We start from the raw sequence: 57,671 nt of genomic DNA, 5'->3' as shown, positions 1-57,671 counted from the left end.
ATTGGTGTTACAAGCAATTCGCCGCCCATCGCATGAGTATTTCTCGCATGTTGGCGCCAAGCCAATGCACGCTCGATAAAAAAGGATGTCACCGTGACTAAGCAAGCTATCATTGTAATTGGTGCCAGCTCTGGTATTGCCAAAGCCTTTATCAAACAGCAATCACAGCGCTATCCGGATGCGCAAATCATTACCGTTTCACGCCAAGGCGATGCCCCAGCCCCTGAGGTGGATGTTCATTACCGCTGCGATTACTCCAGCGCCGGTATTGCAGACATCGCCGAGAAAATGCGTGCGGGAGACTACACCGTACCGAGCATTACAGTGTTCAATGGCATAGTCCACAACGATGAGATTGGCATGCCAGAAAAGCGCTTGGAAGATATAAATCTTGAATACAGCCGTAGCCTTTTCGACACCAATACTTTGTTGCCTATGCAGTGGCTGCAAGCATTGTTGCCGTTGATGAAAAGCAAACAGCCTTGTATTTTTACCGCGCTGTCAGCTCGAGTGGGCAGCATAAGTGACAATCGCCTTGGTGGCTGGTACAGCTATCGAGCCTCGAAAGCGGCTCTTAACATGATGTTTAAGTCGGCGGCGGTTGAATTAGCTCGGCGAGCCAAAAACGTCAAGTTATTGCTGTTTCATCCAGGCACCACAGACACTCAGCTATCTGAGCCGTTTCAAGCCAATGTACCCGAAGATAAACTCTTTAGCCCAGAGTTTGTAGCTCAACAGCTTAGCGACATTCAATCTCAATTAACGCCAGACGGCAGCGCCAGCTACCTAGACTGGCAAGGACAATCCATATCATGGTAGAAAGTATGAAACATTTCTCTAGTAAAGACATCGCGGCGTTAGAGCAACGCTATCGCGCCTTATTGATCAACTCACTGTCAGGGTTTAAAAGTGCCAATTTAATCGGCACCGTCGACCAAGATGGGCAAGAAAACCTTTCTATTGTCAGCTCGGTGTTTCATTTAGGCGCCCATCCGCCTTTAGTTGGGGTTATTTTCCGCCCCCACTCGGTGCCACGCCATACCTTAGAGAATATTTTGGCCACTAAAAAGTACACCATAAACCAAGTGAATCAACAGATGGTCACTGCGGCACATCAAACCTCTGCGCGGTATGACAAGCAACAATCCGAGTTTACAGAGACAGGCTTAACAGCTGAGTACCTGAGCGACTTTGCTTCTCCTTTTGTAAAGCAGAGCCACCTCAAATACGGCCTGGTATTACGGGATCATCAAACCTTATTGAATGACACCGAATTGGTGATTGGCGAAATTGAGACGTTGCATATTCAGCAAGACGCCGTTAAAGACGATGGTTATGTCGATATTGAAGCGCTCGAAAGCGTGGCTATTTCTAGCCTAGATGGCTATCACACCACCCAGCAAATTGGCCGTTTAGAGTACGCCAAACCAGACTTAGCACCGCGATTTAAATAACTTAAATTCGACAATGAATGGGCTTAGTGTTAAGCCCATTATCCTCAAAGCGATTGCAATAACGAAGCAATATCTTCTAGCTCATCACTAAAGTGACGCTGCTGTTTTTCCGTTAGGCTATCGCGCAACGTAATCGCAAAAGCACCATATTCTTGAATTCTTCGCGCTTGAATGTCGCGCATCCGTGGCGGTAATTGCTCTTCGCTACTGATCAGCGCTTGACGCAGTAACTCAGCGTCGACCTCGCCCTCAGAGGTAAGCATTAACGACTGTTTAAATTGGTTAAAGCGACGCTGCTGATGAGCACGCCATACTTGCCGTGAAAACTCTCCTTGTTGAAAGTACTCGTCAACCTGACTGCGCTGCGAGTCAGATAAGTCCCCCAACCAACGTTTATAACGGCGATATTGGTCGCCTTGCTGCCAATCGTCTTCATTCATTTTAGCTTCGATGTTGCTCAGCAACTCCGAACGTTGTGCTTGAGATAAGGTAGCTAGATGCTGTTCAATTTTGGGGGTGGCCTTAGCAACTAGGGTATACCACAGCTCTCTTGCTTTTTTTACATGGGCAACAATGTCTTGTTGCTCCATGGTTTGCCAGTTATTGAGCAAGGCATTGATGTGCTGTTTGTATTTCGGCAGCTCATTATTACGATGCCACTCTACTAGAGCTTCAACGTCTTGCTCAAGAGCCTCTTCTTGTTCATCACTTAATTCTACGTAATCGGCCACATAATACCCTGCCAACCAGCCTAAATTGTTATAGGCCAGACGTTGACTACAACCAATAAGGCTGAGCGACAAAAGCAACATCATCAATAACTTTTTCATCATTTGTCCTGATCTTGGTTTTTCCTGTGTAATATTAACGTAGCAACGGATAAAACTGATTTGTATTTTGTAAATCTCTGTTTCAGCTATTAGAATATAGGACAATAAGGCTCGTAGGTACCTTAAGGAGGTCGACGATGGTGAAAAGAATATCAAAAATAGCATTGCTACTGGCAGTATTAGGCCAAGCTCCAACAGCGTATGCTGGCTTAGAGGAAGGTATAGAAGCGGCCAATGCCGGGCGCTTTGCCGAAGCGCTAGAAGAGTTTAACTATCTTGCTGAGATGAACTATGCCCCAGGCATCTATCAGCTGGCGCTCCTTTATGAAGGCGGCCATGGCGTGTTAAAAAACCAACGCAAAGCAGCCGAGCTATTTAAAAGAGCGGCAAAACTTGGCGAAGCGGATGCCATGTTTGCATTGGCAGTCATGTACGATGAAGGCCGCGGTGTAAAGCAAGACCGCCAAAAATACGTTGAGCTAATGACTCGCGCCGCGAAAAAGAATTTACCCGCCGCGCAATTTAACGTTGGTCTCATGTATGCCAGTGGCAATGGCGTAAAACAAGATTACCGTCAAGCACTAAACTGGTATGAAAAAGCGGCGGCGAACAACTACACCTTAGCCATGTTTAATCTGGCTTTAATGTATTACCAAGGCCTGGGAGTGGCAAAAAACATCGAGCGTTCTTACATTTGGAATAGCTTAGCTGAATTTAATGGCTATCCAGAAGCCACTAAGAGCAGACAGTTAGACGAAAAACAATTGTCGCCTTCGCAAATTGAACGCGCCACCGACATTGCCAATAGCATTTATCAACGCATACAATCTGGCGATTACGTAGCGGAAACGCGCACCAAGTAGCTTACGGCAACAATAATTCCATAACCCAATGGAGGGTTATGGAATTATAATCAACCACTTAACCCCGCAAAAACAACCACTGCAGCGGCTTAGTCAACCACTTAGAATGCGTTAATAACAGCTTGTTACGCCATTGACTATTGCCTGATTGCAAAATCGACTTCTTGTGACTAAAGGTGTAAAAGCCCTCTTCGCCATGGTATTGACCCATACCAGAATAACCGAGGCCACCGAAAGGCAGACTTTCTACCGCCACCTGAACGATGGTTTCATTGATACCTAAAGTGCCTGTTGCCAAGTTTTTGCTGACATAGTCAATGCTGTCTTGGCTAGCCGTAAACAAGTAGCTGGCCAGTGGCGTCGAACGAGTCCTAATTTGAGTTATGGCATCGTCCAAACTGTCGACCCCGACAACCGGTAAAATAGGACCAAAGAGCTCTTCTTGCATTACCTGCATGTCATCACTGACTTCAGTGATAATATGCAATGGTAACTTCCGCCCTTGGCTGGTGCTTTCAGCGCGCCAAATTGTCGCGCCTTTTTGTTCGGCATCAGCAATGACCCCTTGCAGCCTATCGAACTGCGCTTGATTAATAATGCTGGTTTGTTTAGCAAACCCGTTGCTGGCTTGATATAAGGAAGCGTATTGCTGCTTCATTGCGCCCAGCAATTTGTCTTTTACTTTGTTATCAACCAAGAGGTAATCTGGAGCGACGCAGATCTGCCCCGAATTAGACAGTTTGCCCATCAAAATGCTGGTTGCCGCAGCGTCGATGTTGGCGTCTTCGAGTACGAGTACCGGCGACTTGCCACCGAGTTCAAGAGTCACTGGAGTCAGGTTTTTCGCTGCCGCCGCCATGACTTTTTTGCCAACGGCAGTGGAGCCGGTAAAAATCAAATGATCGAAGGGCAATTCAGTAAAAGTAGCTGCCACCTCAGGTCCCCCTTCAACTATCTGCACTTGCCCTTCTACTTCGGTGAACAAACGTCGCATTATCTGATTCACTTGCGGGGTAAATTCACTGAGCTTAATCATCACTTTATTGCCTGCAGCCAACGCCGTAATGGCAGGCACTAAAGCAAGCTGAATGGGATAGTTCCATGGCGCAATGACACCTACGACGCCCTTAGGGACGACTTCAACTGATGCCTTTGAAGGTAACCAAGTCATACCCGCAGCACGTTTTTGCTTGCGCATCCATTTACTAAGGTGGCGTTCAATATACTCAATGGCGGTTACGCTCGGCATAATATCAGCGATTAAGGTATCAAATTCGCTGCGCGAGCCAAAATCCTCGTTGGCCGCGGCAACAAACTCATCGCGCAATGTGAGTAACTGGCTTTTGACTACCGCTAAACACCGCTTACGTTCATCTAACGACGGATAAGGTGACTGATTGAATTCATTTTTAAGCCTAGTGTGTGTGGCAATAAGCGCACTTTTGCTGTCTTCGATCATGGTCTTCCCTTGCTGCTTGATAGCACGAATATAGCAAGGAATGTTGGACTGGTCTATCCACTGATGACATGCAGCAGTAGACCAGTAGAGACAGGCTGTGTAATACCGAGTTGCCGCTCTGGACACAGCCTGTGGAGAATGGCAACCTTAAAAACCTAGTATGCTACTAGCTAAAGTCAAGGTGACAATGGTAATTAGCGCAATGGCAACCAGGTTTAATGCAAACCCAGCTCTGACCATGTCCTTGATCTCAATTTCTCCAGAGCCGAACACAATGGCGTTCGGTGGCGTGGCGACTGGCATCATAAAGGCGCAGCTTGCTGCTAACGCTGCAGGAATAACCCAAGCCAGCGGTGATCCGGTGACCGACTCTGCTACGGGACCGAGTAACGGCAAAAAGCCTGCAGCCGTGGCGGTATTACTGGTAATTTCGGTTAAAAAGGTAATCAACGCCGCCACAATTAACACGCCCATCACTAATCCCATGGCATCGGCGCCGGCCAATAAATTAGCGATGTAATCGGCCAAACCTGATGACTTAATTTGTGACGCCAAAGATAAGCCACCGCCGAACAGCAGTAATATACCCCAGGGGACTTTAGCGGCACTTTCCCAATCTAAAATACGCTCATCGTTTTGCTTGCTAACAGGCAGTACAAATAGCAATAAGGCGGCCGCAATGGCGATGCCGGTGTCTGATAACGCCAAGCCGGTGATATCTGCAATCAATGGTCTGGTGATCCAGCTTAGCGCGGCGAAAACAAACACCGCCAATACTTTCTTTTCCGCCCCAGTCATGTCACCTAGCGACTGCAACTGCGAGCTAAATAACGCTTTGGTGTCTAAATTCAATTCCGTCTTGTCGACTTTGTAGCTGACTTTTGTCAGCCAAAACCAAGCAATGAACAATAAGGTCATCGACAGTGGCACGCCTACCAGCATCCAGGTGGCAAAACCAATTTGGATATCGTAGCTGTCGGCTAAATAAGCCGCCATTAAGGCGTTTGGAGGTGTGCCTATCAAGGTTGCGATGCCACCAATACTGGCGCCATAGGCAATGGCTAATAGCAGTGCCTTCGCAAAACGTTCGCTATCTCCCCCTTGCTCTTTGACTAAGTGAATGACTGACAGCGCGATAGGCAGCATCATCACGGCAGTGGCCGTATTTGACATCCACATGGATAAAAATGCCGTGACCGCCATCATGGCAAGTACCTGTAAGCTTGGTTTTTTGCCTGCCACTAGCATGGTATTAAGGGCTATACGCTTGTGTAAGCCCCAGCGTTCCATGGCAATTGAAATGAGAAACCCACCTAAAAAGAGATAAATGAGCGGGTGAGCAAATGGCGCAGCCACGGCTTTAATTGAAGCAATGCCCAGTAACGGAGAAACCACTAAGGGCAGCAATGATGCCGCCGGTATCGGCACGGCTTCGGTGATCCACCAAGATGCCAACCAAAATGCCAGTCCTGCGGTACGCCATGCCTCAACAGACATACCACTAGGAGGCTCTACAACACAGATTGATGCCATTACCATTGGGCCAAGCCAGAGAAACAGCCGCGCTGTGAAGGCATTATTTTTATCATTTGTCATCGCTTCACTCCCTAAAATTTATATTTTAAACCCAGCGCAAAACTGGTGTCGTTGTCGCTCTTTAGCTCTAACCGACTGGCCAGAAAGTAAAGATTAGTTTGCTTATCAAAAATATAATCTGTCCCCAAGGTCCACTGCGATACCGCTTCATTATGACGTAATTTACTGGTATCACGACTAAACTGCAGTTTAGGACGCCACTGTTGGTTGAGTCGGTAGTGGCCGCTTATCACCACTGCAGTGCCTGACTTATCACCGGCTAGATTTTCACTGTCTTGGATAATGGCACCAAGCTGAATTTTTTTCCACTGATATGCTGCCGCAATACGCGTGGCGGTTAAATCACCAATTTGGTCAGTATGACTCAAAGCCACATAAAAAGGGTTGGCTTTCAATGCTCGGTCACCATAAATCGCCGTAGCTGCAAAGCCCGCTTGTTGATTACTGGCATCGTCTTTTGGTGTGTAAGTGAGGGCCACAGAGAGATCATTCCAACGTGGTGATGAATAGGTAATTGAATCGCCTACTCGGCTTTGCCCGGCCAACACCTGAGCAATATCGGCTTGGGTTTCATTGAATTGATCCACCTTGCCTTCACTGAACTTGAAGCGAGTGTCATTACGCCCCACCAATACTGTGCCGTAGCCAGTGGCTAAACCAACGTAGGTATTACGGGATGAAAACGGCTCACTGGTGTTGTCATGCTCAAAGCCTTTCACTTGCACTTCGTATTTATACACCAGTTTTAGATCAGAACTTAAGCCGTGGCTGCCTTTAACCCCGATACGAGAAAAAGGCGCATCAATCTGGGTTCCGGCTTTGGTATAGCGCATCAGTCCTTTGTCGGTGTTAGCCACTTGTACTTCTGCTTTGCCATAAATGGTGTAGTCGGCTGCCATTACTGGCAACGCCAAAGTCGCACTAAGCAACGTTAAAAGGTGTTTACTTGCTGTCATGTTTGCTCTCATTTTTTGGTTATTGTCTTAGCAATAACGCAAAACCGAGACCAACTAGAGTAAGCTCATAAAAATCAGATAGATAACTAAGAAAAGCCGTATTTTCACTGCATCAATGTGCGGTTTTCCACACACGCTTTAAAGTGATTTGTCACCTTTTTCACTCATCCTCAGCCACAAACATGGTGCGACTTAGGCCGTATTTATTCATTTTATCGTACAAGGTTTTTCGTGGCAGTTTGAGCAACTGCATGGCTTGCTTAATACTGCCCTGACTCTGCGCCAGTGCTTCTTCGATTAATGATTGCTCGTAGTAGCTGACTTTCTCGGCCAAACTAAGCGACTGAGTATTAAGTTCATCAAGATCTTGATCAAGGGTGTCGGCCAGCAAAATATGCCGCTCAGCATGGTTGCGTAACTCACGCACGTTACCAGGCCAGTCAAAACTCATCAGTTTTGCTTCTAACGCGGCACTAATGGGTTGCATCGGCTTGTGAAATCTGGTTGCGGCAATCGAACTGAAATGTTTGTAAAGTAGCGGGATATCCGCTTTTCTGGCCCGTAAAGGTGGGATCTGCACTTTAAGCAAATTAAGGCGATAAAACAGATCCGATCTAAACTGCCCTTGCTCGACTAAGCTATTAAGGTCCACTTTGGTGGCCGCGACCACCCGAATATCTAAGGGCACATCGGTATTACTGCCCACCGGCGTAACACTGCGCTCCTCCAACACCCGCAGCAATTTTACTTGCAACGCCGCCGACATGGCCTCGATTTCATCTAAAAACACCGTTCCGCCTTGGGCAAATGCAAACTTGCCTTCGCGCGATTCTTTGGCGCCAGTAAAAGCACCACTTTTGGCACCAAACAGCTCACTTTCTATTAACTCTTCTGGAATGGCGCCACAGTTTATGGCGACAAAGTTGTGGTTGGAACGTTGACTATGGTCGTGTAAATACCGCGCAACGAGCTCCTTGCCAGTTCCTGTTTCACCTTGGATAAGGACATCAGCCGGAGTATCAATCACAGCATCAAGAAGCTGCATCATTTGTTGCATTTGCTTGGTTTCACCTAAGATCCGCACTCCAGGTGCAGAGCGCTTTTTAACTTCGGCTTTGAGAGCCCGATTCTCCATTACCAAGCGACGTTTTTCTAACGCGCGATCGATGCAATCTAATAATGGCTCGCTCACCGGCTTTTCAAAAAAATCATAGGCGCCTTTTTGCATCGCCTTAACCGCCAAACCAACATCGGCAAATCCGGTTAAAAACACCATGGGGATTTCTGAGTCAAATTGCTTAACTTGCTCCATAAAGCCAATGCCATCGAGCTGCGGCATGTTAATATCACTTAATATCACACCACAAAACTGCCGCGATAGTTTTTGCAACGCCGACGTAGCACTGGCAAAGCACTGCACCTGATAGCCTTCTAATTCGAACAGCTGCTGTAGCGAGTCACGTATGCTTTTTTCATCATCAATGATAAAAAGGGTTTTATTGTCCATCATGAGTAGGGCTCTTTGTGTGTAAACTGATTAAAAACTCAGCGCCGCCTGCTGGGTGATTATGGGCACTTAACTGGCCCTGAAACGACTCTATAATTTGCTTCGAAATCGACAGCCCTAAGCCTAAGCCATTGCCTGATTTAGTGGTATAGAAAGGCTCGAAAATGCTATTCAGTTCATGCTGACGGATCCCCTCACCGGAGTCAGAAATAGACAACTGCACTTTATTGTCGCTGCCTTCGGCATTAAGAGTAATACACTTTTGCGGCTGTGATAGCACTGCCTGACAGGCGTTGCTAAGTATATTGACCAGCACCTGTTCAAAGCGAAAAGGGTCTACCCAAACAGTAAAGTCGAGGGCGTGACACTGTACTGTAACACCGGCGCGCTTCAGCTCAGGACCCACTATCACCAAGGCATTATCAATGGACTGTTGTAACCTGGTCACTTGCATTTTGTTGTGATGGTGCTGACTAAAAGACTTTAATTGCGCCACAATAGTATGCACCCGAGTGATCAGTGACTGTACTAAGGCCATGTTTTCAATTACCTTTTCTGTATTGCCCTGCTGCGCTAAGCGCTTTGCACTGGCAACGTAAGCACTCATGGCGCTCAAAGGTTGATTGATTTCGTGATTAATACTGGCGCTCAGTTGACCAATGGTGGCTAACTTAGCCGCTCTTATCAGGGCATCTTGGGCTTGTTCAAGCTCTTCCCGACGGTGGGCAATTTCCAATTCTAAACTGCGCTGACTGAACACTAAGCGTTTATAGCCGGTCATTTTTGACAAAATAAATTCCAGTAACACACAGGCCAATAACAGCAACAACGCGGTGATCCCAAGTTTCGGCCATTGCGCTTGATAAATGGGTGTGAGTTGCCGCAGCAACAGCAAACGGTAATGCTGGTGCAGTGGTTGTTGCTGCAATAAAAATTCGTTACTGGCGCCCCCTACCGCAACATAGTTTGCGGAAAGCTGCTGCCAAGGTAAACGGGTGATTTCCTTGCCTAAAAACTGCTGGGTTTGGCGCAGTTGTTGTTGTGTTTGTGCTGACAGCGCGCTCAGCGCCTGAAGGCGAAACTTGGCAACATCCGAGGCCAATACCACATTGTTACTGTCAACCAGTAAAAAATGGCTATCGGTTCCCGTATCTAATTGTGCTTTGTCCGATTCAAATTTGCTGGCATTGACCTTCATCACCACCACCCCGAGGGCTTCTTGCGCCATGCTGACTTGCTTTGCAAAATAAAAGCCACGGGTTTTTGAACGCTGTCCTAAGGCAAAGGTAACCCCTTCTTGACCGTTAAGGGTTTGATAAAAATAAGGGCGAAAGGCGAAGTTACTGCCTTTGTAGCTATAGGATTGCTGCCAGTTACTGCTGGCGATCACCGTGCCTTCGAGATTTAATAAGTACACGTCTGAAGCGCCACTGGCAATTTGAATATCCTGCAAGTACCTATCTAGCTCACTGCCATCGGCGTGGCTACTGGCACTTAACCCTTCGTAGACTAGCGGACTATTACTGAGCTGCGTTTGGATTGCTTGATAACGGGCAAATTCCGACTGAATATAACGCGTTAGCTTTAACACATTTTGCCGAGTTTGCTGCAAAGCTTGTTGTTTATCATTATTCAATTGTATTTCATAGCTGGCCCACATCCCCACCAGCAACAAAATACCATAGCCAATCACTCTAGCTGACAACTTGTTTAACACCGCGAACTCCTATTGCAACCTGTTGAGTCTACCAGAGACGCTTGGGCAGCCACAACTGAGTTCGCGATGACGGTTTGCTAATTTGCGTTAATAGTCAAGGTGACGCCAGAGGCAGATTGATAGCCTTTAATACCAATGTGCCAATCGCCCGCTTGTGGCTCTGATATGGTACACACTTCATCATTGCCATTTTTATACGGCCGACATTGCCACTGTGACTCTGAAGGCGGCGCGGCAAAATTAAGATACAGATCGGCATCTCCTGTGCCTCCAGCTAGCGAAACCGAGAGCTGCTGATAGCCAGCGGCTAGGCTTTGCGTTTCATAAAACCACTGCCCTTGCGCAACAGCAATGTCATTAAGCTGTCTGGATATGGGTGGTAGAGAGCTTCCTTCATCGTATTGAGCTAACAGCGTCACCCCGGTAATTGGGCTCCACGCCTCCACCATTACATGGTAGGTTCCAGCGGTTACCGGAGTAATATCACATCTTTCATCGCTGTTAGAGGTGGTACTTTTACAGTCAAATAGCGTTAAGCTGGGTTTGCTGCCATAGCGAACATAAAGATCGGCATCGCCTGTGCCCCCTGAGGTAGTAAAACGCAAGTTGGTGGCGTTGTCAGGCACCGCTAAGGTAAAGAAGTGTTGGCTTTTCTCGCTACCGGAAATGCCTTCTAACGGCACACCATTTTCTAATGGATTTCGCGGTTGTGGTAGATCATCACCGGCGTTTTTCGCCAGTTCAGCCACAAATGATAATGCCAGCTTAGCAAATTTCTCCGCGTGCTCAGCATCAAAAGCGGTATCTTGGCGAGTGTGAATAGCGCGGTTAATGTCTGCCATTTTTGACTCAAACGGCATCGAGGCTGCAAACCCTTGCTGATACCAAGAGGCATGATCTGAACAACCATAACCACACTGGTCAAAGTCATAGCTAATACTGGGCTGATAGGTACTAATTAATTCAGCGATAAACTGATTTTGTGCAGCATTGGTGTAATCGGTCATCATCACAATATCAGCGCTGGAACCATGACGACCAGTCATATCAAACTGGGCCATGCCCACCACATTTTTACCCTCGGCACGATAGCGCTCTGCGATGATATTGTTGGTGCATAAAAGCACTTAAGTGGGTGTGCTCTGTGGCCGGCAACTGCAGTGCTTGAGTATTACCATCGGCAAGTATAACCTGCTCGAGTGTTGCTCCACGTATGGCTTGTTGCAGTTGATAATGATGGCTGGAGTTAGCATCCATGGTAACCCAGGTGGGCTTAGCCGCCACCTTGACGCAGGCAAGCCCCAAGGCAACGACTAGCGCAGTATTGGTGATATTCATGTTGTATCCTTTGAAAATAAAGTGGGTAAGCAGCGCTTACTGCTTGCCCCACTTAGATTATGAAAAAGACAGATAAAACGTCTTAATTTGCCTTGATAGATAGGGTAACGCCACTGGCAGCGTTATAGCCTCTTAGGTCGATATACCAAGTGCCAGACTGCGGGTTGCTGATAGTGCAAGTTTCTTCATTGCCGTTTTTATAGGGCCGACAATCATAGTCTGCAGTGGTCGACTGCGAACCATAATTAAGATACAAGTCAGCATCACCACTGCCACCGCTGATGGTCACATCTAGGCTAGAATATTGGCCCGTTAATGATTGACTGAATCTCGCCCAACTGCCTTGCGCAACAGCAATATCAGACTCCGTGCGGTCGATGGGTTGGGTGTCTGTACCCGTTGTGTAACTGCCAGTTAACGTCACATCTGAGATGGCATTCCATGCTTCAACCATGACATAGTACTTGCCTGCTTGAATGTTACTGATATCACAGCTTTCTGTGCTGGTTGAACTGGTGCTGTTGCAGTCATACGTATCAAGTGTTGGCCGCTGACCTAAGCGTACGTATAAATCCGCATCGCCACTGCCACCCGACGTAGCAAAGTTTAGGCTTGTGGCGTTCGCTGGCACATCTAATGTGAAGAACTGCTGCTGCTTTTCTGCGCCACTGATCCCTGTACGGGGCACACCATTAGTCAACTCTTCATCTGGCGTAGGTTCAGCACAATCGCTGCCACTACTTAAGTTTGAGTTAACTCCTACCGCTGCTAATGCTGCTTTTACATCGTCGGGGTTATAACCTAAGTCACATGCGGCATCCATCACCCCGTTACCAGCTAAATCCCAGTTGGTATTGGCGGTCCAATAAAGTTGGTTGGCTTTTGCCATAACGATAAAGGCCTTTTTAGTATCCCAGCCGCTGGTCGTGGCAAGGTTATAAAATGCCTTATTAAACACCCCAGAGCTGTGATGAACGTCCATGCTTGAGGTGTAATCAGATTGGTGATCGATGGAATTGCCGTCACGGGTTGGATCATTCATATAACGCAGCGCACCACTGCCTTTGAAGATATCTTGCCCAACCAACCAATCATTGCTGCCTTTCATGTAAAACTCTGCGGCTTCGCCGGCCATATCAGAGAAAGCTTCGTTTAGCCCGCCCGACTTGTAGCGATACACCAGACCAGAATTTTGCTCAGTAAAACCATGACTGACCTCGTGGGCCGAGACATCCAAACTGACCAGCGGGTAAAAGCGATTTTCGCCATCACCAAAGGTCATGGCACTGCCATCCCAAAAGGCATTCTCATAATTATTGCCATAGTGGACGCGCATTTGTAGCTGGAATGACAAAGGCGCAGTGCCTAACCAGTCGTTATACATGTTAAACACGACATTGCCGAAGTAGTGGGCATCATTAAGTGGCGAGTAGGCGCCATTAATTGACTTCACTGTGTTCTCTGGACAGGTAAAACTAAATGCCGTGCTGCCACTGCTGGAATGATTTAAGTTGATGGTTTTCACATTGGCATTGGCCATGGTGCAGGTATTACCTGATTGCGTCACATCAAGGTAGCCAAAGTCAGTGCCATATTCATAGCGACCAGTTTTTTCATTACCGCCGGGGCCTGTGGCATCGGCATGTTGCAGGTTATCAAATTGCTCTAACACTTCCCCAGTGTTGGCATCAATAATAATGTAAGGGCGCTGTGGTGTATCACCATAGGTAACAAAAGAAATTTCATACACCAAGCGTGCTGTGGCATTGCTATCCAGCCAAATAGCTAGGCGCTTTTGTTGCATGTGCTTTTTACTGCTATTGGCAGCGAAGTTAGAGCGCTTGTTAATTACCGCCATCGCTTGCTTAGCGCTTAGCTTGGGAGTGACCGAATGAAGGTCGCTGGCAATATCATAAACAGCGGCGCCATGGGCACGTTTCATCATGCCTGATTTATCAAAAGTTAACACCACGGTATCACCAATCACTGGAATACCTTGGTATAACTGTTGATAGCGCTTGGTCACTTCTGACTTGCGGTTACTAATGCTGCTTAATTGTTGTAATTGGTTAGCGCTTGATAAACCCAACAAGGTGTTTGGCGCGGTGCTCAATACCGCAGCTGAGTTGGAATTTAACACCCTGTTTAAATCAGCTTCGGTATTTAGGTATTTTTTTGTCGCAGCGTTGGCATGCAGCGCACTGAATGCCAGTGCGCATACGGTTGCCATGGTTACTGTAGATAATTTCACGAATTACTCTCCTAGTATTGTTGTTGTCTTGCCTTACTCGATGAGTTTGTAATGGCTCATGGCAGCAAAGCGAACTCCTTACGATAAGAAGACACCCCAACGATGAGTTAGAGTGCCCTTAAAGACTAGGCGTAAAAAATCAAAAATTAAACTTAATTTAACATTTTAATTATATTTATTTCACATAAAAATAAAAGCAGGCCTTTCAACACCTTGTCCCCAAAAGCCCGAAAGTCAGTGAGATGGATCAGCGTCGCTCCTCTCCTATATGTAAAATAACCATTACAGTTAACCGTTAAAACTTGCCAAGAGATAGCATGTGTTGCCAAGCAGATGTTGTGATTATTACTCGGTAAAAATTTCTGATGGCATTGAAATTTTATACTTCATCATGAACGACTCCACTATCCCCAATAAATACAATAAGTTATAGGCGGCAGGGTTATGGAACAGGCTTTGCAACAGTATTCACATCACAGCATTAATCGGGAGGCGTTATGGCCGATATCGACATTCTTTCATGTGCTGATTTAAGAGTAGGCGCCGCTGTGAACGATAAACAAAGCGCAGAGCGCCTAGAAGAAGCACTACTGGAAAAAAACTTAGCCGAGCAAAAGCACATCAAAATCATGGATCCGAATGACAAAGACGCTGATGCCCAGTTGAAACAACATAGGGAAAAGGAAATTGGCAGCAATATGCTTAATTGGCACCTTTACCTTGGCTCCATGGGCGTGGTTATTGGATTTCTTGTGGCAGGCGCCTTAGTAAGTTACGGACCGGCTTTTACTCAAGCAAACCCCTACCTCACGTTCATCGCGCTGCTGAGCCCGGGGTTGTTTTTAGGTTTATTCGCATCGGGGTTGATCTCATTACGACCAGACAAGGATGCTTTTAATCAATCGATGACCTCAAGCATCGCTAAGGGTAAATGGGCAATCATAATCAAACCCAACAGTGAATCACAACGCAGTAAAGTGATGAAGTACTTAAAGTCGCATCACAGTGCTCGCGTAATTAGTTAATAACAGGAGGATCAACATGGAAATATTCAACGCTATTAAGCAAGACCATGATCACCAAAGAGCACTACTGTCTATGCTGGTGGACACATCCGGCGACAGCAAAGTCCGAGAGAAATATTATCATGAGTTAAAAGAAGCGCTTGAAGCACACGCCATTGCAGAAGAGCGCTATTTCTACTCACCACTGATGGACAGTGACATGACCATTGAAGATTCTCGCCACGGCATGGCTGAGCACCATGAAATAGATGAGATGATTGCTGATTTGGATAATACGCAATTTTCAGATCCCAGCTGGCTGGCGAAAATGAAGCAATTAAAAGAGAAAGTTGAACACCATCTCAAAGATGAAGAGCAAGCGTTTTTCCAGCGCGCAGGCAAAGTGCTAGACGCAGACGAAAAAGACAGCCTGGCTGATGGTTACCAACAAGAAATGGAGCGTCAGCAGTAGTCCCTTCTTCTCTAACTGCGCATCGTTGTGCGCAGTTAGAGTAATTTGATAATAAGCGCGATTCCCAGCAAAATAAGCAGTGCATTCATTACCTTAACAAAGCGTCCCGGCGCAAGTTTGGCGGCAATCATGATACCTAACTTATTCCCCAGCATAGCCACCGGAATAAAACACAACGCCAGCAATACGTGTTCCAGCTGCAATAACCCAGTGGCGCTAAAGGTCACTAATTTCACCACGTTCATCAGTGCAAAAATCACCGCCACGGTGGCAATATAGCCACTGGTCGATACAGTTCGGCTATTGAAATACACCATTAGCGGCGGACCACCAGCGTGGATCAGGGTGGTGGAGATCCCAGCTAATGTACCAGTTACCCCGGCAAGCACATTGACTTGCTTAGCATTGCTGACTTTGTTGTGACGAAAGAACACGCCGCGAACACCAAATGCCACACTGAGACCGGCAATGGCGACAGTGAGCCAAAATTCGCTCGCCCCTTGTAAAAACACAGTCGCCAATGCAATACCCGCAAAGGTGCCTGGTAACAAACGTTTAAGCTCGGCGTAATGCCATAATTTCCAGTAGCTCTTTAAGCTAAACACATCGGCCACAATAAGCAGCGGCAACATCAAGGCAATGGCATTTTTGGGGCTCATGACCAGTAATAGTAAAGGCACTGAAAATGCCCCTAAAGCCCCCGCAAAGCCAGACTTTGAAATACCACTCAACAACACCACCAGAGCAATGACCAGCAGTTGAGTGGGTTCTGTCTGAAGCACAGAAGTAAATGCAGGCGCGGTCATGGTTTTAATAACACCTCAATCATATCAATACCGCCAGTTAAAAGAGCTCTACTGGTTTACTCACCAGCTTGCTCCAGTTGCATACAGTGGTAACGCAACTCGCCAATAAATGCCCTGGTAGCGGGCCCGAGCCTATCGCCGTCTTTAAAGATCAGATGCAACTGTGCGCGGCGTTGACTTTGCTGAGTCAGTGGCAAAGGTTTCAACTGGCCACTACTAAGCTGTTGCTTTATTGCTGATACCGGCAACCAAGCAAAGCCAAGTCCCTGTGTGATCATGTCTATGGAAGTGGTCATGTGGCTTACCGTCCAGCGCTGGTGAGCGCCCAACCAGCCTTCGTCTTTTTTACGGTTAATGGCAGAATCTCGAACCACGATTTGGCGCTGAGATTTTAAATCCTCAAAGGTCAATTCACGGTTAAATTGGTGCAGTGGGTGTTCTGGGTGAGCCACCGCCATAAACTCAATTTGGCACAGCTCTTCACTAAAGCCATCCGCCAAGGTCACCGGTGAAATGGCAATATCAACATCGGTATTTTGCAATAACTCAGACGCTCCAGTGAGCACCGACTCAACTAATTCAACCCGCAGTAATGGAAACTGTGACGAGGTGTTTTCCAGTACCTTGTACAGCACCTGTTGCGGGAAAATCTCATCCACAGCAATGCGCAATTGCCCTTCAACTCCTTCTGCTAAGGTTTGACCAACGGCTTCTACCTTGGCGGCTTCATCAAGCAAGTAATTTGCTCGACGCAACATCATCTCCCCCGCTTCAGTGAGTTTGGTTCTGCGCCCCTCAATGGTAAAAAGCTGTACTCCTAATCCTTGCTCAATTTTATGCACGGCAGTATGAATGCTGGATTGGCTTTTATGCACTTCTTTTGCCGCTTGGTTAAAGCCACCATACTCCACCACGGCACGGAACATACGCCATTGTTCAAGGGTAATTCTTAACATTCAAAACCTCACTGAGGATATTAGCATCGCCACAAAACCTAAAACATCATCGACTTTTAGTCACTTTTTTACGATAAGCAACCGTGACAATGGCGTTTAACAGCAATAGTAGCAACTACAAAACAGCTATGGCTCACTGTCATATTTCTTTCATATAAAAATAACCTAGCTGTCAACTCGCCTGTTTAGAATCACTTGCCATAGACTCCCCTTGATTATATTGAGTTTGTCAGCGTAGCTTCTAGCTACGCTTTTTTTTGCGCAAAAAAAACGCTGCAATGTGCAGCGCTTTCGAACTTTTAAATATCTACATGCCAGCCGCTGGGTAGAGGTAACTTGCCTGCAGCCCCAGTGGAATGCCAAGCATCCAGTAAATCAATAAGAATATACTCCATCCAATCAAGAAGGCGATGGAATAAGGCAACATCATAGCGATAAGCGTACCAATCCCGGTGGATTTCACGTATTTCTGACAATACACCACCACTAAGGGGAAGTATGGCATTAATGGCGTAATAATATTCGAGCCAGAATCACCTACGCGGTATGCTGCTTGGGTTAAATCCGGTGAAATACCCAGTTGCATCAACATGGGCACGAAAATCGGACCCAGTAACGCCCACTTTGCCGAGCTAGAGCCAACAAAGAGATTCACAAACGCCGTAAGGAAGATAATACCAATCACGGTTACATAGCTCGGCAATGCCAAGGCTTTCAACACTTGTGCCCCTTCAATGGCCAACAACGCACCTAAGTTAGAGTGGCTAAAGGCACTGATGAATAAGGCACAGAAAAACGCCATTACAATGTAATAAGACATGCTGTTCATGGCTTTGGTCATGGCATCAATCATGTCTTTAGAGGTTTTAAAGGTGCCTACCACAAAGCCGTACACGGCACCGGGGATCCAGAATAATAAGAAGATAAGCGGTACAATGGACTGCATTAATGGCGCGCTAAAGTCAGTTAAGGCTCCTGATGGGCTGCGCAGTGCAGAATCTTCACCACTTGATGCATACACCAGTGCAGCAATGCCTGCTAACATCACCAACGAGGCAATTACAAAACCTTTTTTCTCTTTGCTGGTAATCTCACCAAAAGACGGTAAGTCTTCGGTATCGCCATCAATTTGCGTTGATTTAAGGCGTGGTTCAATGATTTTATCGGTGATGTACCAACCTAAAAGCACAATGAACAGGCTTGATGCCGAAGTAAAAAACCAGTTATTTAGTGGGTTAATGGCAATATCAGGGTCGATAATTTGTGCCGCACTTTGGGTAAAGCTTTGCAGTAACGGGTCAATGCCAGATGGGATAAAGTTAGCACTAAAGCCACCGCTCACCCCAGCAAATGCCGCTGCAATCCCCGCCAAAGGATGTCTGTCCATAGCATAAAAAATCACCCCAGCAAGTGGAATTACCAAAACATAACCGGCATCCGTCGCGGTATGGCTGACAATCGCAATAAGGATAATTGAAGGCGTTAACAGTGCTTGCGGAGTGCGTTTAAGCATGATTTTCAGGCCGGTATTGATATAGCCTGAATGCTCAGCAACCCCAACACCCAGCATGGCAACCAGTACCACTCCTAAAGGCGCAAAGCCGGTAAAAGTTTTCACCATGGTCGCTAAAAAACCAGCCATGGCGTTCGGGTCTAACAGATTGTTAACCACAATTGCTTGGTTGGTTCTGGGATCGATGGCGCTAAACTCAACGCCAGAAAACAGCCATGACAATAACCAAATTAAGATCATTGCTGAAAGAAATATAATCGCCGGATCGGGAAGCTTGTTCCCCACCCGTTCAATACCGTTTAAAAAACGGGTAATTGCAGAGTTTTGCTCGTTCGCTTGTTGTGTTTCCTGCATACCATTGCCCTGAGAAAAAAATTGCTTAACCATAACTTACTATTTACATATTAAGCAAGTCTACGTTCCGTGAAGAGAAACTCTTTGCTGCTTTAATATCCAGTTTCATTGATTTTTTGTCTTACATCAGCGCCAAGCCATTTTTTTCATCTATTATTGTTCAGTCCCTTTTGTTTCATGGTGTTGTTTATGATTGAACTCGACGATAAAGTGTTAGCCGACGTTAAACAAGGTTTTACTCTGCCACCCAAACCCAGTGTGCTCGCACAACTACAAGATGCCTTAGAGAGTGAACCGCAAAATTTAAATCAGGTAGCCGACATTATTGCCAAAGACGTCGCCACCTCAGCGGCGGTATTAAAAATCATCAATTCTCCCTTGTATGGCTTAAGTCGCACTGTCACCGATGTCAAACAAGCTGTGGTTTTTTTAGGGCTAGATTCTATATGCCAGTTGGTGACCGGATTTTTGCTTAAGCAATCCTTTGAGCAAAGTAAATGCTGTATTAGTCTCGAGCGCTTTTGGGATAACGCCAGTGACATCGCCGACAGCATTATCGTGATTGGCAATAAGTTAAAATCTCGCGTCCCCATAGAAAACTTACATTTATTAGGGCTATTCCACGATGCCGGTATCGCCGCCATGGCGGTAAATTACAGTGATTATATGGAAACCTTGATTGCGGCAAACAAGGATTATGAGCGATTATTAGTGGATCATGAAGAGCAAAAGTATCGCACCAATCATGCGGTGATTGGCTACTACCTCGCCAGTTCCTGGAATTTACCTAAGTCCATCTGTCAGCTGATTTTATGCCACCATGACCCCAGTTTCTTAGTCAATTGCAAAGACCAAGATCAACAATTGGCGTTTGCAGCGCTGAAAATGGCCGAAAACTTTGTCCATATTAATAAGCGCTTTGTCGCCGCTCCTGACTGGCATTTAATGAAAGAAGAGGTACTTAAAGTACTCAACCTCGATGAAGACGACTATCAAGATATTAAAGAAGACTTAGAGGAGTACTTTTTAGAGTACTCCTAATTCGCAACATTGCCGTCGCAGCCAAAACTTCGTAGACTGTGCTGAAAAAATATAAGGAAATCAGATTGTCAGCACTTCATTCCCTGCAACAAAAGATGGCCGCATTTGGTCCTGGAATTCTTATGGCCACCGCCGCTATCGGTGGCTCGCACTTAGTGTCGTCAACCCAAGCTGGAGCACTGTTTGGCTCTCAACTTATCTGGCTGATTGTATTGGTAAACGTCATTAAATACCCTTTCTTTAAGTTTGCCGTAACCTACACCTGTGAACAGCAAAAGACGGTTGTGGAAGGATACTATCAACACTATCGCTTTGGCTTTAAGGTGTTTGTGTTGCTCAACAGCTTTGCCGCCATCGTCAATACCGCAGGCGTAGTCTTGCTTACTGCCAGTTTATTAAGTTATAGCCTGCCATTTAGCATTAATATTGAATTGTTGAGCTTAGCGTTATTAGTGCTGTGCCTGAGTATGTTACTTATTGGTCATTATAAGCTCCTCGATTTAACCAGTAAGTGGGTGATGCTGATTTTAACCCTCGCCACTTTGGCTGCACTGGTGATTGCCGTGATTAATGGCCCCGCTCATGCGCCTCCTGCCAATCCCGTATCGCCTTTTGATATTGCACTATTGGGCTTTTTAGTGGCATTAATGGGCTGGATGCCAGCCCCGATTGAAATTTCAGCCATCAATTCTGCCTGGTTAAAAACCAAAATGGTCAAAGCCAAACTCACTCCTGGGCAAATTATGCTGGACTTTAAAGTGGGGTATTTTGTTACTGTGGCGCTGGCGGTGGTGTTTGTCGTGCTTGGCATGCTGATGCAATATGGTCAGAATAAGCCTATCGAGTTAGCGGGCATTGCGTTTTCTCAGCAGCTCATCGATATGTACGCCAATACCATTGGCGAGTGGTCCCGTTGGCTTATTGCTGCTGTGGCTGTGCTGTGCATGTTTGGCACCACGATTACGGTGTTAGACGGCTACGCCCGAGTGCTCAGTGAAGCAGTGAAATTATTTAAACCCCAACGTAACACTAACCCCTACACGGCGATTGTCTTACTGCAAGCCACTTTGGGCTTATTGCTGGTGTTGTTTTTTAAGGCGGACTTAAAGAGCATGTTAATGTTTGCCATGACCTCGGCGTTCGTCACCACGCCAATTTTTGCGGCAATGAACTTAGGGCTGGTGCGTGGAGCGCTGTTTCAAAAGCAAACATGGGCAGTTAAACTTTTGACTTATATTGGTTTATTTTACCTGTTTGGCTTTGCGTTGGGGTATTTATATTGGCAGTTTATTTATCGCTAGTGCCCTACCGCTGTAAGGCACTGGCTAATTCGAGTGCAGGCTTACTTAGCTAGGCGCTGCACTTGTTCCCAAATGGCCACAACCAGCGCCTTATCCTCTTCATTTAGCTCACCATTACGGTACGCCTTAACTAAGCTTTCTTCCACATGTTGGTTAAGCTCAGCAATAGACAACTCGGCTTGTTCCACTTGTGCATAGCCTACTGCTAGGTCAAAGTGACCTCGCAGGTAACCACCAGCAAACAGTTCATCGTCGCTGGCTCTATCCACTAAGTCATCAAAAAACTGTTGTGCTTGCTCGATATATTCATTCATTGACATAGGTATTCCTAGATTATTCTTGATGACCCACCGCATACATCACGTGGTCGTTAAACCCCGTGATCACCTTGATAAAACCAGACAAGCTTTCGTCTAAGGCTTCATCTCCGGTGTCGGCAATTAATGGCCTGCCTGCTAAGGCTTTTAACTTGGTTTTGGTGGCAATAACAATGATGTTGTCTTTGCCTACCCGTTTGATTAATTCTGGGCTCAGTTGCTGGTTACCGCGGCCAAAAATATGGCCTTGCCCGCCAATTAGAGTAATAACAATTTTGCTGTGTTCGTCGACGTAATCCAGTAACTGGCTGGCGGTTTGATCTTGCGCCACTAGCTCTTGATCTTTGACCACATCCACCCCCAGCAGGGTGTTTTCTAAGCCCATTTCCGCCATTACAGCAGCAACGGTGGAACCAGAACCCATAATGTAGGTCTCATGCTCTTCCATTTCAGAAACCACATACGCCGCAATATCGGCAAGCACCAGTTCGTCACTCTCTTTACCGCCATTTTTCACGGCTTGAACGTACCTAAGCTCAGTCGGCACCTGCATTTCACCATAGCGCTTAGCCTTGACCGTGCCCTGACGAAACGCTTGCTCATCAATGTCCATAACATCGGCTTCAGAAATCGATACTAACTCACCAGACACCAGCAATTGCACAACTCGACCAGCGGCCTTTGGCGTAATAGCATAAACGCCGCTGTGAATTTTACAGCCTGCGGGGATCCCTAAAACCGGACAGGCATCCGCCACCGCGTGACAAATATTGCGTGCCGTGCCATCGCCACCGGCAAAGAGAATAAGGTCCACGTCTTGCTCAAGCAGCTTTTTGGCTGCCTGCTCTGTGTCTTCTGCGCAGGTGCTCGCTGACTGCGGCTGATACACCACGGTGGTGTCAAAGCCCAGTTGCTCGGCAACCGTCTGTCCCATTTCACCTGAAACTGTGTAAATGCTAATTTGCGCTTGCTGCTCTAGCAGCTCTTTTAACGCCGTGGCAGCGCGGAGATTGGCTTTGGGTGTGGCCCCAAGCGCGATAGCCTTTTGTGCGGTATCGACACCATCACTGCCTTTGAGGGCAACACTGCCACCTAACCCTGCAACGGGGTTGACGATTAAACCAAGTTTAAATTGCATCTTCGCACTCCAAGGTAATGTCGGCAGGGATCTGCCACACAAACTGACTCGGCTGCAACGGCCAAGGGGTTTGGTAAAATTCACTTAAGGCGTTGAGTAGCATTTGCGTACGGCGATTAAAGCCCGATTGCAACAGCTGCAATACCTGTTGGTGTACGCGCTGCTGAAAGCTAAAGCGGCAAGTCTGTGCACCATTTAGGTTGTCCACAGAGACATTGAAGTTAAAGCCTGCAGCCACGCTCAGTGCCCATTCAATGGCCTGGGGTTTCACTTCCACTTGCTCAAACGCCAGTTGCTGGGCTTTGTCGCGGCCATCAGGGCAATACCAATAGCCATAGTCTTCTTGATCACGGCGTTTTGCCCCTGCCACCAACCAATGGGCTATTTCATGTAAGGCGCTGGCATAAAAACCATGGGCAAACACGATACGGTGATGGCGATGCTCGGCATCGGCAGGCAAGTAAATTGGCTCGTCATCACCGGCGACCAGTTCGGTATTCAATTCAGTCAAAAATAGACCGTTAAAAATGCGTATCAGATCGGTTATTTGGTGCATCAAACTTCGCCACAACAAAACTCTGGGCGCAGATTGTAAGGTTTTTACCCCCTAATGTAAAAGGGGCTAACCAGCTTATGGTCATCGCTTTATTTTTTGCAAGCGGGTTTCAGCAACAAAAAAGCCGCTTTGCAGCGGCTTTAGACAACAAGAGAAATAGGTGGTTAGTAATACCCTTTCCCGGATTCTGACTTAGCCACCAAGGCTTCAGCAGGTGTAAATGCTGGATTATCAACGGCATACGTTGATAGTTCAGAGCACAATTTGCTGGCACCTTTTTTATCGATGTAGCTAAATGGACCACCCATAAACGGTGGGAAACCAATACCAAAAATGGCACCAATATCACCATCACGAGCGTTGCGAACAATGCCTTCATCCAAACAGCGCGCCGCTTCATTAAGCATCTGGGCAACACAACGGTTGGCAATTTCTTGCTTGTTCAATTTAGGTGAAGTGGTAATGCCTAGCAGCTCATAGACTGACTCGTCCACTTGCTTGCCTTTTTTACCTTGGTAGTTATAGAAGCCACGACCGGTTTTACGACCTAAGCGTTTTGCTTCAATCATGCGGGCAAAAGCATCAGGCGCTTTAAAACGCTCACCCAGTTCTTTTTCTAAAATCGGCGCTATTTTAGAACCAATATCAACGCCCACTTCATCAAGTAAGGCCAACGGCCCTACTGGGAAGCCAAACTCAACCAAGGCTTGGTCAATTTTCTCGATGGGTTCACCGGCCAACAATAAATTCGCCGCTTCATTAACGTAAGGCGCTAAAATACGGTTAACGTAAAAGCCCGCTTTATCTTTTACCACAATTGGCGTTTTACCTTGCTTACGGGCAAAAGACACCGTACGAGCAATGACGTCTTCACTGGTGCCTTCATGAGGAATGATCTCCACCAGTGGCATTTTCTCAACCGGTGAGAAGTAATGCAGACCAATGACGTTTTCTGGACGTGCGGCTTTTTCTGCAATTTGGGCAATCGGTAGAGATGAGGTGTTACTAGCAAAAATGGTATTGTCACTGCATTCACGCTCAATGTCCGCAACCATAGATTGCTTCAGCTCTAGATCTTCAAATACCGCCTCTATCACCATGTCGGTGTGCTTAAAGCCAGAATAGTCGGTGGTGCCAGTGATCATGTTCAGCGTAGATTGCATCTCAGCTTTCGAAATAATACGGCGCTTTTGACGTTTTGTGAGGATCTTATAGGTGTAATTTAAAGCATTGCTGATCCCTTGGTGGCTAACGTCTTTAATACGCACCGGAGTGCCTGCTTTCACCGCACTGACATGGGTAATACCAGCGCCCATTAAGCCCCCGCCTAGCACCGCAGTACGCTTGATAGGTGCTAACTCGTCACTTTGGAATTCTTTTTTCATTTCCGTGGTGGCGAAGAAAATACCGCGCAGTGCCTTTGATACCTCAGACATCACCAAATCGGCAAAGCCTTCTGCTTCTGTTTTGTACGCCTTTAGCTTATCCAGCTCAACAGACGCTCTTACCGCTTTGATAATCGCCGCTGGTGCAGGGTAATGACCGCCAGTTTTTTTATCGACGTTTTCTTGCGCTTTTTTGAAAATGATATTGCGACCAAATGGATTTGACTCTAACAATTGGCTGATGCGATCCAATTTCGGCTTACGTGGCTTTGGCTTGCCTTGGCGTGCCAATTTAATCGCCACCTCCAACAAAATGCTTTGTGGTACTGCATCGTCCACTAAGCCGGCTTTTTTCGCTTGCTTAGCACGAACCTGCTTACCGGTTAGCATCCACTCTAGCGCTTTTTGGATCCCCACCAATTTTGGTAAACGCTGCGTACCACCGCCACCAGGCAGTAAGCCCAATTGCACTTCTGGTAGACCCAGCTTGGTTTTGCCATCATCGGTGCAAACCCGGTAATCACACGCCATAGCGAACTCTAAGCCACCGCCAAGCGCAGGGCCGTGAATGGCAGCAACGGTTGGAAATGGCAATTCCGCCATTTTGAAAAAGGCTTTTTGACACATTTCAGACAGTGCCAAGGCATCATCGCGAGTGTTGGCGTTATCCAGCATTTTGATATCCGCGCCGGCGATAAAGTTATCGTCTTTACCACTGATAAACACCATACCGGTGACGTCGTCTTCTTTGCCTTTTGCAATAAGCTGCAATAACTCATCGGCGAAAGAGTCACGCAAGGTGTTCATCTTTTCATCGGGCACATCAATGGTAACAATGGCTACGCGATGTTCGTTTAGTTCATAAGAAAATACTGACATTATGCGCTCTCCAATACAAATGCTGCTCCAAGACCACCTGCGGCACACGCTGTGGTCAGTGCAAGTCCGCCACCACGACGCTTAAGTTCATGTAAGCTCTGAGTGATCAAACGTGCCCCTGTGGCTGCAAACGGGTGACCATAAGCCAGTGAGCCACCGTTGACATTGAATTTATCCATGTCAATTTCACCTATGGCTTTGCTGCGACCTAATTGCTCTTGGGCAAACTTGTCGGAGGCGAACATTTTCATGTTAGCTAAGGCTTGCGCGGCAAACGCTTCGTGCATTTCAATCAGATCTAAATCGGCTAATGTGATCCCCGCACGCTCAAGTGCTACCGGCGTTGAATGTGCCGGACCCATTAGCATGTCTTCTTGCACACCAATGGCCGAGAACGCAAAGCTACGGACATAGCCTAAAATATCGTAACCCAGAGCTTTGGCTTTGCTTTCACTCATCATCAGCACCGCTGCGGCACCATCAGTAAGTGGTGTGGCATTCGCCGCCGTCACCGAGCCGTGTTTTCTATCAAACACCGGCTTCAACTTGGCATAGCCTTCCAGTGACGAGTTCTCACGAATGTTATTGTCTTTATCAATAAAGCTCTTATAAGGCTCTACGTGCGCGGCCATAACTTCTTGATCCAATAGCCCTTCAGACCAAGCTTTCGCTGCCAGGCTGTGTGAGCGATGCGCCATAGCATCTTGATCGGCACGGCTAATACCATGGGTTTTCGCCATTTGCTCGGCGGTTTGTCCCATCGACAGCCCAGTTGAGTATTCCGCAACAGCAGGAGGAACAGGCATTAAGTCTTTCAATCTTAATTTTGAGAAAATCTGTAGTCGTTGCTTTAAGGTACGCGCCTTGTTTAGGTCGACTAAGCTGCCAGCTAATTTTTTACTTACGCCAATTGGTAGTACCGACGACGAGTCTGCACCACCAGCAACGCCCACGTTAACCTGACCAGAGATGATGCTTTCGGCGACATTGGCAATGGCTTGGAAACTGGTAGCGCAGGCTCGCGACACCGAGTAAGCGTCTACTGATACCGGCATGCCAGTGCCTAAGACGATTTCACGTGCAATGTTTGGCGCTTCTGGCATCTGCACCACTTGACCGAAGACAAGTTGGTCGATTTCTTTGCGGTCGAAGTTCAGACGCTCAAGCATCTCATTGACCACGATTTTACCTAGATCAAGTGCTGGCACATGGTGAAAGGCCGTTGCTTGTTTCGCAAATGGCGTACGCAGGCCACTTACAATGGCGATACGGTCGCCTTTAGCTGTTTTTAGTATGTTTTGTTCAGACATGAATTTGCTCTCCCGCTGACAGGTCTGACCTGTTAATTTCCTCCGATTCTAAACAACCAAACCCGAGTTGCCAATAGCAAAACACGAATTGGGTGTTTTTCAAACCGTAAAGGACTACTTTAGTTGCTTTTTTAAACAATCACAAAGTATTTGAAATTGTTATTGAAAATTTATGAACTTTTGCAAAATTGCCGGTCTAATCCCCTTGATTATTGGCACCAAGTCCATATAACTAAGTTAATTTTTTCGCGAGAAAAGGCAGTCACATGGCAGTAAACGAATTTACGCAACTAAAACACTATTTAGATACGCAAATCCTAGGACAAAGCGCGCTTACCGAAGCCTTGCTTATCACGTTACTGGCCGACGGGCATTTGTTGGTTGAAGGACCGCCGGGCCTAGCTAAAACCCGAGCAGTGAATGCTCTGGCCAAAGGCATAGAAGGCAGCTTTCAGCGGGTACAGTTTACCCCCGACTTATTGCCCTCTGACATTACGGGTACCGATATTTACCGCCAACAAACCAATGAGTTTGTGTTTGAAAAAGGGCCTTTGTTCCACAGCCTCATCTTGGCGGATGAAATCAACCGGGCACCGGCCAAAGTTCAGTCTGCCCTGCTAGAAGCCATGGCAGAAAGACAGATAACCGTAGGTAAAAACACCTACACTTTGCCCGAGTTATTTATGGTAATGGCAACCCAGAACCCGCTCGAGCAAGAAGGTACTTACCCACTGCCTGAAGCACAGCTAGACCGCTTCTTATTACACCTAAACATCGATTACCCAGATGCCGAAACTGAATTGGATATTTTACGTCTCACCCGCGGCGAAGCATTAGAGCAAGCAACCGCCAGCTTTAGCGCCATTAGCCAAGAAACCTTGTTTGCAGCACGTAAAAAAGTACTGGCGCTGCACCTTGCAGAGCCTCTGGAGCAGTATTTAGTGCAACTAATTGTTGCCACCAGAGAGCCTGCCAAGTTCGATGCTCAATTAGCCAGCTGGCTTGATTATGGCGCCAGCCCCCGAGCTACTATCGCCTTAGATAAATGCGCCCGGGCCCATGCTTGGTTACAACAACGGGACTTTGTCACCCCAGAAGACATTCAGGCTGTGGTGCACAACGTGTTACGCCATCGCATTATTCTTAGCTATGAAGCCCAAGCCGATGGCGTAAGCAAAGACCAAGTGATCAGCAAAATCTTAGAATTGATTGCTGTACCTTAAGCCGTTATGAAAAAAGAAAAGCCGTTTGATGCATTACAATGGTTTAATGAAAGTCACAGTGATGGCGCTTCACTGAACTTAAAAGAGCTGTTGTACTATAAATCGAAAGCGCATTTATTGTCGCTGCGTCCCCGTGGCAAGGTCAAAAGTGCCCAAGCAGGCCAATACCTTGCCCCACACAAAGGCCGTGGAATGGAATTTGCGGAAGTAAGACAGTATCAATATGGTGATGATATTCGTGCCATTGATTGGCGCGTCACCGCCCGTACCGGTGAAACCCACACCAAGTTATTCCAAGAAGAAAAAGAACGCCCAGTATTTGTCTTTTGCGACTTGTCTGCCAGCATGCTGTTTGGCTCACAATTGCTATTAAAGTCAGTTCTGGCAGCGCATTTAAGCTCACTAGTGGCTTGGTCTGCTTGTGCCCGTGGTGACCGTGTTGGTGGCGTGGTATTTAATGACCAGCATCACCACGAGTTAAAGCCCATGGCCCGCGACCGTGGTGTGTTGGCATTAGCGCATCAACTGTGTAGTTTGCATCAACAAGCTTTAGAGAGCCGCGATGCAGCGACCAATGGCCACCGTTTTAATGAAAACTTAAAACGACTGGTTCATTTAGCCAAGCCCGGTAGCTTAATTTACTTAGTCTCAGACTTCACCGCGCTTGATGAAGACAGTTTCAAATTGCTAGAGCGTGCCACACGCCATAATGAAGTCATTGCCTGTATGATAACCGACCCATTTGAACGGCAACTGCCGCATTATGGCCAAGCCATTGAAGCCACTGACGGGGGCAATAAATGGACCTTGCCATTAATGGATCAACAGTTTCGAGAGCAGTTTTCGCACCACGCCGAGCGCTTTTTTGAGCAGCAGATAGCGCTGTTGCGACGCTCTGGCATGACTTTACAACACTATGATGCATCTCTACCAATCGAATTACAGTTAGTGAGGGGTTAAATGCAAGCGGATCCGTTAGCACAACTTAACGACGTAGTTGTGCCACAAAGCGTAAGCTGGTGGCCACTGTCCTATCCCATGTGGGCGCTGATCGGCACCATTGTATTACTGCTAGTATTCATTTGTCGCTATTTTTACCTTCGGCAACAGCACCTGCGTGCCAAAAAGCATGCCGTTAAACTAAGTACTTCTGCGCAATCAGCACAAGAGTTACATTTAATTCTAAAACGCTTAGTGAAACACTATTACGGTGAACAGTATGCCAGTCTCAGTGCTGAGCCTTGGCTTGAGTTTCAAGCCAAGGTCACCAAAGCCGCGTTAACTCGCCAAGAACTCGACTCACTCTATTCCCCTAATCCAAGTGCGACCTTACAAGCAAAGCTTATCACCGCGATTAAAACCTTTAACGTTAAGGAGAAGCGCTATGTTTGAGTTTGCTTGGCCTTGGGCGTTTTTATTGTTGCCTTTGCCTTGGCTCATTGCCAAATTTAAACCCAGTAAAGCTCAGGCTGGCATTAAGCTACGCATTCCAAGCTTGGCTAAAATGGCCATTGCAGGCCACTCACAACTGCAACCAAGAAAGTCGATAAACTGGTTAGAGGCATTAGTTTGGCTGCTGCTGGTAATTGCAGCTGCTAACCCAACGTGGTTGGACGACCCTATCGTAGTGCCAAACGAAGGCAGAGACATTATGCTCGCCGTTGACCTATCGGCCTCGATGACAGAGCAAGATATGGACTATCAAGGTCGCAGTGTCGACCGCCTTTCGGTGGTGAAAGCCGTGGTCAGTGACTTTATTACTGAGCGCCAAGGCGACCGCTTAGGCCTTATCCTGTTTGGCGACACGGCGTTTTTGCAAACGCCATTAACCCGAGATCTCAACACCGTGAGTCAAATGCTCAGTGAAGCACAAATTGGTTTAGTTGGCCGTGCCACCGCCATTGGCGATGCCATTGGTTTAGCCGTAAAGCGCTTTGGTGAGCGCGAGCAAAGCAATAAAATTTTAATTTTGCTCACCGATGGTCAAAACACCGCCGGTAATTTGGAGCCCGATGAAGCCCTAGTGTTGGCCCGCGAAGAAGGCATAAAAGTGTATACCATTGGCGTTGGCTCTGATGGCAAGCGTGGTTTTGGGCTATTTGGCTTCAACTCCATGGCGGGCAGCAGTATTGATGAAAAAACCTTACAACACATCGCTAAAGAAACCGGTGGCCAATATTTTCGTGCCAAAGATGTCGCCGGGTTACAGCAAATATATGCCATGCTCGATCAACTTGAGCCGATCAGTGACGAAACCCAAACGTTTCGACCCAAACTGGCATTATTCTATTGGCCGCTATTGGCAGTGCTAACCTTGGTGTTTTTAGCGCGCTGCAGTGTTGTTTTAACAGCCTGGCTGCGGAGGTAACCTGATGGAATTTGAATTTATCCGTCCACAGCTACTGTGGCTATTACTACCTTGGATGCTATACAGCCTGCTTCACTGGCGCAACCAAGGCGCTAAGCAGTCGCAACAGTTAATTGCGCCACACTTAGCTCAGGTGGTGATGGGTGAGCAAAAAAAGCCTGGCCAAAAGCACATTTCAGCTTGGCTTAGTATTGCCTTTTTCTTGCTTGCTATTATCGCCATTGCGGGCCCGAGTATTGAAAAGCGTGAAGTGCCAGTGTTTAAAACTCAAGCACCTCGAGTCATGGTAATGGACATGTCATACTCTATGTATGCCACCGATATTGCTCCAAACCGCTTAACCCAAGCCCGTTTTAAAGCCTTAGATTTATTACAACTGTTTAAAGAAGGCGAAACCGGGTTAATTGCTTACGCAGGAGATGCCTTTACCGTATCACCATTAACCACCGATGTTACGACCTTAGAAAACCTAATTCCAAGCCTCAGCCCTGAAATCATGCCCAGCAAAGGCTCGAACGTGCTTGCCGGAATTGACCAAGCCGTGAGTCTACTTAAAGGTGCAGGGTTTGATCGTGGCAGCATTGTCTTGCTCACCGATGGTATTGAACAAAATGAAAGCGAAGACATTCGGGCTTTACTCCAAGGCAGTAACTTTACCCTCAGTGTATACGGCATTGGCAGCGCTGCAGGAGCGCCCATCAACTTACCTGAAGGGGGCTTTCTAAAAGACCAATATGGTCAGATAGTGGTACCAAAATTGGTTAAAAGTAGATTACAAAAGCTCGCAGCCAGCCAAGACGGTGTGTATGCCAGTTATACTGCTGATGGTCGCGATATCCAGGCCTTTAAGCCCAGTGCCAGTAACGCCAAACCCAGTGATGAGCAACAAACCAACACCAAGTGGCGCATTGACGCTGGCGTTTATTTACTGGTTTTATTAATTCCTATGGCACTGCTGTTACTGCGCAATCACGCCATCGCAATTAGCACGGTACTGTTGGTGTGTTTGTTCCCACAACAACACGCCTATGCTGCACAGTGGTCTCAATGGTTTAAAAACACAGATCAGAACGCCCTTGCGGCCTATCAAAATGATGATTATGACCAAGCCAGTCATGCCAGCAACTCGGTATTAAAAGGCGCGGCATTATATAAAAAAGGTGACTTTCAGCAGGCGGCCGATGTATTACGCCAGCAACCCTCTGCTGAGGCTCAATATAACCTTGGTAATGCGCTGGCGAAACTCGGTCAGCTTGATGACGCCATTGCAGCCTACGACCGGGCATTGGCTAAGCAGCCAGATTTCGAGCAAGCGCAACAAAATAAGGCACTCGTGCAACAGTTAAAGGATCAGCAAGAGCAACAAGGTCAACAGGACCAACAAGGTCAGCAGGACCAACAAGGTCAGCAGGACCAACAAGGTCAGCAAGACCAACAAGGTCAGCAGGACCAACAAGGTCAGCAAGACCAACAAGGTCAGCAAAACCAACAAGGCCAGCAAGACCAACCAGGTCAGCAAAACCAACAAGGTCAGCAAGACCAACAAGATCAGCAAGACCAACAAGATCAGCAACACCAACAAGGTCAGCAAGGCCAACAAGGTCAGCAACACCAACAAGGTCAGCAAGGCCAACAAGGTCAGCAGGACCAACAAGATCAGCAACAGCAATCCGACGGCAATAGTCAGGAGAATAATAATCAGCCAGAACTGGCTGCCAATGCAGATCCAGAGCCTGGTCAACCACAACAGCAACCAGCGGATCCCAGTGAAGTCACGGCTGACGCTAAAGCGCAACCACAATCACAACAACAGCAACAACAAGCAGACAAGATGATGGCGCAGCAAGGCCGCGAACTGACCCCAGAAGAAATAGAAAAGGCACAGCAACTTAATCAGCTGCTACGCAAAGTGCCAGACGATCCTGCAATCTTATTGAGAAATAAAATGCTACTAGAATCACAACAGCGTAAACAAAGACGTCTACCTCGAGGAGTTGAAAAATCATGGTAACACGTATTCTATTGCTATTGTCTTTGTTGATATCGAGTCAAGCGGCACTGGCTTTGGATAATTTAACTGCTAGTGTCGATAAAAACCCAGTGCTTGCTGGCGAATACTTTACCCTCACCATCACCGCCGAAGGTAAAGTGAAAGGCACCATTCCAGACGTTTCAGCCTTGAGCCAGAACTTTGTCACCAGTCCAGTAAGCACCAGTTCGCGCACCAGTATTATTAATGGCAGTATGACCAGCTCAACCAGTTGGCAAGTGCAACTGGTTGCCCGCACCCCAGGTGAGTACACTATTCCGGCCTTTGAGGTCGATGGTGCCAAAACCCAGCCCATCACCCTCAATGTGGTAGCGCAACAAGACGATGAGCAAAGCAAGGATATTTTCGTTAAAGCAACGCTCGATAGCACCAACCTTTATGTACAACAAGCTGGACTGTATACCGTTAAGCTTTATATCGGCCAAGACTTACTAGACGGTCAATTAAGTGCCCCAGAAGCCGAGGGTGCCACTGTGACTCAGCTGGGCAAACAGCAAGAAGAATATGAAATCGTTGATGGCCGTCGTTATATGGTGATCACCAGAGAATACATGCTGCAGCCACAAAGAAGTGGTGACATCACCATACAACCACCGGTATTTAACGGCCAAGTCCGCGAAGGGTATCGCCGCATGGCTGTCTCTGCAGTGGCTGAAGCCATCGAGTTGACGGTCAACCCCATCCCCAGTGAACACGCTGATAATTGGCTGCCCAGTGAGTACGTCAACTTTTCCGCTGAATGGCAACCGCAAGACACCAATGTAACCGTGGGCACGCCACTGACACGTACTTTCACTTTAACCGCAGTAGGTGTGACTAAGGAGCAGCTACCTGAGCTTAATATGGAAGAGGTGGAAGGCTTTAGGATCTACCCAGATACCTCTGAGCGTAAACAAATTACTCGCGATGGCAAAGTGATTTCACAACTGCTGGTGTCTTTTGCTTATTTGCCCCAACGCTCAGGTGAGTTTGTTTTGCCAGAAGTTTCCTTGCCTTGGTTTAACACCGTCACTAAGCGCCAAGAATTTGCGACCTTACCGGCCAAAAATATCACCATCAAAGCAGATCCAAATCAAAGTAAAACGGTGGCGCCAACCAGCAGCAGTGAAAGCGCCGCTAGTGCGCTAACAGACTCTGCAACAACAGCCGAAACCACAGTGCAAAACCACATTCCGCAGTGGCTATGGTTAATTACTGCACTAGGCTATCTGTTATGGCTGGCCACGGTTGTGGCTTGGTGGTTATTCCATAAGGCGCGCCCAACCGCCAAACCACTTGCCCAAGCTGAAGTCAATCAGCCACGTAATATGGGTTTTGCAGACGCAGTCAAAAAGGACGATCCTCAGGCTTTTTATCAAGCCCTGCTGGCATACCTACACCAGCAACAGCAAAGCTTGTCTGACTGGCTAAAAACTCAACCTAGTGAAGTGCAAAGCCAAGTGCATGCCTTGCAAGCCAGTCTATATGGCAAAGGTACTGGCGAGATAAACTTAAAAAGCTTATACCAAGCACTGCAAAAAGCAGAGAAAGCACACTTACAACAACAAAGTACAACACCGCTAGACAGTTTATACTAAAGCAAAGCGCCATTTGGCGCTTTTCTTTTATGGCTCTGTTATGCTTAATTAGCTCAGTAAACAAAAAAATGCATAATTGATGAAATAAACCTGCAATAAGGTAGGTCTTGTAAATATGACCAGTAAACAAACCCATTATGAGTCGCTGGTTCGGGCATATCACAAAGAGCTCTATAAGTTCGCTTATTGGTTGTCAGGTGATCCGACAATAGCAGAAGACTTAGTCCAAGAAACTTTTTTGCGGGCTTGGCGCGCGCTTGACTCTTTACAAGAGAAAGACGCCGCCAAGCCGTGGTTATTAACTATTTTACGACGAGAAAACGCCCGACGCTTTGAGCGCAAACAGTTTGATTACAGCGATGTTGAGCAAGATACCTTAGTCGATGAGCGCAGTAGCAGTTTAGACGACAGCGCTGAGCAAGCCGTGGTGCAACGTCAAATTGCAGCACTTGCCACCGAATATAAGGAACCTTTGTTATTACAAGTGGTGATGGGTTGCTCTGGCGATGAGATCGCTACTATTTTGGAGTTAAACAAAAACACCGTAATGACTCGCCTCTACCGGGCCAGAAATCAATTAAAAGAGGCATTAAAAGCAGGCTATGAACCAATTAAGGGGGCATCAAATTGATGGATGAACTCGAATTTAGGCGTCGATTATTCGCCGATCCACACGATGAAGAAGTTATCGCGGCGGCCAAAGCCCAGCCAGAATTACAGCGCATTGTCACTGAAATGCAGCAGTTCGATGAGTTTCTCAATCAGTCGATGGCAATCGAAGTACCGGATGATTTGGCCGATAAAATTATCGCCAAACAAAAGGCCGAAGTGGCCAATAACCAAGAGCACGGCAAAGTGAGCTGGTTTAGACGAGCAACTATGCCCTTTGCTGTGGCTGCCAGTACGCTTTTTGCAGCACTCATTTTTTATTTTGGCGGCTTTGGCGAACCGCTGAATACCGGGCAACATGCGCTGGCGCATGTCTATCATGAATCCAGCGCTCTTAAGCGCGAAGATGCCATTCCATTGCAGCAAGTGAATGAAAAGCTTGCCATGTTTGGTGGTAAATTTGATGACTTGCCGGGCAAAGTGGTGTTTGCCACTTTTTGTAATTTTAAAGGACAAAAGAGTCTGCACTTAGTGATGCAATCCGAGTTTGGTCCTTTAACTGTGTTTGTGGTGCCCACCGGACAACAAGCCACCCTTGATGGCAGTGACCAGTTTTCAGATAACCGTTTTTCCGGCTTGATTGCCTACAACGATAGAGCCAATACCATTTTGGTTGGCGATAAGAGTGCCCCATTGCAACACTTCCAGTCCGCGGTGCAAACCTCTTTGCGCTGGCTATAACGCGGTAAATGGGCGCTTAGCGCCCATTTATTAAAACCGTCTTACAACGGCTATTTCAAAGCATCAGCAACTTCATTACAATAGCATCAGTTTATTTTTAGATAGGAAAATCATGAAAAATTTCATTGTTTTATTCACTTTGTTAGCCTTAGTGATTGGTACTAGCTTTGATGCTGAAGCCAGAAAAAAGTTTGGTAAGCGCAGTAGCGGTAAAACCCACCAAACCACCACTACCCAGCAAAAGAAAGTGGATACCCAAACTCTTAATAGCAAAACCACCAAAACCAAGTCGAGCAAAAAGGGGATCATGGGTGGCATTTTAGGCGGCTTATTGGCCGGTGGCTTAATTGCAGCCATGCTAGGTGACGACTTTGAGGGCTTTCAACTGCTAGAGATGCTTCTGCTTGCTGGTGCGGCCTTTTTTATTTTTAAATTAGTAAAATCGGCATTACTAAAGCGCCAACACCCAGGCTATGCTGGCGCAGCACCGCACTCATCTAACTACAACTCGCAACAATTCCAATCTAGCCAATCTAGTCCCCAAAGCTCTGGTGGTGGGTTTGGCGCGACGTCTGTGCCACTGAACTTACCCCGCGATTTCGATATTAATGGCTTCTTACAAGGGGCAAGACAACATTATCAAACCATACAAAAAGCGTGGAATGACAATGATTTCGCCACTATCTCAGAGTACTTAAGTCCGGAGCTTGTGGCTGAGTTTAAACAAGACCGCGAAGCCCAAGGCGATGTAAAGACGGAAGTGATGTTTGTCGATGCCGAAATGGTACGTGCTGATACTCACCCCCATGTTTGGGAAATCAGCGTGAAGTTTACTGGTAAGTATCGAGACTTAGGCGATATGCAAGAAGAACCCATTCATGAAATTTGGCACCTTGAGCGTCAAACCTCAGGTAATGCCCCTTGGCTTATCGTCGGTGTTGAAGATTTAGCTTCTTAAGCACGGACTATATTACCAGCCTGTGTTCACAAGTATTGCTTGAGCGCAGGCTGGCACTCTATAACTGACCACGAACAGTTAATACCTCGCGATCCTCACCAAGATCAACCACCACGTTGGCGCTTTCACTTAAACTGGTTACGGCCCACTCCGACAGCCTTTGAAAAGGCTGAATAAATGCCAATACTTCCTCATCCGTCATGCCTTTGCCGGTTTGCGCCCGTAACGCGTGCTCTTGTTGTAAGCGCCAGCGATAAACCCGTGAAAAACTCTGACCATTAAGAAAAACAAGCCCATCAAATTGCTCAAATACTTCCTGGTAGTTAGTCGCTAGCAGGCGATTAACGCAGTGGCGAAAGTAGCCATCGTGGTCGTGTTTTCGTTCAAAATCATTGACGTCATAACCCAACTGCGCAGCTGGCTGAGCGGTTACCCCCACACACCAACCTTCTACGATTAATACTTGCGCCCCCTCTGGCACTGGCCGCCATTGGCTCTTGCTGAGCTTATTATCTGATGCTTTATCAAACACCGGTAATAGTAACGCCCGCTGCTGTTTAAAGTCGCATAGTACCTGTTGCAATAAAGCCAGATCGTGACTGCCTGGGAGACCACGCTGTTGATACAGTGGATGGACTTGCTGTGCTAACTGTGCTCGTTCATTGGCATCAAAATAAAAATCATCAAGCGATACCGCAACCCCAGTAATATTATCCCCGTACAGCTGCTTGATTAGGTTCTGACTCAAGGTTGACTTACCACTTCCCTGCATGCCGGAAATGGCCAGCAATAGCGGGGCCTGTTTACGCCGCCATAAACTGGCAACCTGGGTGGCGAGGTTATCTACTAATAGACTGCTAGGCACGTGCGCTGACGCCTTAGATCACGCTAAAAAACATAATGGTATTGTAGCTGCAGCGTTCTGCCCTGTTGCGGCACGCGACCATCTCTTAACCTAGGGTCAAATACATCCACTTTTTTATCGGTTAAATTCTCACCTTTAAGGTAAAGCTTCGCATCATCAGCAAGCTGCCATGACAGCGACAGTCCCAACAGCCAATAACTGGGTTGGTCAAAACTGGCAATCTCTGGGTTTGGCGGACCTGGCACAAAGGTGCTATCTCGCCATAATGCGTTTAAGGTGGCTTCAATGCCGTCATATTGATGGGTGATGGCAGCGGCAAAAAACTTTTTAAAGCTGCCATTTAGGGGTTTATCGAACATCTGCGTGAAAGCCCCTTGCAGCCAAGTGCGCTCGCTAAGATTGAGGTTAGCATTGACTTCAATGCCCTGCATATTGGTTTCAAAAACATTACCAAAGGTAAATTCCGCTTGGGGGTCGTTAATTGGGATCAGGTTGATAAAGTCACTCAACTGGTTTTCGAAAAGTACCACATCCAGTTGTTTTTGTTGGTCTTGGTAATGCCATACAAACTCGGTGGTTTTAACTCGCTCTGAGGTCAAATCGGAATTACCAATGGTGACATCATCATTAGAATTTAATTCGTTGCTCACTGGCGTGCGGAACGACTCACCATATTGAAACTTAAGAGTATGACGCGGGTTTAGATTATAAATAAAGGCCAATCGCGGTGATAGCTTATCATCTATATCCTTGACTTCATCATAGCGAATGCCAGCAAACATATTCATGTCATCGCTGAGTTTGTACTTGGCTTGGAGATACCCGGCATAAGAGTCAAACTCTTGCAGCAGTGGGTAAAATGGCGCGTAGTTTTTTACTGTGGTAACACCGCCTAAGTATGCGCTATCGGCTAAAAATACACCGCCAAAGTCGGGGTCGTAGTAACTTGTTCTAATATTGGCTTGGCTTTGCTCTTCATCTGACCACTCCAGACCAAAATTCCAATCCAGCTTGTCGTTTTGGCTAAAACGGCCATCGAGGTTGTAGGTTAAATCTCTTGATTGCCAAGCCGGCCCGACAAGAAAATCAGCGCCAGCGGCCAACCCTATCTCATCAGCGGCGACAATAAGCCCAGCACTTTTAATGTTGTGCTCAATGAAACTCAGCGAGTGACTTAACATCAGCTGCGGATTAATCTGCCAATCGTAACTTACTACCGCGGCTATATTTTCACTTTGATGCTCATTATCCGGTGAATAACGCGATAGATTTAAAAACTCATCCAGTTCCGTGCGGTTGTACCTTAACTGCCAGCTTAAGGCGCGATGGCTTCCACCAAATGTAATAAACAGGGATTTTAATGGATCTTTTACTGCGTTTTGAAAATAGCCCTCACCGGAGCGCTGATTAGCGGCAATATTACCGTATAACTCAGTGTCATCGCTGATTTTTCTTGAACCACTGAACGCCATTTGCAGCGTACCATGTTCACCGTATCCAACACTGAACTCGTTACTGGCGGTTTTAGTGATGACGTTCATAACCCCAAGAAAGGCATTACTGCCGTACAGCGCCGATCCTGGACCACGAATAAACTCAACTTTGGCAACGATATCAACAGGAATAAAAGGGGTGTAAACAGACGCTTTGCCAAATGACGATTCATTTAATCGCTGGCCATCAATCATTACCAACACATGGCCGGTATCCAAATACACACCTCGAGTATGCTCTTTTGGCACCGCGCCAACCCAGTCACCACGGGTGGATTGGAATCCGGGCACATAGTTCATTAATTCATAAACATTATCAACGCCAAGGCTGGCGATTTGTTGGGCATTAAAAACGGTGGTGCTCGATGGCACAGAAGCGCGGGTCTCAGAGGTTTTACTCGCGATAGATATGTTAACATCCAATAGTTCTTCAAAAGACAACTGGTATAAGTCTTCTTCGGATCCCTGTGCTATTGGCATACCGAGCACAGCGGCAAAGAGTAAAACGGCTTTATTCATAATAACGAGCTCTATGTTCCCACACTTCGCTCGCAGCATTAGTTTACAACTAACCTACGTAGCAGCATATGATTAATTTAATAATACTTGCTATTTGCCACTACGCAAGTTTTTGATTCGCCTTTTAAATTAGAAGCACACTGAGGTTATTAGGCAGCTGCCAGTTTGCGCGCTTTAAAATATTTGTATAAGCCAATTAATGACGCTGCAATCCAGAATAGCTCGATAACAAAGCTTGCCAAATTAAAATTATAGCAAAGGCTGATCAGTAACAAGATAGCGCCACTGAGGTTCATCAAGTTATAGGTTAGCCCTTCTGGTGATGCTTTTTGTAGCTGTAACATAAAAAATGCACCAACTACTAAAAAGGTGCCCGTCATACCAATAATATCGAAAACTAAATCGATCATACTTTATCCATTATAATCACCAACTCCAATTCACCGAACCAGATCTATTGAAGTTGTATTTGCTTTAGACCCAATTGGCTGGCCCAGTTCCATGGGAAGGGTCGTTTTCAATCATTGAAACAGCAAGTCAAACGGCGAGATAGTAACAAATACACAGCCTCAGGTAAGGACATATGTCTGATGGCATAACAAATGGCGGGGGGGTTATTTTGCCGTGACTTTGCCACCAATCATTTTTAACGCTGGCGTGCCACGGACTAAGGTGTCACGTGCAAAGGCTTGCTCGCAATTAGGACAGTGAATTTGATCTAGGGTGTGATCTTTAACAATACGCTCTTTGAAGCATTTGACCAAACTCCCTTTACCGCCCTTGCGGTATTTAAATAGCGGCTGTTTGCAGCCGGCACAAAATATATCGACAGTGCGAGTTGGTCCTTTTTTGTTTGGCTTAGCCATGTTTAATACATTAATCTCAATACCATTGCTATTAGGCTAAATTGTAAAACATGATACCCCCCATTGACCAGAAACAGCTTAAATGGTCGTTGCTCGAAAATGTAACTAGTGCCCAAGCTGGTGGCAACAATAAATAAGCCAATGGCGGCACCTAGGCCAATGGTGGCAAGCAGCGACTGCCCCATTGGTAACACCACTGACATAAACACCGCTGACAGCAATGACAATATAAATGCCACACCAAAGGTTAATTTCGGGTCGCTTGTTTTCAGGTCAAGCTCGGTTAAGCCACAGCCTTCCATCCACGTTTGCTGGAACAATATTGGCGAATACCAAATACCACCGAGCATGAAAGAAGACAATGCCGCTAACAAAGTCGCCCACAGATTTAATGCCTCAAACGAAAACGTCATCACAGCCTCGAGTGCATTGAGTTTTAGTTAATAATGAGTATAAGAGAAATTTTACTGATACACAGGTTTCTTTTGTAACTTGCGCTGCAATGTCCGCCGATGCATATTCAATGCTCTGGCCGTTTGTGAGATATTGCCATGGTTGGCTTTTAGCACCTGCTGAATATGTTCCCACTCCAGTCTATCTGGAGACATAACAGTTTCATTGTCGACCACCATGTTATCTTCGCCAAGCAAAGTTTGGATTATTAATTGACTGCTGGCAGGCTTGGTAAGGTAGTCATCGGCTCCCAGCTTGATGGCGGCCACCGCCGTTGCAATGCTGGCGTAACCGGTGAGCATAATGATCCTGGCCGTGGGAAAGTGCTGACGCAGCGGCGGGATATAGTTAATGCTGCTTTCATCAGCTAACTTCATATCTAACAGAATGTATTGCGGTGCAAACCCTTGGCTTTTTGCTATGACGTCATGCAAATCACTCAAATGCAAGGTCTCAAACCCATGTTTTTGCATCCGTCGAGCCAAGGTTTGCGCAAACGCAAGGTCATCCTCAATGAGCAGTAGTTTCATGGTGTATCCGCGGTAAAGTCACCACACAGGAAGTGCCGTGGGGTGATTGATTTTTAATAATTAAACGGCCGCCAAGCCGCTCAATGGTGGCATGACTGAGTAACACCGCCATACCAAGCCCATTCTCGCTGTCGACGATTTGCTGACCTAATTTAGCTAACTGCAGCGGCTCAACACCAATGCCATTGTCTGTGATGTTAATGGCAATATTGCCATCGCTTTGCTCGCAGGTCACCACAATGCTCTGCTGGTTATTGGCTTCATTCGCTCGCACCGCATTAGCGATTAAATTCAATAAAGCGGGGATAAGCATGGGGTCGTCAACCACACCACCAGAGCAATGTTCAGCAGTAAAAGTAAAATGCTGTTGCGGGTATTGTAAAGTGGCCAACTGCTGTAATGACGATAGTACTTTTGTTATCGCCACTGAATGAGTTTTATTTGCTTTAACGTATTCAGTGACTCGCCGAAACTCATGCAATTGCTGCTGACAACTGGCAATGGGCTGTGCCATTTCTTGTACAGCCTCATCCTTAGGGTAATTGTCTGAGAGTTCTTCATGCAGTAAAGCCAAATGTGCAATTGGCGTTGCCAGCTGATGGGTTGCTTGAGCCGCGGCACTGCCCAGTGCAATCACTTGCTCTTGTTGCAATTGTTGTTCTCTAAGTGCGGCAATATCCCGTGCTTTTCTTCTGTTTTGCTGCACTAAAATGGTCACTACCGTCGCCACCACAATGATAGTAAAGGTAAAATTCACCAACATGCCTAATAAGTGAGTCGACATGTCCATATGGTGCATGTGCTCATTTGACATTCTTAAGTAAAGATAACCGTAGGCAGCAATAGCGCTAATGCACACAAATAACATGTACAAACTGGGTAAAGTCACCGCAGCAATAATGGTTGGCAATACCAATAATGAAACGAAAGCGTTGGTGGCACCTCCGGTTAATGCCAACAGCACGGTAAGAAATACAATGTCGGCCAACAGCTGCATGGTCATGCCCAAGGGCGCGGCTTCTTTTATATTGCGATAGGCATAAATACTAAGCAATTGAAATACCGATTCGGCAGCGACCACTGCGGCCACAGCTAAAAAGTCAAACTGTTTATCGAACACCAATATCGCAATGGCCACCATCACTATTTGAATCACAATGGCCACCGAACGCAGCATCAGCAATTGCCCTAAGGCGGAGGCAGGGGAAAAAGCGATTTTCATATTTCAAAAAGCCACTATAGTTAATGGGTGTGTCTGCAACGAGGTTTAAGGTTACAGCAAACGAGTACGTGTTAGGGTTAGCTTACCATAGTTAAAGCAGCAATAGCTTGATCCCAGACAACAGCGTTAACACAAGGCGGATTGCTATTACTGACTACCTATTAGCCATCGGCAACAAAATACACGCACTTTGAGGCGCACAGCACCAGATTGATAGCAAAAGTTTAGCGAATTTGATATAAAGAAAACATAGGCCAACTGGTCGGATAAGAATAAGAGACACTATGATTTATGCAAAGATAACCGGTTGGGGTAAATGCATTCCACCAGCCAGTATTTCTAACGATGAAATAAGCACTGTGGTAGACACCAACGACGAGTGGATAAGCTCACGTACTGGCATTAAGTCACGCCGAGTTAGCCATGTTAGCACCGCAGATCTTGCCACAGTGGCAAGTCAGCAGGCATTGGCATGCGCAGGTCTAGCTGGTAAAGACATCGATTTAGTCCTACTTGCGACTTGCACGCCATCAACCATGGTTGCGAATACCGCTTCTTTAGTTCAGAAAAATATAGGGGCAGAAGGTGCTGCAGCTTGTGACACCAATGCCGCGTGTTCTGGTTTTTTATATGCACTGCAAAATGCCACCGCACAAATTCAAGCCGGCATGATCAAAAAAGCCGTGGTTGTCGCGGCCGAACGCATGACCTGGTATGTCAATTGGGAAAAACGCGACAGTGCAGTGTTATTTGGTGACGGCGCCGGTGCCGTGGTACTGGAAGCCAGCGAAGAACCCAGTGGCTTAATGGGCACCAAAACCGGCTGTGATAGCAGTGATCGCAGCATTTTGCATATTCCCAACTATGGCACCGATATGGATCGCATCGCCGCCACCGGACCATCCGCTCTCTCTTTTGAGGGGCGTGAAATTTTTAAGCGTGCGGTTAAAGGCATGAGCGAAGCTTGCGATGACGTACTCAAACAAGCGCAGCTTTCATTAGACGAAATCGATGTATTAATTCCACACCAAGCCAATCTTCGCATTATTCAAGCGATTCAAAACCGCCTTGAAATTGCCGACGATAAAGTCATGGTAAATATTGATAAATACGGTAACACTTCCGCTGCTACCATTGCCATTGCGTTATGTGAGGCGGTGGAAAATGGCTTAATCAAACCTCATGCGAATATCATGAGTGCTGCATTTGGTGCAGGTTTAACCTGGGCTGCAAGTTACTTAAAATGGGGTGATAGAGTCACACCACTGGCCACCTCAGATGCCAGCTTACCCCCGTGTGACAAAACTGGGCTTGAGCTTATTGCTCCGGCAGTAGCAGTTTGTAAGTCATCGTAACCACTCGATATCTCTCCTTGGATGGGCGATAATAACGCCATATTTTAGTCTCTCATCCAAGGAGAATACCGTGCTTAAAGCGCATAGCGAAATTAGTCAATTGGCTCCCCAAGCCGTTTGGAAATTCTTTGATCAAATTTGCTCTATCCCCCACCCTTCAAAACACGAAGAAGCCCTAGCCACGTTTATTGTTAACTGGGCACAAAGTAAAGGCCTTTCTGTAAAGCGGGATGAAACCGGCAATGTCTTTATCAAAAAGCCAGCCACCCCTGGCATGGAAGACAGAAAAGGTGTGGTGCTGCAAGCCCATATTGATATGGTGCCACAAAAAAATAACGACACCGAACACGATTTTGTCACGGATGCTATTCAGCCTTATGTCGATAACGGCTGGGTTACCGCCAAAGGCACTACTCTAGGTGCTGATAATGGTATTGGTATGGCATCGTGCTTAGCCGTATTAGATGCCGATGACATTGCTCATGGTCCACTTGAAGTGTTGCTTACCGTCGATGAAGAAGCCGGCATGAGCGGTGCATTTGGACTGCAGCCTGGTTGGTTAGAAGGCGACATCTTACTTAACACCGACTCAGAGCAAGAGGGAGAAATCTACATGGGCTGTGCTGGCGGTATTGATGCCTCTATTAGTGTCAATATTGAACGCCACAGCGTAACTGCGCAGCAGCAAAGCTATCAACTGACGCTGAAAGGCTTACGCGGTGGTCATTCAGGAGTGGATATCCACACCGGTCGCGCCAATGCCAATAAGCTATTAGCACGTTTTCTAAAAGATCATTGCCAAGAACTCAGTGTACAGCTGCTCTCTCTCCAAGGTGGCACACTGAGAAACGCTATCCCTCGTGAGGCCAGTGCCCTGTTCACAATGCCTGCAGAGCAGTTAGCGGCATTTAACCAGGCATTGCGAGCGTTTGAAACCACTATAAAACAAGAGTTAAGTAGCATTGAAACCGGGATCACCTTGGTTTTAGATGAGGTGACCAATTCGCAACAGCCCATGACCGAGGCCAGTCAAAGACAAGTGTTGAATTTACTCAATGCGTGCCCTAATGGCGTAATTAGAATGAGTGATGACATTCAAGGAGTGGTTGAAACGTCACTTAATATGGGCGTGATCAGCACCACCGACTCACAATTTGAGGTATTGTGCTTGGTTCGCTCTCTCATCGATTCTGGTCGCGAACAAGTGACCGGCAGTTTACGCTCTTTGGCAGAGTTAGCCGGAGCTGAGATTAAGTTAAGTGGTGCCTACCCAGGCTGGAAGCCCGATCCGAACTCGCAGGTCTTGGCTATTTTTAGAGACATGTACGAAACCATTTATGGTAATAAGCCAGATATTATGGTGATCCATGCTGGGCTTGAATGTGGGCTATTTAAAAAGCCTTACCCAGAGATGGATATGATCTCTTTTGGCCCCACCATCAAGTTCCCCCATTCACCCGATGAAAAAGTAGAAATCGACAGTGTGGGACTATATTGGCAACAAATGAAAGGAATATTGGCCAATATTCCGAAAAAATAAACCGCAACAAAAAGCCCAGCATCGGATGCTGGGCTTTTTAAAGTAAAGTGATTACTTAATTACTTAGCGAAGCGACGCTCTAAGTATTCAAACATAGTGCGAAGCCCTAATGCCTCACCACCGACGGGGCGACCAGGCAAGGCTCTGAGATTCCAAGCCATCACATCAAAATGCAACCAAGGCGTGGTGTTAGGATCAACAAACTCTTTTAGATACAATGCCGCCGTGATAGAGCCTCCAAATGGCGTTGAGCCACAGTTAGCGATATCCGCAACATCGCTTTTAAACAACGCTTTGTATTGATCAAACAAAGGTAACTGCCACACAGGATCGGCATTATTAGCACCTAACTCCATTAAATCAGACGCAATTTGTTGATCGGTAGAGTAAAACCCAGGTAATTCGGTACCAAGGGCAATACGACAAGCACCGGTAAGTGTGGCAAAGTCAATCAGTAGCTCCGGTTGCTCTGTTTGTGCTTCCGCAAGCGCATCACATAATACTAGGCGTCCCTCAGCATCGGTGTTGTCGATTTCTACGGTGATCCCTTTGCGGGTTTTTATCACATCTCCTGGTCTAAACGCGTTACGAGATACGGCATTTTCCACAGCAGGAACCAGCACTCTTAAACGTACAGGAAGCTTAGTTGCCATAATCATCTTGGCTAAGGCAATAACGTGAGCAGCACCACCCATGTCTTTTTTCATGTTACGCATGCCAGAGGCCGGTTTTAAATCCAAACCGCCAGAGTCAAAACACACCCCCTTACCGACTAACGTAAGTTTGGGATGACTGTCGTCGCCCCAATTGAGGTCCAGCAATCGCGGAGTATTGTCACTGGCTCGACCTACCATATGAATGGTCGGATAGTTTTGCTCGAGCAGCTCATCACCCACCACCTGAGTTAATTCACCACCATAGGTTTCTGCAAGCTCCGCCATTACTTCGGCTAAGTGTTGCGGCATCATATCTGCAGCAGGTGTGTTGACTAAATCTCTGGCGAGATAAATCCCCTCTACAGCCGCTTTAACACGGTGGTATAAGGACTCATCAGATAGTGCTAACTTTGCCTTAACGGCGGCCATTTCTTTATACGAGTCAAATTGATAAGCACCAAGCAAAAAGGCAATAGCATGGCTTTGCTGGTTGCTTATCTGCTCATCAAAACAATAAGTACCTGCTGGCAATTGTTTAGCCAGGTCGCCCAACAGCCAAAAGTCATCTTGTTCGTCCGCTACAACAATTACTCGGTCCAACTCGTCGCTGTTTTCTTTGGTAATAACAATATGCTGCTGCGATTGCAATTTTGCAGCGTTCACCACCGCTTGAACAATGTCAGACTGCTGAGATTGCCACTGCTCTAATGCTGCAGTTGTTAAAATAGAAATGGGAATACCCGAAGAAGAGTGAACTAATAAATTGCTCATGTAGGCCTCGTTGTTGTTTTATTAAGACTAAGACTACCAAGCTTGAAGATAAAATTCACGATTTCTTGTTATCTGAAGGAGGCTTTTTTTTCAAACTAAATGAACTTGGTAACACATCAACTCCAACCCATTCACCCACTTTTACGATAAGCGGGATAGTGACAGGCGCAAATGGCAGTACGGCAAACACTCCAAGCCCAAGTCCTTTTAATAAATCGACTAATTGTGCATTAGCGATTTTGAGCTCTGTTTTAACGGCTTTCCCTTGGCTGTAGCGCTTATAAATTTCTAGCATTTGCTTGGTTTCAACGCGCTCTTGAGCTAGCGCCAGCTTGAGTGCCAACATCGCTCTGCGCAGCCGGATCTGTTGTCTTCTTTTACTGATCCTAGCCACTCTTACAGGGGCTTTATGAACGACTTTTATTAGCTTCATAGGGTAACTCAACACGACGTATAAATTGAGTTTATCAAACTTTTGCTATTTAGAGCTATTAGCCAAAGGTACAAAAGTGTAACCAAGCGTCCCCTCTGTAACGTAAAATAGGTGCGAAAATAATTAAAACAAAAAATTTTAGGTGCTAAGCAAACCAAAATGTATAAATTTTGTTCCGAGCTCCCCCATAGGTTAGCTTATCATCACGTTTTTTTATTTTTTGTACAAAAAACCGACCTAGATTAGGGTTATTTTCACTGTTTAAACACCAAGATAAGCTATAAACAACTGTCATAGCCCATAAAACCCACCCTGTTACAGTTACTTACTACTAACCTTTATGATTAGTTTGTTGATTTAACAAAAACTTACTGCAAATGTTGCAGTTTAAAAAAACACTGCTAATTTTAAAAAAGCGCTTGCCAATGCATAGCAAATTAACTTATATGTGTATTAAAGGTAAAAATATTATAAACGACCTTTTTTATTGGTATGACAACAACAATCAACTGGGGAAACAGGATGAAACTAAAAAGTAACACGCTGCGCCGTGCAATTCGCTTTGCTTTAGCAACAGCAGCTACTTCTTCGTTGCTAACCACTACAGCAATGGCAGAAGAGGCGGATGAAACAAAAGCAGAAGAGAAAATTGAAAAAATCGCAGTCGTAGGCTCACGGGCAGCACCTCGCTCGGTCGGCGACTCACCAGTACCTATCGATATCATCGGTGCAGAAGACATGTCTAAAGCCGCAGGCTCTGACATGCTTGAGCTGTTAAAAGGCTCAGTACCATCACTTAACGTACATGCTAACCCAATCAGTGACGCTGCAACTTTGGTAAGACCAGCAAACTTACGTGGTTTACCAGCTGACAGTACGCTGATCCTACTTAACGGTAAGCGCCGTCACCGCTCATCGGTCATTGCGTTCTTAGGTGGTGGTATTAACGATGGTGCGCAAGGCCCTGATATTTCAGTAATCCCAAGCATTGCCCTGAAACAAGTGGAAGTACTTCGTGATGGTGCTGCGGCACAATACGGTTCTGATGCCATTGCCGGTGTAATGAACTTTGTACTTAAAGATTCTAGTGAAGGTGGTACCTTTGCGGTTCGCCAAGGCGAATACTATGAAGGCGATGGTGATACAACGGTTATTGAAGGCAACGTAGGTTTACCGTTCACTGACAATGGTTTTGCGAACTTAAGCTTCCAATACAAAGAAGCTGACGCAACCAGCCGCAGTGTACAACGTCCAGATGCTGCAGCTTACATCGCGGCAGGTGTTGAAGGCGTTGGTAACCCAGCACAAATTTGGGGTGCCCCTGAGATCAGCGATGATATCAGCATCTTTGGTAATGTCGGCCTAGACGTAACCGATAATTCTCAGTTCTACATGTTTGGTAACTACTCTGAGCGCGATGTGAAAGGTGGTTTCTACTATCGTAACCCGCAAACTCGTCCAGGTGTATACTCAAACGACGGTGGTGAAACACTGCTAGTAGGCGATTTAGACGGTGTTGGTGTTGGCATCGAATGTCCAACCATTAATCTAACCGATACCAATGTGGAAAACATTCCTGCGTATCAGCAAATTGCAGCTGACACTGAGCTTGGTCGTAACTGTTTTGCATTTAACGAAATCTTGCCAGGCGGTTTCACACCAAACTTTGGCGGTAATATCACAGATACATCTCTTGTGATGGGTGTTAAAGGTGAGCTTACTGATGGCTTCTTAGAAGGTGCATACTGGGATTTAAGTGGTTCAGTCGGTCGTAACGAATCGCGTTATTTCATTACCAACACAGTAAACGCATCACTTGGTGCTGAAACACCAATGGATTTCAGCCCAGGTAAATACATTCAGTTAGAAAAAGGCTTCAGTGCCGACATTTCTAAAGGCTTTGACTATGGACTTGCTTACGATGTAAACGTAGCAGCAGGTGCAGAGTGGCGCGAAGAAACGTTCGAAGTACTTGCTGGTGATGAGCCTTCATTTATTGCCGGTCCATTAACGCAACAAGGCTTTGGTATTGGCTCTAATGGTTTCCCTGGCTTCAAGCCTTCAGCAGCAGGCGAGTTTACTCGTCGCAATATCGCAGCATACATCGATATTGAAACGCCGTTCACTGAAGATTTCTTAATGGGTTGGGCACTTCGTTATGAAGATTACGATAGCTTTGGTTCAACTACAAACTACAAAATCACAGGTCAATATTACCTTACTGAAGATTTAGCACTTCGTGGCTCGATCAGCACAGGTTTCCGCGCACCAACCGTTGGTCAAGCAAACGTAAGTAACGTTCAAACCAACCTAAGCAGTGGTGTATTGGTTGACTCGGCCCTATTACCACCGACAAACCCGGTTTCGACACAGTTAGGTGGTACTGAGCTGACCCCTGAAGAGTCACAAAGTTATACCCTTGGTGCGGTTTACCGCAAAGGCGACCTATTCTTAACTATCGATTACTACAACATCGAAGTAACCGACCGTCTCAGCCAGTCAGAAAAAATTGTACTGAGCGATTCAGACAAAGAAGCGCTTAAAGCTGCTGGTGTACCAAACGTAGATAACCTGGCTCAGGTTAGCTTCTTCACCAACGACTTTGATACAACCACGCAAGGTATTGACTTAGTCGCTAACTACTCAATGGATATGTTAGGTGGCTTTGCAACCTTCAGTGCAGCGTATAACTGGAACGAGACTGAAGTGGATCGCTTCTCAGCTATTACCGGTGATTTCAAGGTTTCACGTCTAGAAAACGACTTACCAAACCACAGAGGCACACTAACGTGGGCACAGCAGTGGGATGACTTCTCTGGCTTCGTACGTTATAACTACTTTGGCGAATACCAAGGTGTTCACGTGGACTACGATGCAACGGCTAAAACAGCAGATGCAGCATCAACGTTTGACGCAGAGCTTACGTACTTTGCTTCAGATTCACTGAGCTTCTCTGTTGGTGCAAACAACATCTTTGACCAAGATGCTGAAGAACTTGATTTCTTTGATAAAACGGGTATCCCTAACAACAACTGGGGTGGCAAGTTTTACGAGACTTCTCCGTTCGGTATCAATGGTGGATACTACTACGTGAAAGCAACGTATACGTTCTAACTTTTACTGTAACCCAGAAACAAAGGCGAACTAGCGATAGCTATTTCGCCTTTTTATTTTTATTCTATAGCAAATGATATAAAGCAGTGACGCTATGTTGTTATTGAAAAGAGCTAATGAGTTATTAGCCGAAAATAAGCTTCGCGAAGCGGAGTTTATGTTTAAATCTGTATTGAAACAGTCTCCGAAAAATGGTCCTGCACTATTTGGTTTAGGCCGAATTTGTATGCGCTTAGAGCAGTACGACAACGCCATCTACTATTTAAAGCGCGCATGTGAACATTTGCCAAAAATGCTGGATCCCTTGTTTGCTTTAGCAGATGCTTTTATCGCGGTTGGCTCTCCAGTGGATGCCAAGACCGTACTGGAGTACACCTTAAGTGTTGCCAAACACAATGCTCAAGCACATTATCAGCTTGGACAGTTTTACTTAGATTATGGCTTTGTTGAACAAGCAGAAAAAGTATTTCGTGAAGGGGTAAACTGCCCCCATGGTACGGTGACAGGCTTTATGCTGTATGAACTGGCACAAATGTCAGCAGTCAACGAGCTCGAAGGATACCTTGAACTATTAGATAAACTGGTAGCAGAAAGTGAAACTCCAAGACTAAAAGTGGTGCTTTTTTATGCCCAAGCGAAATGCCATGAGCGATTGGGTAACTTAAAGCAAGCTGAGGAGTTTTATCAGCAAGCCAATGAAACACAATTAACCTTAGCCGAATTCAAAACGGAGCAAATGCTGCCTTTATTCGACAGCATTAAAAAATGGTGCAACAAGGCTTTTTTTGATAAGCCTGCCGATAAAGTCAAAACCACATTCACTCCTGTTTTTATTGTGGGGTTACCTAGAACCGGCTCTACCCTGTTAGAACAAATGTTAATTCAACATCCTGAGGTTGGTACCCTTGGCGAAAATACCGTGATCAGCGACAAAATTGTGCCTTACCTTTGTCAACGCAATGAAGCACACTTCCCAAACTGCTTACATACATTAAGCAATAGTATGCTTGATCATTGTAGGGGGTTATACGTTGATGAAATTAAGCGGCAAAGGGTGGCTAAATCCGTGGTCATAAATAAATTACCCGCAAATTTCCAAAACCTTGGCCTTATACATAAGTTATTTCCTGAAGGGCGAATTATCCACCTGAGCAGAAATTTAAAAGCGACGGCCTGGTCGGTATACAGCAATCATTTCGCCGCCAACGAGCCTTATTTTTGTTCAATGTCTGAGTTTGCACTGTATGCCCAAGCAGAGCATGACTTAATGACGCATTTCAAACAGTTTTTAAAACACGATATTTTCTCTTTAAGCTACGAACAGCTGATTGCAGAACCTGAGCGATACATTAAACGTTGTTTGAACTTCTTATACCTAGAATACGATCCTGAGTGTCTATCCTTCTACAAATCTAAAAAGCCCGTTCATACGTTAAGTAAGGCGCAAGTAAGACAGCCGATCAATACAACCGGTTTGGAGAAGTGGCAGCGTCATGCCGACTTCATTACTGAGCAGCTTCCTGACCCAGAGCCGAGCCCTCCGGAGCATACCGAGCAAACCACTCAAGTAAGTCCTTAAACTGATCGTTATGGGCATGTTTACTGGTCAACATATCGATGTGGCCGTAATTATGCCCATGTCCAAACTTTTTACCATACACTCTCATCTCTTGAACTCCGTTACCTGACTCTTTAATAAAAGCTTTTATATCAATTGGTTGAGCTAAAGCCTTATCGTTTACGCCAGCAATATGAAGGGTCGGTGGCAAGCTTAATTGTTGTAACGCTTGAGCATAATTAAAGCCATCGTCGCTGTCTACCCAAGGTCTCTTCTGTGCCCATCTGGCACTTTGCGCATGCGACTTAAGCGATTCATCATCACTGCCCCACCCCAGCTGTTTAGCAGGTAAATAGCCATGCTTTTTGGCGTAGTAATGGGCCAGCTTAAACCAAATTAGATTTGCTTTTAATAGCTTGCTAGGGTGGTTATTATGTAAACTTCGTTTTGACCCAAAATAGACACACGCCTTTACCTTACCAATCTCTTGCGGGAAGCGGGCAAACACACTATTCATCAGAACGCCGCCCCAAGAATGCGCAACCCAGTAACATGGGCGAGCAGAGAACTCAGCTTCGATATAATCCAACATCGCTGGAATTTCATGCAGTATAGATTCTGTTTGGCCATACTGTGCAGTGGGGTCAATTTGCGGAGTACTGTCACCGCGACCGCGAAGATCGGCAACAAAGCAGCGATAGCCATGTTCTGCTAAAAATGGCGCTAATCCTTTATTTGATTCAGTATAAAAAATCTTGCCATTTTCTACCGCGCCATGCAGCAAAAACACCATGGGGCCGGCTTTTTCAGCATTATAAATATGCCTTAAATGCAGTTTGTGGCCCTCACCAATATCAACAAATAATGATTCCTGCTGTACCATTTTGTAATTCTTCTTAGTTCATTTTTCTCATCGTACCAGTTAAACAGATTATCTGTGTGCATTCAATCAAGCTGAGATGGGAAGCAAACCCTAGTTAAGTGACACCATTTAAATGGTATAATAACTCTTATTTGCTTAAAGAATCGTTAAAAGTGCACCCACGTAATAAACACCGTAATGGCTATGACTTTGAATCACTCATCAACGCAGAGCCGACATTATCACAACATGTAATATCACGAGAAACAGGTGCCCAAACCATCGACTTCAGCGACCCAAGTGCCGTCAAGTCCTTAAATAAAGCATTATTAAAAGCCGATTACCAGATTCAAGCTTGGGATATCCCGCCACAATTTCTTTGCCCACCAGTACCAGGCAGAGCGGACTATATTCATGCTTTAAAAGACTTATTAGATAACTCAAGCCTACCTGAGAAGGTAAGCGGTGTTGATATCGGCAGCGGTGCTAACCTTATTTACCCAATCCTTGGCAGTAAAGAATATGGCTGGCGATTTATTGCATCCGATATTAACCCTGCGGCGGTGAAATGTGCCAAGACCATTGCACAATTAAATCAATTACCAGTAAAGGTTTTGCAGCAAAAGAACCCAGAACACTATTTTCGCTCGATAGTAAAACCAAATCAGTTTTATCACTTTTCCATGTGCAACCCGCCCTTCCATCATAGCGAGGAAGCGGCACAGGCAGGTACACAACGTAAGTGGAAGAACTTAAACAAAACGCCGAAAAGCCAACTTAATTTTGGCGGTCAAGCACAAGAGTTATGGTGCCCAGGTGGTGAGAAGCAATTTATCTTAAACATGATTAACGAGAGCCAAGAGTTTAAGCAGCAGATCTACTGGTTTACCTCATTAGTATCTAATAAAGATAACCTTAAGCCATTACAAAAACGTCTCAAATCGCTTGCGGCACAACAAATAAAAGTCATCGATAAGGGACAAGGTAATAAAAAGAGTCGTTTTCTTGCTTGGAGCTTTTTTACCCCTGAAATGACAGCATAGCTCTATATTTACAATCTTTATGACAAATTGTATTGTGCGCAACTCCCTCATACAAAAGTGCTCAGCACAACGCATATCAGTTTGTATGCTAACCCTAGCAAGTGCTGATATGAACTATGGTGATTTTAAGCGTTGCGAAGTTTGCCGTAATCGTTTTCAGAAAACAAATAAACGAATGTGACTAAACAAAGTAAAAAGGATTATTTTGATAACTCAAAATAATCCTTTTCTGTTAAATATAAAACTTGTTGCTTGTTTATCTTTCTAACGCATTAAAACTCATATTTCACTTTAAAGCTATATGCTCGGCCGGTGATATCATAAGTTGCACCTTCAATGCCAGATGGTTCACTAGCTACAACTGGTGGCTCCTCATCGGTTACATTGTCAATACCAACAGAGAATGATAGGTGGTCGTTATATTGATATACAGAATTCAAGTCAAAGCGAAGATAAGAATCAACTGGCTCATTGGCATTGCCCTTATCTAACACTTCATCTAACCACTGACCACGAAGTTCTACATTCCAGCTTTCGTATGACCAATTTATAAATGAGGACATCTTATATTCAGGAATAAGACCCGCATTAGAAGAGTTGTCGTATGTACCGGTACGATTGATAACCTCTGCCTCTGGATGGGCTTGGTCATTAAACTTATCGTACCAAGAAATTTCAGAACCAAGTTTCCAATCTCCCACGGTTGTGGCGAAGGTATAATCCAACCCAAGGTCAACACCAACAACTTCCCTTTCTGCAAGGTTGACATACGTTACATCTACTTGGGAAATATTACCATTTGCATCCCGGATCACGCGGTCGCCTAATAGGGGATCACCAGCAGCATTCTTATCAATGAAATACTGTTTAGGATTATCAATTGCATTTTCTTGCGTAATATTGAAGTAATCCAAACGAATATTAAGCCCTTCAATTGCTTCAGGGCTCCAAACTATACCTGCAGTAAAGCTTTCTGACTCTTCAGCATCAAGTTGTAATGAATTACCTGTTGTAATAGTTAGGAATTGGAACAATGCTGGATCAGACTGCATTGAACAGCCAGCTGTTGCCGCCGTTGAGCCCGCATTTTCAGCAGCACAAGGATCGTTCAAGAAGTCAAATGATTCGGAAGCTCCCTGATACAGCTCTTGTAAAGATGGCGCTCTGAAGCCAGTCGAATAAGTCGCTCTTAACTTAAGCGCGTCACTAGGGTCAAACTCAATGCCCACTTTAGGGTTAATATCAGTACCAAAATCATTAAAATCCGAGTAGCGAACAGCAAATGTCATATCGACTTTATCTATAACAGGAACAAATGCCTCAGCGTAGATTTCTTTTGAAGTTCTATCGCCTTCTGTTGCTTGTAAGTTGACTCCACCGATAGTTTGAAAATCAGAAATCAAACCGTCTGGGTCCTTAGAAAAGCTCTCTTTTCTATATTCAGCACCCAATGCTATCGCAACTGTACCTGCAGCTAAATCAAATAAATCACCACTGACATCAAAAGAGAATGAATGCGTTCTGGAGCGGCCTGTCATCTGTACATCTGTTAGCATATAATTCCACTGATCTTCAGGCATTTGTCCTGCTTCAGCAAGTGGATTCAATTGCACACAACCTTCTACTTGAGCACATACACTTTCAGGGCCTACACCAAGTTTAAGGTGCTCTTTATTGACAACATTAACATAGGTTTGACTATAGCGGCTTTGCGAGCCAATAACTTTACTTGACCATGTCCAGTTGTCACCAAACTCACCATCAAACTCCATTACTAAACGATCGAATTGTGTATTGTGATCAAAAAACCGTGGTGCTCCCGAGTCAGTCATACGACGACGCCAATCTTTGATATCTTGATCAAAGATATTGTATCTATTATCTTTGCTCCATGTTAAATCACCCACTTCAAACGCGGAAAATATTGGTGCGTACGCCCAAGTTTCTAAAATTTGTGTATCTGAATGGATGAACTCTGCACTAAATATCAAAGTGTCAGATACTTCATAGTTACCGCTTGCAAACAAAGAAAACCGTTGGTTATCAGGAATTTCTGATGTAACTTGTTGATAGTTATATGGCGTCCAGTTAGAAGATATTCCAGATAAGCCAGCCCCACTATTCGCTCTAGTAACCACCGCGACATCGTCTGGATTATTGGTTCTAATAATCGAGCCATCTTCTTGAGCTTCAAAGCCTGAAATTGTTGCTCTACCGGAAGGAATCGCCGAGGATGGAATGGGCGTTACAGATGTACGATTACGGTCTCTTGAGTAAACTGATTTTTGCTCATAGAAGTTTGCGCCAAATACCATTGAGCCTTTATCACCAGATATACCTGTTAATAGATTGAAGCTACCTCTTTCACCTCCCTCATCCGAAGGTTTAGAGTAACTGTAATCAACCATTAAGCCTTCATATCTATCTTTTAGAATAATGTTAACAACACCTGCAATCGCGTCTGATCCGTAGATTGATGATGCACCGTCTTTTAGAATTTCAATTCTTTCGATGGCTGCTGGAGGAATTACATTTAAATCAACGGAATCACCAGTATCAGCATTATTAGAAGCTCGGTGTCCATTTATTAAAACCAACGTTGATGTATCTGGTAACCCCCTTAAGTTGATACTTGAAGTAGGACTACCGGCTCTTGTTGTATTGGTAATACCGGTAACTGCAGGTAGCTGGTTAATTAAGTCAGCAATATTATCAACACCAGCCATTTCTATTTGTACTGAATCTACGATTGTTACTGGTGAGGCGTTTTCTAAATCTTGTCTTTGGATCCGAGAACCCGTTACAGCAATTCTTTCTATGCTTTTAGCACTGTCTTCTTCAGCCGAAGAATATGCTGAGAAGAACACGGTTGAAGCAGCCCCTATTGCAGTTGCTAACTGCACTGCATTTGAAATTTTATTTTTTTTTACCATAGTTAGATTCTCCCTGGTATTTATATGTTTTGTTATTACTAAAGTATTATTGCCATTCATTTTGTTAACAAAGCCAATACTAAATACTAACACCAATAAACACCCTAGCAACATAAAAAAACCCTAAAGATGTAAAAATTATTATCAAACATAGGTAAAACAAAAAGATTTGTACAAATTCACTTAATTAAGTGCTCTATTTGAGACAAAGAGCTTCACTTAAAACACCGCTCATACAACGATGCAAACAAGTAAAGCTTCGCTATCCATCTGTTATAACATCGAATTTCGTCAAGTTGTTAGTGTCAACTTGCCCATTCGTATTAAACAAATATCATGACGAATAAGTTTTAAGCTTATGATATTTTGTAACACTTTTTAATCGGCTAATGAATGCTAACTAAAACACCTTTTTGTATTGCAATAAATGTGCGAGGCGACTGCCGAGTTGAAAACACACCAGAAGAAACTGTGCCCAAAGGTCATCTACCTGATAGGAGCGGGTTTATCCGGCGATGTTACATTATGCTCAGAATGCAAAAAACCCGCTGCATTACTGCAGCGGGTTTGACGTACATGGAAGTACTAATATCGATGAGATTCATGGATAAATGCTTTTCATAGAGAGACACAGGGGTGAACTGTGACCGAAGCACGGCTTTGCAGCGCAGTGAACGCGAGGTATGGATACCGAGCCGGAAGCCCTCCACAGGGATGTGTGCCCAAAGACAGTAAGAGTCGCGTGGTTATCTTTACCACTCAGTCTACTTTGCTTTCAAGGCTGTTTAGGTTTTGTAGGCGCGGGTTTACCCCGCGCTTTTTATTATGCGCTAAACGCAAAAAACCCCGACTCTTTCGAATCGGGGTTTTCTTAATAAGGCCCTGGCGATGTTCTCATTCTTTTCATAGAGAGACACATGGGAAGCCCA

Annotated in this window: 49 protein-coding genes and 1 pseudogene (1 of these 50 running past the window's edge); 22 read left to right on the top strand and 28 right to left on the bottom strand. The window is 45.8% G+C overall.

Translation table 11 applies throughout. The features are described 5' to 3' along the window. The 3 genes in view from ACNKW2_RS08010 to ACNKW2_RS08000 are tightly spaced (at most 5 nt apart) and all read left to right on the top strand, a layout consistent with a single transcriptional unit that may run on beyond the window. Positions 1-101 carry the final stretch of a thiol-disulfide oxidoreductase DCC family protein gene (locus tag ACNKW2_RS08010; RefSeq protein WP_419148088.1) on the top strand. 295 nt of this gene lie to the left of the window's left edge, so only the last 101 of its 396 coding nucleotides appear in the window; the start codon falls outside the window, past its left edge; it ends in the stop codon at positions 99-101. Next, entirely contained in the window at positions 94-819 is a 726-nt protein-coding gene (locus ACNKW2_RS08005; protein WP_419148087.1) for an SDR family NAD(P)-dependent oxidoreductase, read from the top strand. The genes ACNKW2_RS08010 and ACNKW2_RS08005 overlap by 8 nt, the downstream gene beginning before the upstream one ends. Before the next feature lie 5 nt (positions 820-824). Next, a complete protein-coding gene (locus ACNKW2_RS08000) occupies positions 825-1,454 on the top strand; it encodes a flavin reductase family protein (RefSeq protein WP_419148086.1) in 630 nt (209 codons plus the stop codon). Positions 1,455-1,498: 44 nt separating this feature from the next. On the opposite strand, the gene ACNKW2_RS07995 is transcribed toward ACNKW2_RS08000, so the two are convergent. After that, positions 1,499-2,287, bottom strand: coding sequence for a DUF6279 family lipoprotein (locus ACNKW2_RS07995; RefSeq protein WP_419148085.1), 789 nt, complete (start codon positions 2,285-2,287; stop codon positions 1,499-1,501). 134 nt (positions 2,288-2,421) lie between these two features. On the opposite strand from ACNKW2_RS07995, the gene ACNKW2_RS07990 reads away from it, so the two are divergent. Continuing rightward, on the top strand, positions 2,422-3,147 hold the full coding sequence (locus ACNKW2_RS07990; protein WP_336565034.1) for a tetratricopeptide repeat protein: 726 nt from the start codon (positions 2,422-2,424) through the stop codon (positions 3,145-3,147). A 58-nt stretch (positions 3,148-3,205) separates the two neighbouring features. Here the strand turns inward: ACNKW2_RS07990 and ACNKW2_RS07985 are convergent, their stop codons facing one another. The 8 genes and pseudogenes from ACNKW2_RS07985 to ACNKW2_RS07950 form a co-directional block, all read right to left on the bottom strand. Continuing rightward, complete coding sequence (locus ACNKW2_RS07985; RefSeq protein ID WP_419148084.1) at positions 3,206-4,606, bottom strand: coniferyl aldehyde dehydrogenase; 1,401 nt, start codon at positions 4,604-4,606, stop codon at positions 3,206-3,208. A gap of 147 nt (positions 4,607-4,753) precedes the next feature. Continuing rightward, complete coding sequence (locus tag ACNKW2_RS07980) at positions 4,754-6,202, bottom strand: SLC13 family permease (RefSeq protein ID WP_419148083.1); 1,449 nt, start codon at positions 6,200-6,202, stop codon at positions 4,754-4,756. A gap of 11 nt (positions 6,203-6,213) precedes the next feature. Then, a complete protein-coding gene (locus ACNKW2_RS07975; protein WP_419148082.1) occupies positions 6,214-7,158 on the bottom strand; it encodes a porin in 945 nt (314 codons plus the stop codon). Positions 7,159-7,318: 160 nt separating this feature from the next. Continuing rightward, positions 7,319-8,668 (bottom strand): sigma-54-dependent transcriptional regulator, encoded by a 1,350-nt coding sequence (locus ACNKW2_RS07970; protein ID WP_419148081.1) that lies wholly within the window; start codon positions 8,666-8,668, stop codon positions 7,319-7,321. Continuing rightward, on the bottom strand, positions 8,655-10,382 hold the full coding sequence (locus ACNKW2_RS07965; protein WP_419148080.1) for a sensor histidine kinase: 1,728 nt from the start codon (positions 10,380-10,382) through the stop codon (positions 8,655-8,657). Before ACNKW2_RS07965 ends, ACNKW2_RS07970 begins: the two co-directional genes overlap by 14 nt. Positions 10,383-10,459: 77 nt before the next feature. Continuing rightward, a pseudogene (locus ACNKW2_RS07960) lies at positions 10,460-11,485 on the bottom strand (pre-peptidase C-terminal domain-containing protein); the annotation flags it as partial. Further along, a complete protein-coding gene (locus tag ACNKW2_RS07955; protein ID WP_419148079.1) occupies positions 11,457-11,720 on the bottom strand; it encodes a hypothetical protein in 264 nt (87 codons plus the stop codon). The pseudogene ACNKW2_RS07960 and the gene ACNKW2_RS07955, both read right to left, overlap by 29 nt. 82 nt (positions 11,721-11,802) lie before the next feature. Beyond that, positions 11,803-13,971 (bottom strand): M4 family metallopeptidase, encoded by a 2,169-nt coding sequence (locus tag ACNKW2_RS07950; RefSeq protein ID WP_419148078.1) that lies wholly within the window; start codon positions 13,969-13,971, stop codon positions 11,803-11,805. A 497-nt stretch (positions 13,972-14,468) separates the two neighbouring features. Here ACNKW2_RS07950 and ACNKW2_RS07945 point away from each other — a divergent pair, with 497 nt between their 5' ends. Together ACNKW2_RS07945 and ACNKW2_RS07940 are read left to right on the top strand one after the other, a co-directional pair. Next, on the top strand, positions 14,469-14,996 hold the full coding sequence (locus tag ACNKW2_RS07945; protein ID WP_419148077.1) for a hypothetical protein: 528 nt from the start codon (positions 14,469-14,471) through the stop codon (positions 14,994-14,996). A gap of 16 nt (positions 14,997-15,012) precedes the next feature. After that, positions 15,013-15,447: a hemerythrin domain-containing protein gene (locus ACNKW2_RS07940; protein ID WP_419148076.1), complete on the top strand. Its 435-nt coding sequence runs from the start codon at positions 15,013-15,015 to the stop codon at positions 15,445-15,447. A 35-nt stretch (positions 15,448-15,482) separates the two neighbouring features. On the opposite strand, the gene ACNKW2_RS07935 is transcribed toward ACNKW2_RS07940, so the two are convergent. The 3 genes from ACNKW2_RS07935 to ACNKW2_RS07925 all read right to left on the bottom strand — a co-directional run bounded on the left by ACNKW2_RS07935 (position 15,483) and on the right by ACNKW2_RS07925 (position 19,076). After that, a complete protein-coding gene (locus tag ACNKW2_RS07935) occupies positions 15,483-16,253 on the bottom strand; it encodes a sulfite exporter TauE/SafE family protein (protein ID WP_419148075.1) in 771 nt (256 codons plus the stop codon). A gap of 56 nt (positions 16,254-16,309) precedes the next feature. Continuing rightward, on the bottom strand, positions 16,310-17,209 hold the full coding sequence (locus ACNKW2_RS07930; RefSeq protein WP_419148074.1) for a LysR family transcriptional regulator: 900 nt from the start codon (positions 17,207-17,209) through the stop codon (positions 16,310-16,312). A 307-nt stretch (positions 17,210-17,516) separates the two neighbouring features. Beyond that, entirely contained in the window at positions 17,517-19,076 is a 1,560-nt protein-coding gene (locus tag ACNKW2_RS07925) for an AbgT family transporter (RefSeq protein WP_419148113.1), read from the bottom strand. Positions 19,077-19,265: 189 nt separating this feature from the next. On the opposite strand from ACNKW2_RS07925, the gene ACNKW2_RS07920 reads away from it, so the two are divergent. Both ACNKW2_RS07920 and ACNKW2_RS07915 read left to right on the top strand, forming a co-directional pair. Beyond that, complete coding sequence (locus tag ACNKW2_RS07920) at positions 19,266-20,117, top strand: HDOD domain-containing protein (RefSeq protein ID WP_419148073.1); 852 nt, start codon at positions 19,266-19,268, stop codon at positions 20,115-20,117. Between the two features lie 65 nt (positions 20,118-20,182). Next, positions 20,183-21,418: an NRAMP family divalent metal transporter gene (locus ACNKW2_RS07915; protein ID WP_419148072.1), complete on the top strand. Its 1,236-nt coding sequence runs from the start codon at positions 20,183-20,185 to the stop codon at positions 21,416-21,418. A 41-nt stretch (positions 21,419-21,459) separates the two neighbouring features. Here ACNKW2_RS07915 and ACNKW2_RS07910 read toward each other — a convergent pair whose 3' ends face one another. The 5 genes from ACNKW2_RS07910 to fadI all read right to left on the bottom strand — a co-directional run bounded on the left by ACNKW2_RS07910 (position 21,460) and on the right by fadI (position 27,003). After that, positions 21,460-21,738 (bottom strand): YfcL family protein, encoded by a 279-nt coding sequence (locus ACNKW2_RS07910; protein ID WP_336565049.1) that lies wholly within the window; start codon positions 21,736-21,738, stop codon positions 21,460-21,462. Between the two features lie 13 nt (positions 21,739-21,751). Then, positions 21,752-22,873 carry an ATP-NAD kinase family protein gene (locus ACNKW2_RS07905; RefSeq protein WP_419148071.1) on the bottom strand — a complete coding sequence of 374 codons (1,122 nt, stop codon included), beginning with the start codon at positions 22,871-22,873 and terminating at the stop codon, positions 21,752-21,754. Then, positions 22,863-23,429, bottom strand: coding sequence for an elongation factor P hydroxylase (locus ACNKW2_RS07900; RefSeq protein ID WP_419148070.1), 567 nt, complete (start codon positions 23,427-23,429; stop codon positions 22,863-22,865). Before ACNKW2_RS07900 ends, ACNKW2_RS07905 begins: the two co-directional genes overlap by 11 nt. Positions 23,430-23,593: 164 nt before the next feature. Beyond that, the gene (gene fadJ / locus ACNKW2_RS07895; protein WP_419148069.1) at positions 23,594-25,693 is read right to left on the bottom strand and encodes a fatty acid oxidation complex subunit alpha FadJ; all 2,100 of its coding nucleotides are present in this window, start codon (positions 25,691-25,693) and stop codon (positions 23,594-23,596) included. Further along, positions 25,693-27,003 (bottom strand): acetyl-CoA C-acyltransferase FadI, encoded by a 1,311-nt coding sequence (gene fadI / locus ACNKW2_RS07890; RefSeq protein WP_419148068.1) that lies wholly within the window; start codon positions 27,001-27,003, stop codon positions 25,693-25,695. The genes fadJ and fadI overlap by 1 nt, the downstream gene beginning before the upstream one ends. A gap of 266 nt (positions 27,004-27,269) precedes the next feature. Here fadI and ACNKW2_RS07885 point away from each other — a divergent pair, with 266 nt between their 5' ends. From ACNKW2_RS07885 to ACNKW2_RS07845, 9 genes are all read left to right on the top strand, one after another. Then, entirely contained in the window at positions 27,270-28,226 is a 957-nt protein-coding gene (locus ACNKW2_RS07885; RefSeq protein WP_419148067.1) for an AAA family ATPase, read from the top strand. Positions 28,227-28,232: 6 nt separating this feature from the next. After that, a complete protein-coding gene (locus tag ACNKW2_RS07880) occupies positions 28,233-29,186 on the top strand; it encodes a DUF58 domain-containing protein (RefSeq protein ID WP_419148066.1) in 954 nt (317 codons plus the stop codon). After that, complete coding sequence (locus tag ACNKW2_RS07875; protein ID WP_419148065.1) at positions 29,187-29,618, top strand: DUF4381 domain-containing protein; 432 nt, start codon at positions 29,187-29,189, stop codon at positions 29,616-29,618. Continuing rightward, on the top strand, positions 29,611-30,594 hold the full coding sequence (locus ACNKW2_RS07870; protein ID WP_419148064.1) for a vWA domain-containing protein: 984 nt from the start codon (positions 29,611-29,613) through the stop codon (positions 30,592-30,594). Before ACNKW2_RS07875 ends, ACNKW2_RS07870 begins: the two co-directional genes overlap by 8 nt. A gap of 4 nt (positions 30,595-30,598) precedes the next feature. Beyond that, a complete protein-coding gene (locus ACNKW2_RS07865; RefSeq protein WP_419148063.1) occupies positions 30,599-32,605 on the top strand; it encodes a VWA domain-containing protein in 2,007 nt (668 codons plus the stop codon). Further along, complete coding sequence (locus ACNKW2_RS07860) at positions 32,599-34,221, top strand: BatD family protein (RefSeq protein WP_419148062.1); 1,623 nt, start codon at positions 32,599-32,601, stop codon at positions 34,219-34,221. The genes ACNKW2_RS07865 and ACNKW2_RS07860 overlap by 7 nt, the downstream gene beginning before the upstream one ends. A gap of 115 nt (positions 34,222-34,336) precedes the next feature. Next, positions 34,337-34,852, top strand: coding sequence for a sigma-70 family RNA polymerase sigma factor (locus tag ACNKW2_RS07855; RefSeq protein WP_336565061.1), 516 nt, complete (start codon positions 34,337-34,339; stop codon positions 34,850-34,852). Beyond that, entirely contained in the window at positions 34,852-35,571 is a 720-nt protein-coding gene (locus ACNKW2_RS07850; protein WP_419148061.1) for a DUF3379 family protein, read from the top strand. The genes ACNKW2_RS07855 and ACNKW2_RS07850 overlap by 1 nt, the downstream gene beginning before the upstream one ends. 112 nt (positions 35,572-35,683) lie before the next feature. Continuing rightward, positions 35,684-36,529 (top strand): Tim44 domain-containing protein, encoded by an 846-nt coding sequence (locus ACNKW2_RS07845; protein WP_419148060.1) that lies wholly within the window; start codon positions 35,684-35,686, stop codon positions 36,527-36,529. Positions 36,530-36,587: 58 nt separating this feature from the next. Here the strand turns inward: ACNKW2_RS07845 and ACNKW2_RS07840 are convergent, their stop codons facing one another. The 7 genes from ACNKW2_RS07840 to ACNKW2_RS07810 form a co-directional block, all read right to left on the bottom strand. Beyond that, the gene (locus ACNKW2_RS07840) at positions 36,588-37,394 is read right to left on the bottom strand and encodes a P-loop domain-containing protein (protein ID WP_419148059.1); all 807 of its coding nucleotides are present in this window, start codon (positions 37,392-37,394) and stop codon (positions 36,588-36,590) included. Between the two features lie 23 nt (positions 37,395-37,417). After that, positions 37,418-39,406: a TonB-dependent receptor plug domain-containing protein gene (locus ACNKW2_RS07835; RefSeq protein ID WP_419148058.1), complete on the bottom strand. Its 1,989-nt coding sequence runs from the start codon at positions 39,404-39,406 to the stop codon at positions 37,418-37,420. 149 nt (positions 39,407-39,555) lie between these two features. Continuing rightward, positions 39,556-39,816 (bottom strand): CBU_0592 family membrane protein, encoded by a 261-nt coding sequence (locus tag ACNKW2_RS07830; RefSeq protein WP_336565066.1) that lies wholly within the window; start codon positions 39,814-39,816, stop codon positions 39,556-39,558. Positions 39,817-40,020: 204 nt separating this feature from the next. Further along, positions 40,021-40,272, bottom strand: coding sequence for a hypothetical protein (locus ACNKW2_RS07825; protein WP_419148057.1), 252 nt, complete (start codon positions 40,270-40,272; stop codon positions 40,021-40,023). A 2-nt stretch (positions 40,273-40,274) separates the two neighbouring features. Then, entirely contained in the window at positions 40,275-40,685 is a 411-nt protein-coding gene (locus ACNKW2_RS07820; protein ID WP_419148056.1) for a DUF1761 domain-containing protein, read from the bottom strand. A 51-nt stretch (positions 40,686-40,736) separates the two neighbouring features. Next, positions 40,737-41,255, bottom strand: coding sequence for a response regulator transcription factor (locus ACNKW2_RS07815; protein WP_419148055.1), 519 nt, complete (start codon positions 41,253-41,255; stop codon positions 40,737-40,739). Continuing rightward, positions 41,236-42,477, bottom strand: a complete 1,242-nt coding sequence (locus ACNKW2_RS07810) for a sensor histidine kinase (RefSeq protein WP_419148054.1) — start codon at positions 42,475-42,477, stop codon at positions 41,236-41,238. Before ACNKW2_RS07810 ends, ACNKW2_RS07815 begins: the two co-directional genes overlap by 20 nt. A 284-nt stretch (positions 42,478-42,761) precedes the next feature. Here ACNKW2_RS07810 and ACNKW2_RS07805 point away from each other — a divergent pair, with 284 nt between their 5' ends. Then, positions 42,762-43,832: a ketoacyl-ACP synthase III gene (locus ACNKW2_RS07805; RefSeq protein ID WP_419148053.1), complete on the top strand. Its 1,071-nt coding sequence runs from the start codon at positions 42,762-42,764 to the stop codon at positions 43,830-43,832. 70 nt (positions 43,833-43,902) lie between these two features. Beyond that, a complete protein-coding gene (locus ACNKW2_RS07800; protein ID WP_419148052.1) occupies positions 43,903-45,372 on the top strand; it encodes an aminoacyl-histidine dipeptidase in 1,470 nt (489 codons plus the stop codon). 59 nt (positions 45,373-45,431) lie between these two features. Here the strand turns inward: ACNKW2_RS07800 and ACNKW2_RS07795 are convergent, their stop codons facing one another. After that, positions 45,432-46,799, bottom strand: a complete 1,368-nt coding sequence (locus ACNKW2_RS07795; RefSeq protein ID WP_419148051.1) for a leucyl aminopeptidase family protein — start codon at positions 46,797-46,799, stop codon at positions 45,432-45,434. Positions 46,800-46,854: 55 nt separating this feature from the next. Then, a complete protein-coding gene (locus tag ACNKW2_RS07790) occupies positions 46,855-47,232 on the bottom strand; it encodes a hypothetical protein (RefSeq protein WP_419148050.1) in 378 nt (125 codons plus the stop codon). A 522-nt stretch (positions 47,233-47,754) separates the two neighbouring features. On the opposite strand from ACNKW2_RS07790, the gene ACNKW2_RS07785 reads away from it, so the two are divergent. Then, entirely contained in the window at positions 47,755-50,346 is a 2,592-nt protein-coding gene (locus ACNKW2_RS07785) for a TonB-dependent receptor plug domain-containing protein (protein WP_419148049.1), read from the top strand. Between the two features lie 94 nt (positions 50,347-50,440). Then, entirely contained in the window at positions 50,441-51,925 is a 1,485-nt protein-coding gene (locus ACNKW2_RS07780) for a tetratricopeptide repeat-containing sulfotransferase family protein (protein WP_419148048.1), read from the top strand. Here ACNKW2_RS07780 and ACNKW2_RS07775 read toward each other — a convergent pair. Continuing rightward, on the bottom strand, positions 51,852-52,787 hold the full coding sequence (locus ACNKW2_RS07775; protein WP_419148047.1) for an alpha/beta fold hydrolase: 936 nt from the start codon (positions 52,785-52,787) through the stop codon (positions 51,852-51,854). The two genes, ACNKW2_RS07780 and ACNKW2_RS07775, sit on opposite strands and share 74 nt — an antisense overlap. Before the next feature lie 152 nt (positions 52,788-52,939). Here ACNKW2_RS07775 and rlmF point away from each other — a divergent pair, with 152 nt between their 5' ends. After that, entirely contained in the window at positions 52,940-53,809 is an 870-nt protein-coding gene (gene rlmF, locus ACNKW2_RS07770; RefSeq protein ID WP_419148046.1) for a 23S rRNA (adenine(1618)-N(6))-methyltransferase RlmF, read from the top strand. A 272-nt stretch (positions 53,810-54,081) separates the two neighbouring features. On the opposite strand, the gene ACNKW2_RS07765 is transcribed toward rlmF, so the two are convergent. Continuing rightward, positions 54,082-56,835 (bottom strand): TonB-dependent receptor, encoded by a 2,754-nt coding sequence (locus tag ACNKW2_RS07765; protein ID WP_419148045.1) that lies wholly within the window; start codon positions 56,833-56,835, stop codon positions 54,082-54,084. Positions 56,836-57,671 lie beyond the last annotated feature (836 nt).

The organism is Pseudoalteromonas 'SMAR' (assembly GCF_048515945.1).
Classification (GTDB): Bacteria; Pseudomonadota; Gammaproteobacteria; order Enterobacterales; family Alteromonadaceae; genus Pseudoalteromonas.
Note: the sequence above shows the minus strand (reverse complement) of the source record. Positions and strands in the feature narration are given on the sequence as shown.

Bases quoted from the DNA above. Each gene is read 5' to 3' on its own strand.
- ACNKW2_RS07815 (WP_419148055.1), bottom strand. From the start codon at position 41,255: ATGAAACTACTGCTCATTGAGGATGACCTTGCGTTTGCGCAAACCTTG.
- ACNKW2_RS07970 (WP_419148081.1), bottom strand. From the start codon at position 8,668: ATGATGGACAATAAAACCCTTTTTATCATTGATGATGAAAAAAGCATA.
- ACNKW2_RS07880 (WP_419148066.1), top strand. From the start codon at position 28,233: ATGAAAAAAGAAAAGCCGTTTGATGCATTACAATGGTTTAATGAAAGT.
- ACNKW2_RS07955 (WP_419148079.1), bottom strand. From the start codon at position 11,720: ATGAATATCACCAATACTGCGCTAGTCGTTGCCTTGGGGCTTGCCTGC.
- ACNKW2_RS07870 (WP_419148064.1), top strand. From the start codon at position 29,611: ATGTTTGAGTTTGCTTGGCCTTGGGCGTTTTTATTGTTGCCTTTGCCT.
- ACNKW2_RS07835 (WP_419148058.1), bottom strand. From the start codon at position 39,406: ATGAATAAAGCCGTTTTACTCTTTGCCGCTGTGCTCGGTATGCCAATA.
- ACNKW2_RS07885 (WP_419148067.1), top strand. From the start codon at position 27,270: ATGGCAGTAAACGAATTTACGCAACTAAAACACTATTTAGATACGCAA.
- ACNKW2_RS07780 (WP_419148048.1), top strand. From the start codon at position 50,441: ATGTTGTTATTGAAAAGAGCTAATGAGTTATTAGCCGAAAATAAGCTT.
- ACNKW2_RS07900 (WP_419148070.1), bottom strand. From the start codon at position 23,429: ATGCACCAAATAACCGATCTGATACGCATTTTTAACGGTCTATTTTTG.
- ACNKW2_RS07805 (WP_419148053.1), top strand. From the start codon at position 42,762: ATGATTTATGCAAAGATAACCGGTTGGGGTAAATGCATTCCACCAGCC.
- ACNKW2_RS07850 (WP_419148061.1), top strand. From the start codon at position 34,852: ATGGATGAACTCGAATTTAGGCGTCGATTATTCGCCGATCCACACGAT.
- ACNKW2_RS07875 (WP_419148065.1), top strand. From the start codon at position 29,187: ATGCAAGCGGATCCGTTAGCACAACTTAACGACGTAGTTGTGCCACAA.
- ACNKW2_RS07810 (WP_419148054.1), bottom strand. From the start codon at position 42,477: ATGAAAATCGCTTTTTCCCCTGCCTCCGCCTTAGGGCAATTGCTGATG.
- ACNKW2_RS07940 (WP_419148076.1), top strand. From the start codon at position 15,013: ATGGAAATATTCAACGCTATTAAGCAAGACCATGATCACCAAAGAGCA.
- ACNKW2_RS07775 (WP_419148047.1), bottom strand. From the start codon at position 52,787: ATGGTACAGCAGGAATCATTATTTGTTGATATTGGTGAGGGCCACAAA.
- ACNKW2_RS07935 (WP_419148075.1), bottom strand. From the start codon at position 16,253: ATGACCGCGCCTGCATTTACTTCTGTGCTTCAGACAGAACCCACTCAA.
- ACNKW2_RS07945 (WP_419148077.1), top strand. From the start codon at position 14,469: ATGGCCGATATCGACATTCTTTCATGTGCTGATTTAAGAGTAGGCGCC.
- ACNKW2_RS07925 (WP_419148113.1), bottom strand. From the start codon at position 19,076: ATGCAGGAAACACAACAAGCGAACGAGCAAAACTCTGCAATTACCCGT.
- ACNKW2_RS07825 (WP_419148057.1), bottom strand. From the start codon at position 40,272: ATGGCTAAGCCAAACAAAAAAGGACCAACTCGCACTGTCGATATATTT.
- ACNKW2_RS07845 (WP_419148060.1), top strand. From the start codon at position 35,684: ATGAAAAATTTCATTGTTTTATTCACTTTGTTAGCCTTAGTGATTGGT.
- ACNKW2_RS07990 (WP_336565034.1), top strand. From the start codon at position 2,422: ATGGTGAAAAGAATATCAAAAATAGCATTGCTACTGGCAGTATTAGGC.
- ACNKW2_RS07985 (WP_419148084.1), bottom strand. From the start codon at position 4,606: ATGATCGAAGACAGCAAAAGTGCGCTTATTGCCACACACACTAGGCTT.
- ACNKW2_RS07910 (WP_336565049.1), bottom strand. From the start codon at position 21,738: ATGTCAATGAATGAATATATCGAGCAAGCACAACAGTTTTTTGATGAC.
- ACNKW2_RS07980 (WP_419148083.1), bottom strand. From the start codon at position 6,202: ATGACAAATGATAAAAATAATGCCTTCACAGCGCGGCTGTTTCTCTGG.
- ACNKW2_RS07860 (WP_419148062.1), top strand. From the start codon at position 32,599: ATGGTAACACGTATTCTATTGCTATTGTCTTTGTTGATATCGAGTCAA.
- ACNKW2_RS07905 (WP_419148071.1), bottom strand. From the start codon at position 22,873: ATGCAATTTAAACTTGGTTTAATCGTCAACCCCGTTGCAGGGTTAGGT.
- ACNKW2_RS07830 (WP_336565066.1), bottom strand. From the start codon at position 39,816: ATGATCGATTTAGTTTTCGATATTATTGGTATGACGGGCACCTTTTTA.
- ACNKW2_RS07785 (WP_419148049.1), top strand. From the start codon at position 47,755: ATGAAACTAAAAAGTAACACGCTGCGCCGTGCAATTCGCTTTGCTTTA.
- ACNKW2_RS07795 (WP_419148051.1), bottom strand. From the start codon at position 46,799: ATGAGCAATTTATTAGTTCACTCTTCTTCGGGTATTCCCATTTCTATT.
- ACNKW2_RS07920 (WP_419148073.1), top strand. From the start codon at position 19,266: ATGATTGAACTCGACGATAAAGTGTTAGCCGACGTTAAACAAGGTTTT.
- fadJ (WP_419148069.1), bottom strand. From the start codon at position 25,693: ATGTCAGTATTTTCTTATGAACTAAACGAACATCGCGTAGCCATTGTT.
- ACNKW2_RS07820 (WP_419148056.1), bottom strand. From the start codon at position 40,685: ATGACGTTTTCGTTTGAGGCATTAAATCTGTGGGCGACTTTGTTAGCG.
- fadI (WP_419148068.1), bottom strand. From the start codon at position 27,003: ATGTCTGAACAAAACATACTAAAAACAGCTAAAGGCGACCGTATCGCC.
- ACNKW2_RS07790 (WP_419148050.1), bottom strand. From the start codon at position 47,232: ATGAAGCTAATAAAAGTCGTTCATAAAGCCCCTGTAAGAGTGGCTAGG.
- ACNKW2_RS07995 (WP_419148085.1), bottom strand. From the start codon at position 2,287: ATGATGAAAAAGTTATTGATGATGTTGCTTTTGTCGCTCAGCCTTATT.
- ACNKW2_RS07865 (WP_419148063.1), top strand. From the start codon at position 30,599: ATGGAATTTGAATTTATCCGTCCACAGCTACTGTGGCTATTACTACCT.
- ACNKW2_RS07855 (WP_336565061.1), top strand. From the start codon at position 34,337: ATGACCAGTAAACAAACCCATTATGAGTCGCTGGTTCGGGCATATCAC.
- ACNKW2_RS08000 (WP_419148086.1), top strand. From the start codon at position 825: ATGAAACATTTCTCTAGTAAAGACATCGCGGCGTTAGAGCAACGCTAT.
- ACNKW2_RS07930 (WP_419148074.1), bottom strand. From the start codon at position 17,209: ATGTTAAGAATTACCCTTGAACAATGGCGTATGTTCCGTGCCGTGGTG.
- ACNKW2_RS07975 (WP_419148082.1), bottom strand. From the start codon at position 7,158: ATGACAGCAAGTAAACACCTTTTAACGTTGCTTAGTGCGACTTTGGCG.